The 57,671-nt window shown below is 40.5% G+C and carries 51 protein-coding genes and 2 pseudogenes (2 of these 53 running past the window's edge); 24 read left to right on the forward strand and 29 right to left on the reverse strand.

Annotated elements, in window-relative coordinates:
• Positions 1-1,291, reverse strand: the 5' portion of a protein-coding gene (locus ACGTJS_RS09960) for an MFS transporter (protein WP_410471943.1). The gene continues 20 nt to the left of window position 1, outside the view; only the first 1,291 of its 1,311 coding nucleotides appear in the window; its start codon is at positions 1,289-1,291; its stop codon lies beyond the left edge, outside the window.
• Between the two features lie 128 nt (positions 1,292-1,419).
• On the opposite strand from ACGTJS_RS09960, the gene ACGTJS_RS09965 reads away from it, so the two are divergent.
• Positions 1,420-4,584, forward strand: a complete 3,165-nt coding sequence (locus tag ACGTJS_RS09965) for an autotransporter assembly complex protein TamA (RefSeq protein ID WP_410471944.1) — start codon at positions 1,420-1,422, stop codon at positions 4,582-4,584.
• 95 nt (positions 4,585-4,679) lie between these two features.
• Positions 4,680-9,356, forward strand: a complete 4,677-nt coding sequence (locus tag ACGTJS_RS09970; protein WP_410471945.1) for a translocation/assembly module TamB domain-containing protein — start codon at positions 4,680-4,682, stop codon at positions 9,354-9,356.
• A gap of 68 nt (positions 9,357-9,424) precedes the next feature.
• On the opposite strand, the gene ACGTJS_RS09975 is transcribed toward ACGTJS_RS09970, so the two are convergent.
• Positions 9,425-10,618: a PilT/PilU family type 4a pilus ATPase gene (locus tag ACGTJS_RS09975; RefSeq protein WP_315042202.1), complete on the reverse strand. Its 1,194-nt coding sequence runs from the start codon at positions 10,616-10,618 to the stop codon at positions 9,425-9,427.
• A gap of 400 nt (positions 10,619-11,018) precedes the next feature.
• On the reverse strand, positions 11,019-11,738 hold the full coding sequence (locus ACGTJS_RS09980; protein ID WP_410471946.1) for a Bax inhibitor-1/YccA family protein: 720 nt from the start codon (positions 11,736-11,738) through the stop codon (positions 11,019-11,021).
• 279 nt (positions 11,739-12,017) lie between these two features.
• Here ACGTJS_RS09980 and recJ point away from each other — a divergent pair, with 279 nt between their 5' ends.
• A complete protein-coding gene (gene recJ, locus ACGTJS_RS09985) occupies positions 12,018-13,763 on the forward strand; it encodes a single-stranded-DNA-specific exonuclease RecJ (protein ID WP_410471947.1) in 1,746 nt (581 codons plus the stop codon).
• A gap of 19 nt (positions 13,764-13,782) precedes the next feature.
• On the opposite strand, the gene ACGTJS_RS09990 is transcribed toward recJ, so the two are convergent.
• The gene (locus ACGTJS_RS09990; protein WP_315042207.1) at positions 13,783-14,451 is read right to left on the reverse strand and encodes a trimeric intracellular cation channel family protein; all 669 of its coding nucleotides are present in this window, start codon (positions 14,449-14,451) and stop codon (positions 13,783-13,785) included.
• Positions 14,452-14,453: 2 nt separating this feature from the next.
• On the reverse strand, positions 14,454-16,181 hold the full coding sequence (locus tag ACGTJS_RS09995; protein WP_410471948.1) for a YhjD/YihY/BrkB family envelope integrity protein: 1,728 nt from the start codon (positions 16,179-16,181) through the stop codon (positions 14,454-14,456).
• 120 nt (positions 16,182-16,301) lie between these two features.
• On the opposite strand from ACGTJS_RS09995, the gene ACGTJS_RS10000 reads away from it, so the two are divergent.
• Positions 16,302-16,715: a hypothetical protein gene (locus tag ACGTJS_RS10000; RefSeq protein ID WP_410471949.1), complete on the forward strand. Its 414-nt coding sequence runs from the start codon at positions 16,302-16,304 to the stop codon at positions 16,713-16,715.
• Positions 16,716-16,880: 165 nt separating this feature from the next.
• Here ACGTJS_RS10000 and ACGTJS_RS10005 read toward each other — a convergent pair whose 3' ends face one another.
• A complete protein-coding gene (locus ACGTJS_RS10005) occupies positions 16,881-17,150 on the reverse strand; it encodes a hypothetical protein (RefSeq protein ID WP_410471950.1) in 270 nt (89 codons plus the stop codon).
• 13 nt (positions 17,151-17,163) lie between these two features.
• Entirely contained in the window at positions 17,164-19,449 is a 2,286-nt protein-coding gene (gene nrdA, locus ACGTJS_RS10010; RefSeq protein ID WP_410471951.1) for a class 1a ribonucleoside-diphosphate reductase subunit alpha, read from the reverse strand.
• Positions 19,450-19,879: 430 nt separating this feature from the next.
• Here nrdA and ung point away from each other — a divergent pair, with 430 nt between their 5' ends.
• On the forward strand, positions 19,880-20,617 hold the full coding sequence (gene ung / locus ACGTJS_RS10015) for a uracil-DNA glycosylase (RefSeq protein WP_410471952.1): 738 nt from the start codon (positions 19,880-19,882) through the stop codon (positions 20,615-20,617).
• Positions 20,617-21,123 (forward strand): tRNA adenosine(34) deaminase TadA, encoded by a 507-nt coding sequence (tadA, locus tag ACGTJS_RS10020; RefSeq protein ID WP_410473258.1) that lies wholly within the window; start codon positions 20,617-20,619, stop codon positions 21,121-21,123. The genes ung and tadA overlap by 1 nt, the downstream gene beginning before the upstream one ends.
• A gap of 42 nt (positions 21,124-21,165) precedes the next feature.
• On the opposite strand, the gene ACGTJS_RS10025 is transcribed toward tadA, so the two are convergent.
• The 5 genes and pseudogenes from ACGTJS_RS10025 to ACGTJS_RS10045 form a co-directional block, all read right to left on the reverse strand.
• Positions 21,166-21,516: a HopJ type III effector protein gene (locus tag ACGTJS_RS10025; RefSeq protein WP_410471953.1), complete on the reverse strand. Its 351-nt coding sequence runs from the start codon at positions 21,514-21,516 to the stop codon at positions 21,166-21,168.
• Between the two features lie 301 nt (positions 21,517-21,817).
• Positions 21,818-22,033 (reverse strand): annotated as a pseudogene (gene csrA / locus ACGTJS_RS10030) (carbon storage regulator CsrA); the annotation flags it as partial.
• Between the two features lie 342 nt (positions 22,034-22,375).
• Positions 22,376-23,659, reverse strand: a complete 1,284-nt coding sequence (locus tag ACGTJS_RS10035; RefSeq protein ID WP_410471954.1) for an aspartate kinase — start codon at positions 23,657-23,659, stop codon at positions 22,376-22,378.
• 161 nt (positions 23,660-23,820) lie between these two features.
• A complete protein-coding gene (yghU, locus tag ACGTJS_RS10040; protein WP_410471955.1) occupies positions 23,821-24,609 on the reverse strand; it encodes a glutathione-dependent disulfide-bond oxidoreductase in 789 nt (262 codons plus the stop codon).
• Between the two features lie 13 nt (positions 24,610-24,622).
• Positions 24,623-24,913: a hypothetical protein gene (locus ACGTJS_RS10045; RefSeq protein ID WP_410471956.1), complete on the reverse strand. Its 291-nt coding sequence runs from the start codon at positions 24,911-24,913 to the stop codon at positions 24,623-24,625.
• Between the two features lie 141 nt (positions 24,914-25,054).
• On the opposite strand from ACGTJS_RS10045, the gene ACGTJS_RS10050 reads away from it, so the two are divergent.
• Positions 25,055-26,152, forward strand: coding sequence for an IS4 family transposase (locus ACGTJS_RS10050; RefSeq protein ID WP_410471957.1), 1,098 nt, complete (start codon positions 25,055-25,057; stop codon positions 26,150-26,152).
• On the opposite strand, the gene ACGTJS_RS10055 is transcribed toward ACGTJS_RS10050, so the two are convergent.
• Together ACGTJS_RS10055 and alaS are read right to left on the reverse strand one after the other, a co-directional pair.
• Positions 26,127-26,447, reverse strand: coding sequence for a hypothetical protein (locus tag ACGTJS_RS10055; protein WP_410471958.1), 321 nt, complete (start codon positions 26,445-26,447; stop codon positions 26,127-26,129). The genes ACGTJS_RS10050 and ACGTJS_RS10055 overlap by 26 nt on opposite strands.
• 88 nt (positions 26,448-26,535) lie before the next feature.
• The gene (alaS, locus tag ACGTJS_RS10060) at positions 26,536-29,223 is read right to left on the reverse strand and encodes an alanine--tRNA ligase (RefSeq protein ID WP_410471959.1); all 2,688 of its coding nucleotides are present in this window, start codon (positions 29,221-29,223) and stop codon (positions 26,536-26,538) included.
• 246 nt (positions 29,224-29,469) lie between these two features.
• Between alaS and ACGTJS_RS10065 the strand changes: the two genes are divergently transcribed.
• The 4 genes from ACGTJS_RS10065 to ACGTJS_RS10080 all read left to right on the forward strand — a co-directional run bounded on the left by ACGTJS_RS10065 (position 29,470) and on the right by ACGTJS_RS10080 (position 32,904).
• Complete coding sequence (locus ACGTJS_RS10065) at positions 29,470-29,676, forward strand: hypothetical protein (protein WP_315042787.1); 207 nt, start codon at positions 29,470-29,472, stop codon at positions 29,674-29,676.
• Between the two features lie 121 nt (positions 29,677-29,797).
• The gene (locus tag ACGTJS_RS10070; protein WP_410471960.1) at positions 29,798-30,781 is read left to right on the forward strand and encodes a hypothetical protein; all 984 of its coding nucleotides are present in this window, start codon (positions 29,798-29,800) and stop codon (positions 30,779-30,781) included.
• A gap of 10 nt (positions 30,782-30,791) precedes the next feature.
• Positions 30,792-31,724: a pseudouridine synthase gene (locus ACGTJS_RS10075; RefSeq protein WP_410471961.1), complete on the forward strand. Its 933-nt coding sequence runs from the start codon at positions 30,792-30,794 to the stop codon at positions 31,722-31,724.
• Between the two features lie 76 nt (positions 31,725-31,800).
• Positions 31,801-32,904: a metallophosphoesterase gene (locus ACGTJS_RS10080; RefSeq protein ID WP_410471962.1), complete on the forward strand. Its 1,104-nt coding sequence runs from the start codon at positions 31,801-31,803 to the stop codon at positions 32,902-32,904.
• A 24-nt stretch (positions 32,905-32,928) separates the two neighbouring features.
• On the opposite strand, the gene ACGTJS_RS10085 is transcribed toward ACGTJS_RS10080, so the two are convergent.
• The 6 genes from ACGTJS_RS10085 to ACGTJS_RS10110 form a co-directional block, all read right to left on the reverse strand.
• The gene (locus ACGTJS_RS10085; protein ID WP_410471963.1) at positions 32,929-33,489 is read right to left on the reverse strand and encodes a TetR/AcrR family transcriptional regulator; all 561 of its coding nucleotides are present in this window, start codon (positions 33,487-33,489) and stop codon (positions 32,929-32,931) included.
• 100 nt (positions 33,490-33,589) lie between these two features.
• Positions 33,590-33,799: an exodeoxyribonuclease VII small subunit gene (gene xseB, locus ACGTJS_RS10090; protein ID WP_315042781.1), complete on the reverse strand. Its 210-nt coding sequence runs from the start codon at positions 33,797-33,799 to the stop codon at positions 33,590-33,592.
• A 2-nt stretch (positions 33,800-33,801) separates the two neighbouring features.
• Positions 33,802-34,113 (reverse strand): hypothetical protein, encoded by a 312-nt coding sequence (locus tag ACGTJS_RS10095; RefSeq protein ID WP_410471964.1) that lies wholly within the window; start codon positions 34,111-34,113, stop codon positions 33,802-33,804.
• A gap of 47 nt (positions 34,114-34,160) precedes the next feature.
• The gene (gene xseA / locus ACGTJS_RS10100; protein WP_410471965.1) at positions 34,161-35,624 is read right to left on the reverse strand and encodes an exodeoxyribonuclease VII large subunit; all 1,464 of its coding nucleotides are present in this window, start codon (positions 35,622-35,624) and stop codon (positions 34,161-34,163) included.
• 386 nt (positions 35,625-36,010) lie between these two features.
• Entirely contained in the window at positions 36,011-36,259 is a 249-nt protein-coding gene (locus ACGTJS_RS10105) for a hypothetical protein (protein WP_315042777.1), read from the reverse strand.
• Between the two features lie 70 nt (positions 36,260-36,329).
• Positions 36,330-37,619: a lytic murein transglycosylase gene (locus ACGTJS_RS10110; RefSeq protein WP_410471966.1), complete on the reverse strand. Its 1,290-nt coding sequence runs from the start codon at positions 37,617-37,619 to the stop codon at positions 36,330-36,332.
• 310 nt (positions 37,620-37,929) lie between these two features.
• Between ACGTJS_RS10110 and ACGTJS_RS10115 the strand changes: the two genes are divergently transcribed.
• The 4 genes from ACGTJS_RS10115 (at position 37,930) to ACGTJS_RS10130 (ending at position 40,361) form a co-directional block, all read left to right on the forward strand.
• The gene (locus ACGTJS_RS10115) at positions 37,930-38,916 is read left to right on the forward strand and encodes a TonB family protein (protein WP_410471967.1); all 987 of its coding nucleotides are present in this window, start codon (positions 37,930-37,932) and stop codon (positions 38,914-38,916) included.
• A 61-nt stretch (positions 38,917-38,977) separates the two neighbouring features.
• Positions 38,978-39,553 carry a MotA/TolQ/ExbB proton channel family protein gene (locus tag ACGTJS_RS10120; protein ID WP_315042773.1) on the forward strand — a complete coding sequence of 192 codons (576 nt, stop codon included), beginning with the start codon at positions 38,978-38,980 and terminating at the stop codon, positions 39,551-39,553.
• 30 nt (positions 39,554-39,583) lie between these two features.
• On the forward strand, positions 39,584-39,991 hold the full coding sequence (locus ACGTJS_RS10125; protein WP_315042771.1) for a biopolymer transporter ExbD: 408 nt from the start codon (positions 39,584-39,586) through the stop codon (positions 39,989-39,991).
• An 82-nt stretch (positions 39,992-40,073) separates the two neighbouring features.
• Entirely contained in the window at positions 40,074-40,361 is a 288-nt protein-coding gene (locus ACGTJS_RS10130) for a pyrimidine/purine nucleoside phosphorylase (RefSeq protein ID WP_315042769.1), read from the forward strand.
• Positions 40,362-40,495: 134 nt separating this feature from the next.
• On the opposite strand, the gene ACGTJS_RS10135 is transcribed toward ACGTJS_RS10130, so the two are convergent.
• The 8 genes and pseudogenes from ACGTJS_RS10135 to ACGTJS_RS10170 all read right to left on the reverse strand — a co-directional run bounded on the left by ACGTJS_RS10135 (position 40,496) and on the right by ACGTJS_RS10170 (position 47,855).
• Entirely contained in the window at positions 40,496-40,912 is a 417-nt protein-coding gene (locus tag ACGTJS_RS10135) for an RNA-binding S4 domain-containing protein (protein ID WP_410471968.1), read from the reverse strand.
• Between the two features lie 18 nt (positions 40,913-40,930).
• Positions 40,931-42,352 (reverse strand): ABC1 kinase family protein, encoded by a 1,422-nt coding sequence (locus ACGTJS_RS10140; RefSeq protein ID WP_410471969.1) that lies wholly within the window; start codon positions 42,350-42,352, stop codon positions 40,931-40,933.
• A 155-nt stretch (positions 42,353-42,507) separates the two neighbouring features.
• The gene (locus tag ACGTJS_RS10145; protein ID WP_315044073.1) at positions 42,508-43,740 is read right to left on the reverse strand and encodes a CCA tRNA nucleotidyltransferase; all 1,233 of its coding nucleotides are present in this window, start codon (positions 43,738-43,740) and stop codon (positions 42,508-42,510) included.
• A complete protein-coding gene (gene queA / locus ACGTJS_RS10150; protein WP_315044071.1) occupies positions 43,737-44,792 on the reverse strand; it encodes a tRNA preQ1(34) S-adenosylmethionine ribosyltransferase-isomerase QueA in 1,056 nt (351 codons plus the stop codon). The genes ACGTJS_RS10145 and queA overlap by 4 nt, the downstream gene beginning before the upstream one ends.
• A 115-nt stretch (positions 44,793-44,907) precedes the next feature.
• Positions 44,908-45,468: an acyl-CoA thioesterase gene (locus ACGTJS_RS10155; RefSeq protein ID WP_315044070.1), complete on the reverse strand. Its 561-nt coding sequence runs from the start codon at positions 45,466-45,468 to the stop codon at positions 44,908-44,910.
• A 70-nt stretch (positions 45,469-45,538) separates the two neighbouring features.
• Positions 45,539-46,210: pseudogene (locus ACGTJS_RS10160) on the reverse strand (IS1595 family transposase).
• 47 nt (positions 46,211-46,257) lie between these two features.
• Positions 46,258-46,905: a GDSL-type esterase/lipase family protein gene (locus tag ACGTJS_RS10165; protein WP_410471970.1), complete on the reverse strand. Its 648-nt coding sequence runs from the start codon at positions 46,903-46,905 to the stop codon at positions 46,258-46,260.
• A 14-nt stretch (positions 46,906-46,919) separates the two neighbouring features.
• Positions 46,920-47,855 (reverse strand): transaldolase, encoded by a 936-nt coding sequence (locus ACGTJS_RS10170; RefSeq protein WP_410471971.1) that lies wholly within the window; start codon positions 47,853-47,855, stop codon positions 46,920-46,922.
• A 235-nt stretch (positions 47,856-48,090) separates the two neighbouring features.
• On the opposite strand from ACGTJS_RS10170, the gene pheA reads away from it, so the two are divergent.
• The 9 genes from pheA (at position 48,091) to ACGTJS_RS10215 (ending at position 56,389) form a co-directional block, all read left to right on the forward strand.
• Positions 48,091-49,191: a prephenate dehydratase gene (pheA, locus tag ACGTJS_RS10175; RefSeq protein WP_315043158.1), complete on the forward strand. Its 1,101-nt coding sequence runs from the start codon at positions 48,091-48,093 to the stop codon at positions 49,189-49,191.
• The gene (locus tag ACGTJS_RS10180) at positions 49,192-49,737 is read left to right on the forward strand and encodes a DUF924 family protein (RefSeq protein ID WP_315043159.1); all 546 of its coding nucleotides are present in this window, start codon (positions 49,192-49,194) and stop codon (positions 49,735-49,737) included. It abuts the gene before it with no gap.
• 111 nt (positions 49,738-49,848) lie between these two features.
• Entirely contained in the window at positions 49,849-52,086 is a 2,238-nt protein-coding gene (locus tag ACGTJS_RS10185) for a bifunctional prephenate dehydrogenase/3-phosphoshikimate 1-carboxyvinyltransferase (protein WP_410471972.1), read from the forward strand.
• Between the two features lie 9 nt (positions 52,087-52,095).
• The gene (locus tag ACGTJS_RS10190; protein WP_315043161.1) at positions 52,096-52,371 is read left to right on the forward strand and encodes a hypothetical protein; all 276 of its coding nucleotides are present in this window, start codon (positions 52,096-52,098) and stop codon (positions 52,369-52,371) included.
• Positions 52,368-52,757 (forward strand): type II toxin-antitoxin system VapC family toxin, encoded by a 390-nt coding sequence (locus ACGTJS_RS10195; protein ID WP_410471973.1) that lies wholly within the window; start codon positions 52,368-52,370, stop codon positions 52,755-52,757. Before ACGTJS_RS10190 ends, ACGTJS_RS10195 begins: the two co-directional genes overlap by 4 nt.
• Positions 52,758-52,764: 7 nt before the next feature.
• Complete coding sequence (gene rarD, locus ACGTJS_RS10200) at positions 52,765-53,649, forward strand: EamA family transporter RarD (protein ID WP_410471974.1); 885 nt, start codon at positions 52,765-52,767, stop codon at positions 53,647-53,649.
• Positions 53,650-53,715: 66 nt separating this feature from the next.
• The gene (gene folB / locus ACGTJS_RS10205; protein WP_315043165.1) at positions 53,716-54,144 is read left to right on the forward strand and encodes a dihydroneopterin aldolase; all 429 of its coding nucleotides are present in this window, start codon (positions 53,716-53,718) and stop codon (positions 54,142-54,144) included.
• A gap of 29 nt (positions 54,145-54,173) precedes the next feature.
• Positions 54,174-55,181, forward strand: coding sequence for an ion transporter (locus tag ACGTJS_RS10210; RefSeq protein WP_410471975.1), 1,008 nt, complete (start codon positions 54,174-54,176; stop codon positions 55,179-55,181).
• Positions 55,182-55,237: 56 nt separating this feature from the next.
• The gene (locus tag ACGTJS_RS10215; RefSeq protein ID WP_410471976.1) at positions 55,238-56,389 is read left to right on the forward strand and encodes an MFS transporter; all 1,152 of its coding nucleotides are present in this window, start codon (positions 55,238-55,240) and stop codon (positions 56,387-56,389) included.
• 114 nt (positions 56,390-56,503) lie between these two features.
• Here the strand turns inward: ACGTJS_RS10215 and ACGTJS_RS10220 are convergent, their stop codons facing one another.
• Positions 56,504-57,671: the 3' portion of an ImpA family metalloprotease gene (locus ACGTJS_RS10220; protein WP_410471977.1), read on the reverse strand. Its footprint extends 353 nt past the window's final position; 1,168 of the gene's 1,521 nt are visible here — the last part of the coding sequence; its start codon lies beyond the right edge, outside the window; the stop codon is at positions 56,504-56,506.

Here is a 57,671-nt window from a genome sequence, read left to right on the forward strand (position 1 = left end):
GATGTTTTTTTAAATTTACCAACACCCACACCCCAATCAGCACATTTAACACACCCACCGCCGCAAACAACATTGGCAACGGCATCTTAATCATATTTAAACACACAATCGCAAAAATCGCTGACGACACCATAAACAACGCATTAAAAATATTATTCGCCCCAATCACTCTTGCACGGTGACTTTCAGGGGCAAACGCTTGCATAAAGGCGTACAACGGCACAATATAAATCCCACCGCTAAACCCAAGTAAAAACAAATCAATGAAAACCCAAATCGTACCGTCCATATTTAACAGTTCCATCACACCAAAATGCGTATTTTTGTCGCTGATGTTTAAATTTAAACCGCTTAACTCAAAATACAAATCAATGGCAAAAATCGTCAAACCTGCAATGCCAAACGGCAATAATTTTAGGCTGACTTGATTTTTGGTTAAAGTTTTACACAACAGCGACCCCAATGCCGTCCCCACTGAAAACAGCGTAAGCATTAGAATAATCACGCTTTCATTGCCATGCAAAATGGTTTTGGCAAATTCGGGCGTTTGCACCGTCAAAGTCGCCCCATAAAACCAAAACCAACTATTGCCCATAATGGTAAACCACATAATCGGCAAGCTATACAGATATTTAATCGTTTGCCAACTGGTGCGAAAAATGTTCCAATCCACCGTGAAATTCGGCTGTGGGGCAGGCATGGCAGGCACAAAGCGGGATGTAAAATAGCCTAAGCAAGCAATCGCCAACACCACGCCAGATAGCCACCACATCATGTGGTCTTGTTGCGTTAGCACGCCAGCGAGCATCATGCCTGTCAAAATCGCCATAGATGTACCCATCTGAAACAAACCGTTTGCACCGACTAACTCATCTTCGTGCATGGCTTGGGGCAGATAAGCGTATTTAATCGGGCCAAAAAAAGTGGAATGCGTTCCCATCAAAAACAACGCTACAAATAACAAACTATAAATTTCAAAAATAAAACCCACACTTGCCAAGACCATAATTATGATTTCAAGCAATTTAATTAGCCGAGTGAGTTTGGCTTTTTCGTATTTGTCCGCCAATTGTCCAGCCAAAGCCGAAAACAAAAAAAACGGCAACACAAACAGCATGGCAGCAAGGTTGTTTAATAGACTGATTTCCATTTTTAGCTGACTGGCAGCGACAAAGGTTAAAACCAAAATCAAGCCTTGTTTAAAGACATTGTCATTAAACGCCCCCAAAAACTGGGTGGCAAACATGGGGGTAAAACGGCGAGTTTTAAAAAGGGCGAATTGATTGCTCATATTTCTTCCTGTGAAAAAGTTATTTGCCTATCTTAACACAAAAATTGTCAAAGTTTGGTGAAAAATATTTTGGCAAATCAATTGGCTGTGTTAAAATTGGCGTTTATTTTGCTTTTTTTGGGGATTATATGCGTGCGTGTTATCAACAACAACATCATTTTATGCGTTTAACGCCTGTATCGCTGGCGGTATTGACCGCTTTGAGCGTTTCTATGACTTTTAGTCAGCCAAGTTTTGCCGAAGATTTGCCACAACCTGTCGTGCAACAAAATAACAGCCCAAACTCAACCCAACAACAAAACGAAACCTTGCAAAATAATCAACAAATTTTTGATACTAATAATTATGTGTATCAAGTGCCAACACAACAAACCCAAAATCAAAATAGCCTAAGCAATGCAACCGATACGGCAGTGCTTAACCCAACAGAAAACCCAACAGAAAACCCAACAGAAAACCCAACAGAAAATAATGCACCAAACAGCCATTCCAATCAACAAAACAATGCAAACAATCATTTAAGCAACAATTCAAATAATAAAATCAGCACACGCCTACAAAACCAAACTTTGACCGATTATGACAATTTTAATCAGCCGATTGCCGCGTTTGATAATCAACATTTGTTAAATGATAGTCAGATTCAAAATGACAATAGCCTTGATAACGCAAAACAACAACAGCCCAAACAACAAATTATCAATAGCCAAGCGGTGATGGATAGCCCAAAAGACGTTGAAAAAACCTTAAACGACATTGCCAACACCAACAACCAACAAGCGACCATTAACAATCAAATTAACCAAAGTAAAGACCTTGACAACGCTGATGTGATTAATCCTGATGATTATCTGCCAAGCTATGAACAGGACTCCGCCCAAATTGCGATTGCCAAGCCAAACACGACTGTTACCGCAGACAGTAAGGGTTTGATTAGCAAATTAAAAAATCGTGTGCTAAATACCGTTGATGGGGCGAATTATATTGATATCAGCTTTGCCAATGCTGATGAAGCATTGCAACCTGCCAAAAATATCAAAGCGTCATTGGAGCAAGTGACGGTAGAATCCGTTGCAGATTTTAACGGCAGTATCAATCGCTTGCGTCAGATTGCTCTTGATGCGGCAAAGGCGGTCGGCTATTATGAAACCGAAGTGTCGTTTAAACATTTGGGCGGTGATAATATAGAAGTGAACCTAAAGGCTGGCGAGCCTGTGATTGTACAACATCAATTGTTTGACATTCGTGGCGAAGGGGCGGAAGGCGAGCAGTCAATCCCTGATTATGATGTCATTGAAAACGAAGCCTTGCCCCAAGCGGGCGATGTGTTCAATCATGGACAATATGAAGCGAGCAAATCGGCGGTGGACAGTGTTTCTCAAACACATGGATTTTTTGATGGCAAATGGTTAAACCATTCGGTTGATGTGATTTTGCCTGACAATGTGGCAGACGTGGATTTGGTGTATGACACCCAAAGTCGTTATCAATTTGGCGATATCAAAGTTTACAGCATTGATAAAGAGGGCAATCTCACTGATGACCCAGACAAACTGCCGATTAAACCAGAATTGTTACAACAACTCATGCCTTACCAAAAAGGCGACCCTTATTATCAACCATTAGTTACCAAACTTACTAACAATTTATCGGTAACTCGTTATTTTAACAGTATGAATGTGGACGTGATTTTGCCTGCGGACAGCGGAGCAGGGGTAACATCGCAAAATACTGCACCCAACAATGCACAAGCCAATTCACAAAACAGTTCACAAGCCAATAGCCAAAATAATTCGCAAAATAATTCACAAGCCAATTCGCAAAACAGCGATAATAATACAGCCGACCAAACCCAAATCGCTCAAAATCAACCAAGAAAAAACAATGACGGTGATATCCAAAGCCAAAACGTCACCGCTGATGCAACGGACAACCCTGCCAATATCCAAAATCCAAAGGATTACGCGCCGCTTGAATTTAACATTGATGACACCACCCAAGAGCGGTTAGACATTATCAAAGCTAAATCACGCATTTTGTTACAAGCCCCAGAAGACATGGAGCTTGCCCCAGAAGAAAAAAATATCAGTAAAAATCCGTTGGTTATCCTTGCCAATGCGGTGAGCGATATTGCCAAAAAAATTGATAAAAACCAAAATGACAATAGCAATGACAAAAAAGTGCAACAAGCCATCGCAGGCGACCTAGTACAAAAGCTTACGCCAGAGCAAGTCGCCGAACAAAAAGCCGTGCCAACTTATATCGTGCTTGATGCGACAAAACCCCGTGAGGCAGAAGTCGGTCTGGGCTATGAAACGGACGTGGGCGTGCGTGCGATTGGCAAAATTAACAACAACCTTGTCAATAAAAGTGGCTATCAAGCAGGGATTAGCACCACCGTGTCTCGTGTAGACCAAGCGGTGGAGGTTACGGGCAGTCTGCCGTACAAGCACCCAATTGATGACAAATTAACAGGCTCGCTCGGCTATCAACACAAACAATCGGACAAACTTGCCAATACCTTTGAAGTGGAAACTTTATACGCCAATCTTGCCCGCAATATCAACCGTGAATCAGGCTGGAATCGTACCATGTCCGTGCGTTATCGTACCGACAAGTTAAGCCTATCTGAGGGCAATTATGATACAGATAATTTGCCCTATCCTTTTAACAATTATGCATCCGACTTTACCCAAGAGGCGTTGTTGTTTGGCTATGCCATGCATAAAACCCAAGCGGACAATGTGATGAATCCGACCATTGGTTACAGTCAGCGATATTCGCTAGAAGTCGGTGGTGATGGGCTTTTGACAGATACCAATTTGGCGATTTTGCGAGCAGGGGCGACAGGGCTGTATAGCTTTGGCGATGATAAAAAGCACCAAGTATTAGGACGGCTGGATTTGGGCTATATTTATAGCGACAATTTTTATAAAGTGCCATATCGCTTGCGATTTTTTGCAGGGGGCGACCAAAGTATTCGTGGTTTTAACACCGACACACTTGCACCAACTTATGGCGACCAGTCGTTTTTGATGGGTGGCGATGCTTTGGCGGTCGGTTCGCTTGAGTACAATTATGAATTTCGTGAGGGTTTACGTTTGGCGTTGTTTGGCGATGTCGGCAATGCCTACGACACCACAGGCGAAGCGGATAAAAAAACGCACGTGGGCTTAGGCACTGGTATTCGTTGGTCATCGCCGATTGGTCTGGTGCGGCTGGACGTGGCGACAGGCGTAACCGATGACGATGACCCTGTGCGTATTCACTTTTTTATCGGTTCACCTTTATAAGAAGCAAAAAATATGAACAAAATCTATAATTTATGATAAATTTTTGTTAAAATAGCAAATTTACTATTTTAACAATTTTTATCAATGATTTATCCATGAGCAAACAACCGACCGACCCAAAACATGACGACACCGAAATTGTTGATGGCTTAGACCCAGCCGAGCGTGATGCCAGATGGCTTCGCCGTTGGTATCCTTTGTCATTTGTCAGCAAATTGGCGTTGGTCGTGGTGGTCGGTTTATTGGCACTGATTTTGGCAATTTATTATGCCGTTGGCACATCGTGGGGAACGCAATTTTTATTAAACGCCATCGTGCAACAAACAGGTATTGGTCTAAAAGTAGGCGAGGGAAATTTGCGAGATGGGCTGTGGGTATATGACATCAAAGTCCCTGCCAATCCGCCCAAAAGCAACATTGAAGTGAGCGTGGATAAAGCCTATGTCAAAGTCGGCTGGCGAGCGTTATTAACCAAACAAGCCCACCTACGAGAAGCAAACGTGGGGCAAGTGATTATCACCAATCACAAGCCACCGAGCAACAGCAATGAGCCTTTTGCTTACGAAAAAATCGCCTTGCCTGTGGATTTGACCTTAGATGATGTCAAAGCCAATTTGGTGCGTTATCAACAAGCCGATACCAAAATTGATTTTAAAAATGCCGATATCCAAGATTTTACATGGTTTGACAGCCAAATTAAAGTAGATTCTGCCAAGTTAGGCTATAACGAATTATTAACCATTGATAAACTCTCTGGTAAAATAGACTTACAAAACAACTATCCGCTAGATGCCAATGCCATCGTTACCATTCACGCCCTAGAAAAAGCCTATTTTGACAAAATTGATGGGCATATCACAGGCAGTTTGCAATCGCTTACCGCCAAAGTCAAAAGCCGTTATAACAAAGCGGATATTGAAGGCGTTTTGACGGCAAAACCGCTTGAACCAAAAGCCCCATTTGACGCAAAACTTACCTTTAAAGACGCCTTATTGCCGTATGCGACCGAGCAAAATATCCGCTTAACCAATGGCTCAATCACTGCCAAAGGGGTTACTGATGATATAGATTTGGTGATTGATACCGATTTGAGTGCCAAAGATATTCCAAACGGGCATTATCAAGGGCGAGCCAACACAGATGGCAACAAGTTAAACATTGAAGAATTGGTCGCAACCTTACCAGAAGGGCAACTTGTCAGCCGTGGCGTGATTGATTGGGAAAATCGTGTCAATATCGCCTTGATGAATACCGCACAAAATTTTGCCATTCGTAAATTATTGCCGAGCGATATAGCCCCTTACGCTCCAGCCATGTTAAACGGTCAGCTTGCCTTTGTTTATGATGTGGCAACCGACAGCGAGCCGATGACGATAAAAGCCAATCTTCGCCAAAACGATGGCGAGATTGTTAATGCCATTATCCATCAAGCGGACGGTGAAAAAACGCCCTATCATATCAATGCCAATTGGCAAAAATATATCCGCCAAAATGTGCCAAATATCGGCAATATCAACAGTCCAAGCGGACGAGCCAATATTGTTTATCAACCTGCCAAAACCGCCAATCAAGCCGATACCTTGGACATCAACGCTAAAGCAACCATCAATGAACTTAACATCGCTCCACAAGGCGATTATCAAGCTACCGTCAAAAAAGTTGGTGATAAAATTGATATCAATGCCTTTGATTATCAAGGCGTGGCAGGGGCTTTGACAGGGACAGGCGGTCTGACGTTGGCTCATGGCAATCAGCCTTTAAACTGGCAAATCAACGCCAAAACGCAAGATTTTAACGCCAAAAAAGTGATTGACAGCGTGCCGTTGTCCGCTTTGACAGGCAATGTGGTTGCTACAGGCGTGATAAAAAATTTGAGCAAAACCCAAGTTCAGCACCAAATTGACATCAAACAAATTGACATGACAGGCGATATGTTGGCAACGGACAAAGCCAACAAACCGAGCAAAAAACGCCTCAATTTAACAGGCAATGGCAATGCCTTAATCAATTTGACAGGCAGTGAAATCAATCATTTGACTGCAAAATTTGACGGTAGCCTTGATGTGCCAGACGTGCCAAAGGGCAAGTTTAACTTTGATGTGGTGGGCAATCTTCAACAACTCACCATCAATCAGTTTAACCACCAAAGCGACCAAGGGGTAATCAGTGCCAAAGGCAAGGTGGACTTGGTGAACGGCGTGGGCTGGGATATGACGGCAAATGTCAAAAATTTTGATGCCAGTTTTTTTGCCCCAGATTTGCCAAGCAATTTGACAGGCGATGTCAAAACCGATGGTTTTTGGCGAAAAGGCAGTCAATTTATCCATTTGCAAAATCTCAATTTGACAGGACGCTTAAAAAATCAAGATTTGACAGCGACAGGTTCGTTGATTGCCAAATTAAAATTGCCAGAAAATTTAGCCAATTTACAAACTATTTTTAATCAAAATAATCAATATGGCAGACAATTGATTGATGAATTAAAAGCCGACAATCTTTTGTTAAAATGGGGCAATAACCGCATTACCGCCACAGGCAACCAAAATCAACTGGTGACAACCGTAGATGTCAGCACTTTAAATCAGCTAGTGCCACAGCTACAAGGCATGGTGCGTGGTGGCATTGTGCTGTCGCAACAACCGAGCCAAACTTTGCCAAATGTCATGGTAGACTTGGTCGGACGTAATATCAGCGTGCCAAATTTTCGGGTGCTAGACGCAAGTGTCAAAGGCGAGATGGTGAACCTTGCTAATTCGCCAAGCCATCTACAGGTCAATGCTACAGGCTTGAACATTGCCAATCAGTCACTAAGAGCCTTGCAGTTACAGTTTGACGGTACACAAAAAGACCATCGCCTTGATGTCAAAGCCGACAGCGTGCGTGGTAGCGTGCAGGCAAGTTTAAAAGGGGCGATAGATTTAAACAAAAAAACATGGCAAGGCGTGCTTGGCAACGGACAAATCGGCACAAAATATGCCAAATTGCAACAAATTCAACCAAGCCAAATGGCGTTAAATTGGCAAAATCCAAGCGTTCAGTTAGCTTCGCATTGCTGGCAAACGGTGGGACAGTCTGGTAAGTTATGCTTAAATGACAATTTAACTGTATCACAAAATGCAGGCAAGGTGAATTTGGATATCAAAAACATTGATAGCCAAGTATTTAGCGTGATTTTGCCAGAAGATATCGCATGGTCTGGCAAATTAAACGGTTCGGCATTGGTAAATTGGCAAAAAAATCAAAAACCAACCGTCAATGCCAGTTTTTATTCGGACAATGGCACATTTGGCACAGCACCGCAGTCGCCTGACGAATTGGCAGGCGTGGTCGCTTATAAGCGTGTGAGCCTAATTGCTCGCTCCACCAATGACGGCTTAAAACTGCGTGCCGACCTAAAAACTGCCAATGATGCTGGTGATGGTTATTTAGATGCGGTGATTAATCCTTATAAGGAAAACAAACCGATTGATGGCACAGTGGTTTTTGACCAAATTCAGTTGGCAATTTTAAAACCATTTTTCCCAGCGTTAGAACGCTTGACAGGGACGGCATTGGTTGCAGGTAAGGTAAACGGCACGCTGATGCAGCCCAAATTTGTCGGCGATATTGAGATTCAAGATGCAGGTGTGTCCGTGATTGGCTTGCCAATGCGACTAGAAAACATCAATGTGCTAGGCTCGGTCAATGGCAACCAAGCCAAAATTACAGGCGACTTTACCACACCTGACAAAGGGGCAGGGCTGATTGCGGGTACGGTGGATTGGGTCAATGAATTGCAAGCCAAACTCAAAATCACAGGCGAAAATCTACAAGTGAGCCAACCGCCATTGGTAAGTGCCAAGATTAACCCTATGTTTGACGTGATTGTCCGTCCAAACCGCCGTCAAGTGGATATCGTGGGCGTGGTGGATATTCCGCAAGCGGTTATCCGTCCGCCTGAAGCCAGTGAAAATGTCGTGACCCAATCGGCTGATGTCAATGTGATTGACCGTAGATTGGCAGGGCAAATTGACCAAGTTTTAAAAGTGTCTTTGCCTTGGTCTATCAATGCCGATATCGGTGTGGATTTGGGTAAAAATGTGGAGTTTCAAGGCTTTGGGGCAAAATTACCATTGGCAGGGGCATTGCATTTGACCCAACGTGGACAAGGCTCAATGCAAGCCAAAGGCGTGGTGCAAATTGCCAAACGTTCAAAAGTAGAAATTTTTGGACAAAATTTGGACTTAAACTTTGCCCAAGTTCGCTTTAATGGGGCGGTGAGTAACCCAAGTGTCAATGTACAAGCTACCAAAGATATTCAAGGTATTGAAACAGGTGTCAAAGTTACAGGCAACGTTAGCCGACCCAATATCGTTGTCTTTAACGATGGCGGTCTGACCGAACAACAAGCCATGAACGCATTGGTAACAGGCAGTCTAAACAACAATAGCGGACAAAATACCAGCGAGCAAGACTTTAGAAGCCGTGTGAATAATACCCTTGCGGCGGCGGGTTTAAGTTTTGGTCTGAGTGGGACAAGGGAACTAACCAATCAGATTGGGCGAGCCTTTGGGTTACAAAGTCTAACCCTTGATGCGACAGGGTCGGGCAGTGATACGTTGGTCGCTATCACAGGTTATATCACGCCAGATTTGTTTATCCGTTATGGCGTGGGCGTGTTTACCGCTCAGCCTGAGCTAAGTATGCGTTATCAATTAACTCGTAGATTATATATTGAAGGCAAATCCGCCACCAATAACGCCATTGATTTGATTTATAATTGGCGGTTTTAACCGTTTTTTAAACAAAAAAAGATTGGATAACCAATCTTTTTTTATTAATTTTTTTAATTAAAAAAGTTTTATTCCGCTTTTTCTTCTGCCACATCTTCATGTAATGACAATGCCGTTGCACTGCCATCATCTTTTGAGCCGCGTGTGCTTTTTAGCTTGATTTGTAAACGCAATTCGTTGGCAGAATCGGCATTACGAATGGCTTCATCATAAGTAATCGCCCCTTCGTTATACAGGTCAAACAACGCTTGGTCAAAGGTCTGCATACCAAGTTCACGAGATTTTGTCATAATCGCCTTTAACTCGTGCATATTGCCTTTTAGGATAATATCGGCAATGAGCGGTGTGTTTAACATAATCTCAACCGCCGCACGGCGACCTTTGCCATCTTCGGTACGAATCAGACGCTGAGAAATAATCGCTTTCATATTGGACGACAAATCCATCAATAGCTGACCTTTTCGCTCTTCTGGGAAAAAGTTAATGATACGGTCAAGCGTTTGGTTGGCGTTGTTGGCGTGCAATGTACCTAAGCACAAATGCCCTGTTTCGGCAAAGGCAATGGCGTGTTCCATCGTTTCAGTATCACGAATTTCCCCAATCAAAATCACATCAGGGGCTTGTCGCAAAGTGTTTTTTAGGGCATTGTGCCAAGAGTGGCTATCCACGCCCACTTCACGGTGGGTAATCATGGATTTTTTGTGTTTGTGAACGTATTCCACAGGGTCTTCTACAGTGATGATATGTCCTGCTTGGTTTTCGTTGCGGTAGTCAATCATCGCCGCCAAAGACGTGGATTTACCAGAACCTGTACCGCCAACCACCAATACCAAACCACGTTTTTCCATAATAACATCACGAAGTTTTTGTGGGAGCATAAGTTTTTCAAAGTTAGGAATTTCTGCTGCGATGGTACGAATCACCATGCCGACTTGGAGTTGTTGTTGAAAGACATTGACACGAAAGCGAGAGACATTTGGCACGTTAATCGCAAAGTTGCACTCAAGGTGTTCTTCAAATTCTTCACGCTGTCTGTCATTCATCAAGCTATAGGCAAACAGTTTGGTTTTTTCTGATGTTAAAGTTTTTTGGCTAAGCGGTTTCATCAAGCCTTGATGTTTGACACTTGGCGGAAATTCTGCGGTGATAAACAGGTCAGAACCGCCGATTTCCACGACTTTTGTCAGCATATTAAACATGACATTGCGTGCTTCGTGGAGCGATTCTTCTGCAAAGTGTTTTAAGGATTCTTCATTAACCATAACAGCCTCTGTTGTAAAATTAGAACCTATATTCACAACGTTTTTGCAATGAAAAATGAAATAAATCGCCAGCTTTTCAAGGAAAAAACGCAGACTGATAGTCATTCTATCAGGCAAGTTTTTGACGCAGAAAAGCAAGATTCAGCGATTTTCCATGCAAAAGCAAATAAATATCTACTTTTAAAATTTGTAAAATGTTACTGCGTAATGTTGTGAATACAGGTTCTTAGATAGATTTGAAAAAATTGAACTATTATAACGAATTTAAGCACAGTTTTCATACCATTCAGCCCTAAAGGCGTAAAAATGTTGATAAACTGTAAGCCATGTTTGAGTTTGACTAAAAACAAAAAAAACACGGCTCAAAAACCGTGTTTTTTTTGAAAATCTAAGATTGCGATTAATCTTGTAAATTACGCAAAAAACGTACAAATTCAATGTACATCCAAACCAATGTTGATAAAATACCGATACTTAGCACCCATTCAAAACTTTCATCAACGCCAGATTGATAAGCACGTTCTACATTGTCAAAATCCAACAACAAGCTAAATGACGCAATCACCACAACCAACAAGCTAAACGCTACGGCTGTGATACCGCCACTAAACAAATAAGGAATAGAACTACCAAACAAACTTAAGCCAATTTGCACCAAATACACAAGGCTAATGGCAATGATGGCTGACATCATGACTGAGCGAAATTTTTCGGTAACTTTAATCACATTGGCACGATATAACGCAAGCATTACCCCTGCGGTAACAAAGGTTGCCACCATTGCCGTTACCGCAACCGTTGGGAATTGCGTGGTAACAAATAATGAAATCGCCCCAATCAAAATCCCTTCTAACATAGCATAAGGCACAGCCAATACTTTGCCCAAATGCGGTTTTGCAATCACAGCCCAGCCCATACCAAAAGCGACCAACATACTGATTAAACTTGCCGCATAAATAAATGTTGAACTAAGTCCTGCAAAAATCGCCAACATAAAAAAACTAAACCCTGTAAATGCTGACAAGCCTAACAAAAACGAAGTCTTACGCACCACGCCTTGAATCGTCATCGGCGTGTTACTCACTGCCAAATCAGCACGAGATAAAATTGGATTTGCCATAAAATATCCTACCTTTTTAAAATCTAAATACAATCAAATAACAGCATTTAAATTAGCAAAAAAATTTATCTTTGTATAGCAATATATTGTGTTAAATCGTAAAATTTAAAGAAAATTTTGCATAAAATTGCCAAAAATTAGGTTGTTTTTATCAAAAATCGCCTTTAAACATGCATTTCATCTAATTTTGACCCAATAGCTGTAAGTTTTACTTGCTTTTTTACCAAAATTTTTAGATGATAGAACCCTTTTTTATTTCTTTTTAAAGCCTTGATTATCATGTTAAATTTGACCCCACGTTATCCAAAAAATTTAGACGCATTTCCGCAATTACAACCGATTGTCGAACAATCTTTGACGATTGCCAATATTTTGGCAGGGCGTGGCGTGGTGGCGACTGATGAATTGGATTTGTCGCTTGGCGCAATGCTGCCTGCGGTAAATTTGTTGGGGCTTGATAAAGCGGTTAGCCTGTTGGATAAAGCGATTGACAATCAACAAAAGATTTTGATTGTGGGCGATTTTGATTGTGATGGGGCGACCAGCACGGCGTTGATGGTGCGAGTGTTGCGAGAGATTGGGGCAAATGTTGAGTTTTTAGTGCCTGACCGTTTTAAATATGGTTATGGTTTGACCCCTGAAATCGTGGATTTGGGTGTGGCGGCTTATCAGCCAGATGTGATTGTAACCGTGGATAATGGCATTTCTAGCCATGCAGGGGTGAACCGTGCTAAAGAACATGGCTTGACGGTGATTATTACCGACCATCATTTGACAACCAAAGCAACGCCAAATGCCGATGCGGTGGTAAATCCCAATCAGTTGGGCTGTGATTTTGCCAGTAAATCGCTGGTGGGTGTGGGCGTGGCGTTTTATGTGTTGGGAAATTTGGCAAAAGTTCGTAGACAGGCAAACAAATCTAGTACCCAAGTCAGCCGTTATTTGGATTTGGTGGCGTTGGGGACGGTTGCCGATGTGGGCGTACTTGACCAAAATAATCGGATTTTGGTGGCACATGGATTACAAAAAATTCGCCAAAATCAATGCTGTTTTGGCATTTTGGCATTGTTAGAACAGGCAGGCAAGTATGCCGATGAAATGACGGTGCAAGATTTTGGCTTTATTATCGGGCCTCGTATCAATGCGGCTGGGCGAATGGACAATATGCGAATTGGCATTGAATGTTTATTAACCAATGATTGGGTCGAAGCCCAACGACTGGCTCAACAGCTAGATGACTTGAACAAAAATCGCCGTCAAGTGGAACAAGAAATGCGAGAACAAGCCGATACGGTGCTTGCCAAATTAAACGACAATCAAGCGATTACTCGTAGTGTGATTTTGTATCAAGACGACTGGCATCAAGGCGTGATTGGCATTGTCGCAGGTCGTTTAAAAGAAAAATATCATTTGCCCACCATTGTGTTTGCCCCTGCCGATACCAATGCGATTTGTGACAACGACTTTATCAAGGGTTCGGCTCGTTCCATTGCGGGGATTCATATTCGTGATGCGATTGAAGCGGTGGCGACTGATTATCCTGATTTAATCAGTCATTTTGGTGGTCATGCGATGGCGGCAGGTTTAACCATAGAAAAAGGCAAATTTGAGCTATTTTGCCAAGCCTTTAACAAGGTCATGCAATCGCTTGACGATGATGTATTTGCTGAAACTTTGTTTACTGATGGGCAGTTAGCCCCACAAGAGTTTAGTTTGGGGTTTTTGGATTATTTGGACAATTTGACGGTTTGGGGACATGGATTTTTGCCACCGATGTTTGATGGTGTGTTTGTGGTGCAGGATTTTCGGGTGCTAAAAGAGCGTCATTTAAAGCTGTGGTTAAGCTATGATAATTTGCCAATGACGCTAGAAGCAGTCTGGTTTAACGCCGATTTTGATAAGGTGAATATCGCCCAAGTCATGCGTGGCGTGTCAAATATTCATGCCTTATTTGTGCTTGAAAAAAATGATTTTAACGGACAGATTAAATTACAATTAAACATTAAAAAAGCGGTGTTAATTTGATAATGAAATTGTTAAATACTTATTTTTTCATAATATTAAACCATTGATGAACAGGGGCTAAATACCAATCATAACGAATTGCCAACATTCGTACACAAAAAACCGTAAGCATGGTGCTAATTTCCACCACCCAACTCGGTAGCGACAAGTGTTGCAAGCCAAAAAACACCAACGCCCCTGCAATCCCTGCACTGATATAAATCTCTTTTCGCAGTACCAACGGAATTTCGTTACAAATCATATCTCGTATCATACCACCAACGATGATGGTAACAATGCCGAGCAATGTCGCAATCAATGGATTTGCCCCATAACTTAACGCCACTTTTAAACCAATCAAGGTAAAAGCCGACAGCCCAATGGTGTCGGTAAATTTTAACCATTTATCCACCGTCTGTGGGCTAATACGTTGGCTATTTTCAAAAAATGCTTGAAAAATCAATGATGTAATGGTGATAACAATCAAATAATTCATATCCACCATCCAAAATAATGGGTGGCGATTTAACATCACATCACGCACCGTACCACCACCAATCGCCGTTACCATAGATACCAAAATACAGCCCATAGGGTCGAAGTTTTTTGAGCGTGCTAAAATCGTGCCTGATACGCTACAGGCAACAATACCAATCATATCAAATAGATAGATGATGGATTTTGGGTCAAAGGTAGTGTCTAATAACATTTTTAAGGCATTTTGTCGTTGTTGGGTTTGTCCGCTTCGGTGATAATGGTGATGTCTTTGGGCGGTTGCTGAATTTTTTGACTAATTTTACCGATAATTGGCAATTTTGCAAGGGTTGGCAACACACGTTTGTCCAATTGTTTGCTGACGCTTCTTTTGACGCTATTAAATTTTGATAAAACGGCGGTGGTATCTCGGGTTTGTTTGTTGTTAAATTTTTTATCGCCTTGCGAAGTGCTTGTTTGCGTTACATTTTTTTGAGCAACATTTGTTTGGCTAATGCTGTCGCTTTGTGGCGTTTCGCCGTTTAACAAACGCTCTTTATCGGTTTGTTTGATACGTTTGTCATCGTTATTTACATCACTGACCTGACCACCTGATAGTCCTATTTTTTCACGATTTTGGATAAATTCGTTTGCCACATCGCCATCATTTTTGGCGTGATGAATGTCATCAGCATTTGGGCGGTTTCTCGGTGGCATATTGTCAAAAATATTCGCCATCGGCATGTTAAATTGTTGTTTTAACATCGCTTCGCTACTTGCCAATGTGTCAATCCATTCGCTTGCCCAAGGTGCGTGGATTTTTAGCTCTTCTAAATCTTGCGAATGGGGCAAAGGATAAGGCAAATTTTTGTAAAAATCCCAAAAAGTATAATCGTTTAACGAACGCTTTAAAATATATTCGTCATGGTCGGACATGGTGATAAGGTTGTTGTCTTCCAAAAAGCTGATATAGCGATACCAATGGGGCATTTCTTGGCGACCTAGCACATCACGCAAGCCTGCTTCGGTCACGGCATTACCCAACTTATGTTCGCGATATAGCACATTTAACATATCCATAATGCTAAACAGGGCATGGCGTGGATTGACTTCTTTGGTGTTAAAAATCGTCAAACAATAACTAATCTGCACCCCAAGCAAAATCACGTTCCACGACAAATATACCCACAATAAAAACACAGGCAACACCGCAAACGCACCATACACTTTTTCATAACTGGTAAAATTTTGTACCACAAAACCAAAAGTTTGTTTTAACAATTCAAAAATAATGCCTGTAATCACGCCTGCGATTAACGCAAATTTGAACCGCACTTGACAACGTGGGATAAACCAATACATCAACACAAAACCCAACGTCATCACCGCAACCGAGCCAATCTGCACCCAAATCGCCCAGTTAATCGCATAACCGCCAATTTGCTGCTTTAAAAAACTCAAACTTTGTACAGTACTAGACGCAATAAACGCTGTACCAAGCACCAACGGAGCAAGGGTGATAATCGCCCAATAACGCAATAAACTTACGACTGTGGTTTCTTTTTGTTCAACTTTCCAAATTTCGTTAAAAGTAGCTTCAATGGTAATCAAGGTCATTACCGTGGTAACAAACAATGCACCCAAACCAATCACTGTCAAGTTAGACGACTTTTCCGCAAAATCATTAAAATATTGGGTAACTTGAAATCCGCTAGACGGTAACAGATTGCTATAAATCATCTGCTGAATACTTTCTTTTGCCCCTGTCAGCTGTGGCACAGATGACAAAATTACCAAAACCAAGGTCAAAACAGGCACGATGGATAACAAAGTCGTGTAGGTTAAAGAAGCCGATTTTTGTGTGCAATTATCATTTAAAAAGTTTTTTACCAAATAAATCAAAAACTTGACCCAATGATTTTGCATAAAAGGCATTTTTTTTAATTTCACTAACAGTTCATTCATAAAATTTCATCACATAAAACAAATAGAAATATGTTATCATAAAACAACAACAAATAATGTGAAATTCTGTGATATAACTGTACAAATCTGTGAAATTTTAACCAATATTTGCCAAATTTTATGAAAAATAACGCCAATTCTGCCCTAAAACCTGTTTATCCCATTCACCAAAAATTAAAAATTAGCTATATTACTTGGTTAATTTTTCGCTTGTTTGGGGTGGCGATTTTGTCATTTTTATTGTTAAAAAGTCAGCCGTCTGTCATTGGCGGTATGGTGTGGCAAGGGCTTTGGCTGTTGCCTGTGATGCTGTGTACGCCTGTGATTGTAAAGGGAAAAAGCCCGTATGCTTTGCTGTTGGTGAGTATGCTGTTATTGGTGTATATGGGCGGAAGTGGCATGGTGGCGTTAAAGCATGGTTTTAGCCAAGTTTGGGCGTTGTGTGCGGTGTGGATTGTGGATTTTTGTTTATTAACTTTGGTAAATGTATGGTTGTTTGTTCTGTTAAAACGTTTGCCAAAAATGAATGGGTGATAAGACGTTTGGTTTTTTAAAAACAGATTTTGCCATGATTAGATTTAATCAAAAAAATCCATGTTATTGATATAGGCTTTTGTAGAATTCTCGATATAGTTTTTGGTGTTGTTCATGATAATTATCGTTTATTTACGGTATGGATTTTGAAAATACCAATAAATTTTACCAATCTTCAGTTTCAATCAGTTTATCATAATTGGGCAGTTTGGTATCATTTGGTTGATAAGTATTATCAATTTTTTGGTAAACTTGATTACGATACGGATATTTTTTGATAATTTCATTAATTGCCGTGTCAAGTTCATCTTTGGAAAACCAAACATTGCCACATTCACCACAGCCATAAAATTCATCAATAAAACAAACCCAACCGCTACAATGAGCAGTTGGGCAATGGATTTGAAAGTTAGTATTTTCTGGTTGATTTAACATAAAAAACTTTCGTTTAAAGCGTACACGCCCCACCTGCACAACCATCTAAATCATCTTGAGCGTCATTCGCCCCATCGCGAGTGTTATGATAATACAAGGTTTTTACGCCCAACTTATACGCCATCAACAAATCTTGAATCATCACCTTCATTGGCACACGCCCATCTTCAAACTTTGTTGGGTCATAATTGGTATTTGCCGAAATGCTTTGGTCGATAAATTTTTGCATAATCGCTACCAATCGCAAATAACCTGTATTATTTGGCATTTGCCATAACAACTCATAGCTATCACGCAATTTGTCAATCTCTGGCACAACTTGTTTTAAAATTCCGTCTTTTGACGCTTTTACCGAAACCAAGCCACGAGGCGGTTCAATGCCGTTGGTTGCATTGGCGATTTGGCTTGACGTTTCTGACGGCATTAATGCTGACAAGGTAGAATTGCGTAAACCATGCGTTTTGATGTCATTGCGTAGGCTTTCCCAGTCAAGGTGTAAGGCTTCATTGCACACAGCATCAAGGTCTTTTTTGTAAGTGTCAATCGGCAAGATCCCTTGTGAATAGGTGGTATCGCCAAATGCAGGGCAAGCTCCTTGTTCTTTTGCCAATTTGTTTGACGCTTTTAGCAAATAATACTGGAACGCTTCAAACGTGCGATGTGTTAAGCCCAACGCTTTTTCGTCCGAATATTTTGTGCAATTTTTTGCCAAATAATAGGCATAATTAATCACCCCCACGCCCAACGTACGGCGTTTCATTGAGCCATTTTTGGCGGCGGCGACAGGGTAATCTTGATAATCCAGTAACGCATCTAATGCTCGTACAATCAATTCGGCAGGTTCTTCAATCTCGGCAACATCGTTAATTTCGCCCAAATTAATGCCAGACAAGGTACAAAGGGCAATTTCGCCTTTTTCATCATTAATATTGTCAAGCGGTTTTGTTGGCAAGGCAATTTCCATACACAGATTAGATTGACGAATCGGTGCGAGTGCAGGATTAAACGGGCTGTGCGTGTTGCAATGGTCAACGTTTTGCACATAAATACGCCCTGTACTTGCACGTTCTTGCATCATTAGGCTAAACAAATCTTGTGCCGAAATGCTTTGTTTACGAATGCTTTCGTCTTTTTCGTACATTTCATAAAGACGTTCAAATTCAGCTTGGTCAGCAAAAAACGCATCGTACAAACCTGCAACATCAGACGGTGAAAACAGGGTGATATTTTGTCCTTTAATCAAGCGTTGATACATGGTTTTATTAATCTGCACGCCATAATCCATGTGGCGAACACGGTTGTCTTCCACACCACGATTATTTTTTAGCACAAGCAAATTTTCTACTTCTAAATGCCAAATCGGATAAAATAACGTTGCTGCACCGCCACGCACACCGCCTTGCGAACAGCATTTTACTGCGGTTTGGAACAATTTATAAAACGGAATACAGCCTGTATGCTGGGCTTCACCGCCACGAATGCTACTGCCAATCGCACGAATTCGCCCTGCATTCACGCCAATCCCTGCCCGTTGCGACACATAACGCACAATCGCAGACGTGGTCGCATTGATACTATCAAGACTATCATCGCACTCAATCAGCACGCACGAGCTAAACTGACGAGTAGGCGTACGCACGCCAGACATAATCGGCGTTGGCAGTGAGATTTTAAAAGTGGAAGTCGCATCATAAAAACGTTTGATATAGTCCAAACGGGTTGCTTTATCGTACAATTTATCATAATTGGCAAACAAACACATACCGACCAACATATACAAAAACTGCGGACTTTCAAACACTTGTTTGCTAACACGGTCTTGTACCAAATATTTGCCTTCCATTTGTTTGACAGCGGCATAGGCAAAATTCAAATCACGGTTGTGGTCAATATAAGCATTTAATTCATCAAACTCACTTTCTACATAGTCTGCTAACAAATGTTTGTCATATTTGCCATTTTCTACCAATTTTTTGACATGAGCAAACAAATGTGGTGGTTCAAAATCGCCATAGGCGATTTTACGTAAATGAAAAATCGCCAAACGTGCCGCTAAATACTGATAATCAGGCGTGGCAACCGAAATCAAGTCCGCTGCTGATTTGATAATGGTTTCGTGGATACTTTTGGTGGTAATATTGTCATAAAATTGGATATGAGCGGACAATTCCACCTGTGAAACGGACACATTGTCTAAGCCTTCTGCTGCCCATTCAATGACCTTGTGAATTTTATCTAAATTAATCGGTTCTAAACGTCCATCACGTTTTTGTACTTTTAAATTTTCAAATTTGGTCATAATCGTTGTTCCTTTGTTTTAAAAATTTAAACAATTAATTTAGATAAATTGACGATTTTACAAAAATTTTGGCGAAAAAAGCCTAATATTGATTTTTTGCTTAAAAAAACCAATGTTGCTATATTTTGCTATAAATTGTAGGTAAAAAAGAAATTTTATACTATATCTAGGGGATAATTGTTTTCGGTTTGCACAATATAGCCGAAAAAAAATGAAAAAACTAGCTTGTTTTTTTATTTTTTTTGTGGATTGTTTTTTTGCTAAATTTAAATCCTTGATTTATTAGGCTGTTATAAAAGTCAATAAGTTATAATAATTTTTTATGAATTTTTTTTAAAATTAACAAAAAATTATGATTAATCAATGGTCTTATTTTGCCAAAAAATCTGTTAAAATAGATGTTTAAATTTTAATAAAATACAGGTTTTTTATGTTTAACACCACAACAAATCCAACGTGGACAGCCGAACAACAGGCGATTTTGGACAATGTGCGTATGCCTGATGATTGGAAACGGGCGTTAGCAGATGAGTTGGTTTCGGACAATATGGCAAACATTCGTGCGTTTTTAAAACAGCAATATGCCGATAATAAAGAGATTTATCCACCTGCCAAATTGATGTTTAATGCCTTTGATTTAACGCCATTGTCCAATGTCAAAGTGGTGATTTTGGGGCAAGACCCCTATCATGGGGCAGGGCAGGCGATGGGGCTGTCGTTTAGTGTGCCAAAAGCCATTCCAAAACCGCCCAGTTTGCAAAATATTTTAAAAGAATTGGCAAGTGATTTGGGCATTGCACCGTCCGCTCATGGCGATTTGACCCATTGGGCGAAGCAAGGCGTGCTACTGCTCAACAGTATGCTATCGGTGGAAGCAGGGCAGGCTGGCAGTCATCAGGGCAAGGGCTGGGAGCAGTTCACCGATGCGGTGATTGAAGCGGTCAATCAGCATTGTGAGCATTGCGTGTTTATTTTGTGGGGCGGTTATGCCAAGAAAAAAGGCAAGCATATTGATACCAATAAACATCTAATTTTAACTGCCACACACCCATCACCACTCGGGGCAAATCAAGGCGGATTTTTTGGTACACGCCCATTTTCTAAGGCAAATGATTATTTGATGAGCTGTGGCAAAAGTCCGATTGATTGGCAATTACCGCAATCATGATGTTAGAGATGTTAGATTTACACAATTCACAATTTAGCGATATTGAACAAAGCTATATGCAAATCGCTCTAGCCTGTGCCGAATATGGGACAAAGCAGGGCGAAGTGCCAGTCGGTGCGGTGATAGTGCATGACGGCAAAATCATCGCCACAGGCTACAATCAGCCGATTGTATCACACGATGCCACCGCCCATGCCGAAATGGTCGCCATTCGCAATGCTTGTAAGTTTTTTGATAATTATCGCTTGCCACAGGGGTGCGAGTTATATGTGACGCTTGAGCCGTGTACTATGTGTTTGGGGGCGATTATTCATGCCCGTGTTTCCAAGCTGATTTTTGCGACCACAGAACCCAAAGCAGGTATGATAGTCAGCCAACAAAATTTTTTGGAAAAAAGTTTTTATAATCATTATTTGCAAGTGGCACAAGGTTTGTTGGCAGATGAAAGCAAAGCCATGTTACAACAATTTTTTAAACAACGGCGATTGGCAAAAAAACAGACATAAAAAAAGGTAAAGTGTTGTCTTTACCTTTTTTTAATTCAATGATTATTTTTTTGGTTTTAAACAATTGTCACCCATCAAAAACCCTTGCCAACCATAAAACATAAAATTACGGATATTGGCGTGGTCGTTATCGTTTGGGGTGGCTTTGACCTTATCATAATGCTCAGCAAATAACTTTAAGGTATCAATTTGGCTTAAATTATTGTGTTTGGCAAAACCAAATACCTTGCAACTGCCTTCATTTTCATAAGGGGCATTGTGCAACAGACCATTGGTAAATTGGGTTGGTGTGTAATCATAGTTTGCGTCAATAAATTCCAAAACACCTTTAAAATTAAGGGTTTTATTATCAATTTTTGACAATAAAGACGACAAAGCAACTGGACTAATCATCAAAATCTCCTAAAAAATTTAACTTTTCATCAAATAACCACAATTAACGATTATAATAATCGTCTTCAAAAGGGTCAAATGATGGGTTAAAGTTATCGGCATTTTGTTGCCCAAAACCACGATTTTCCAAATGGCTCATTTGTGGTTTGTTTTGTTTAAAGTTTGGATTGTCAAAACGTTCACGGTTATAGTTACGATAGTCGTTTTGGTAGCCGTGTTGTTGATTTGGATAAGTTTTTTGATAATTTGGAGCATTGCGGTAGTTTTGATTTGGGTCAAAGTTGCGGTTATCATAGCCACGATTATCAGAATTATAGTTTGGCATGGTGAACGCAGGGGTGTACTCTTCGCCACGTTCATGCAAGATACGTTGATAGATTTCTTCACGGTGGACAGCGATATCTTTGGGTGCATTTACGCCTAGACGTACTTGATTTCCCTTTACGCCCAATACAGTTACACTGACTTCATCACCAATCATTAAGGTTTCGCCGACACGGCGGGTTAGAATTAACATTTCACACTCCTTATGTTCACAACCAATTTCAATGGATAGAGAACTACCTTGTTGAGGTTTATACACAGTTTTTTATCATTTGCCCAAATGATTATTTGTTAAAACTTATTATAAAACCTTTTACAAAAATTACCAATCATTTTTTGCTCTTTTCACAAAAGTTTTGCAAAAATGATGGATAAAGATTTAAAAATTTGGTTGCCCCATAATATTTATGTTTATAAAATAAAAAGGTCAATGTACCATTATAGCAACATTAACCTTTATGTACTAGAATTTTTACAAAAAATAAAAAATTAGCAATGATTAAGAACTTTATTCACCATTGCCAATGTTTATGTTTTATAGGCCAGCGACTTTGCTTTCGCCTTCTTTACGGTCAAGACCAAAAGCAGTGTGTAAGACTTTTACTGCTTTTTCAAGGTGTTCTTCGTGAACGATAACCGATACTTTGATTTCGCTGGTTGATACCATTTGAATGTTGATATGATTTTCGGCTAAGACTTGGAACATTTTACTTGCCACGCCTGCGTGCGAACGCATGCCGACACCGACCAAAGAGACTTTGACGACTTTGTCTTGTCCAACAACTTCTGTACCACCGATTTCGGCTAGGTGTTCATTTAAGATTTCTACTGATTTTTGATAATCATTACGGCTGACGGTAAAGGTAAAGTCGGTCAAACCTTCGGTTGATAGGTTTTGGATAATCATATCCACTTCAATATTGGCATCACTGATAGGAGTCAAAATCGCTGATGCAACGCCCGGACGGTCTGGGACATCACGCAAGGTAATTTTTGCTTCATCACGAGTAAAGGCAATGCCTGAAATGATTGGTTGTTCCATGTTATCTCCGCTGTCTGTGGTAATGAGTGTGCCAACATTTTGTTTAAAATTATCGTCAAATTTGCCATCAACGTTTTCATCAAAACTTGATAAAACTCGCAAAGGTACTTGGTATTTGCCTGCAAATTCTACTGAACGAATTTGTAACACTTTTGAGCCAAGACTTGCCATTTCTAGCATTTCTTCAAAAGTGATTTTGTCAAGTTTTTTGGCTTTTGGCGTTACACGTGGGTCGGTGGTATAAACGCCATCAACGTCCGTATAAATCTGACATTCATCAGCATTTAACGCAGCCGCCAACGCAACGCCTGTGGTATCCGAACCGCCACGCCCAAGCGTGTTAATATCGCCTTTGTCGTCCACGCCTTGAAAGCCTGCAACAACCACGACCATGCCGTTATCCAGTGCTTCACGCAACTGGCTGTCGTCAATGTGCTGAATACGGGCTTTGGTATGGCTGTCATCGGTACGAATGGCGACTTGACCGCCTGTCATAGATTTGGCATTGACACCAATCTCTTTTAACGCCATCGCAAGCAATGAAATAGACACTTGCTCGCCTGTAGAAACCATTTGGTCGTATTCTCGTGGGTCTGGATTTTTGCTAATTTCATTTGCCAAACCGATAAGACGATTGGTTTCGCCACTCATAGCAGATACCACGACAACCACTTGGTGTCCATTGTCATGCCAGCGTTTGACACGTTGGGCGACATTTTTAATACGCTCAATACTACCCATTGACGTACCGCCGTATTTTTGTACAATTAAAGCCATTTTTTACCCTTATATTGCAAATGCAAACTATTTAGATGAAAAAACATAACCAAAATTTATGAAAATTTTGATTTTTGATACCAAAAGTAAACACTTTATTTTATACCATACGGACGGTAGGGGCAAGACTTTTGGTAAAATTATGCCAAAAATATCATAAATTAGGCAATCGCTTGCAATGTCAAATTAACCGCACGCTCAACCGCAGGGCGTTCGCCAATCAATTTTGTCCAACGTTGCAAATGTTGATAACTTTCAACTTGCAAAAACTCTGCCGAATTGTACAATTTGCCCTGTGCTAACTGTCCGTACCACGCCCAAATCGCCATATCTGCAATGGTATAATCATCGCCACACATAAAGATATTTTTTGCTAAATGTTGGTCTAAAACGTCTAATTGGCGTTTGGTTTCCATCGTAAAGCGGTTAATCGGATATTCTTGTTTTGTCGGTGCGTAAGCGTAAAAATGCCCAAAACCACCGCCCAAATACGGAGCAGATGCCATTTGCCAAAATAACCAAGTCAAACATTCGGCACGTTTTGCGGTGTCTGTTGGGATAAACTGCCCAAATTTTTCGGCTAAATACAGCAAAATCGCCCCAGATTCAAACAGTTTTATCGGTGGATTGACCGAGTTATCAACGAGTGCAGGGATTTTGGAATTTGGGTTGATATTGACAAAGCCCGAGCCGAATTGGTCGCCTTGTGAAATATCAATTTTGTAAGCGTCATATTTGGCGTTTTGTTCGCCAATTTCGGCTAGTTCTTCTAGCATGATGTTGATTTTTACACCGTTTGGCGTGTTGAGCGAATACAGTTGTAGCGGATTATTGCCAACGGGTAGGGTTTTTTCGTGTCTTGCCCCTGCGGTTGGTCGGTTGATGTTGGCGAATTTTCCGCCGTTTTCAGCATCGTTTGTCCAGATTTTTGGTGGTTGGTATGTTGTCATGTTTTTCTCTTTTTTAGTTTTTCCACAAAAATACTTTATCAAAAATTTCAGTTTTTTGTGTCATCATTATTTTATTATGTTTTACTTTTGGGGTTGAAGTGAACCCAAACCAATCGGTAAAACGCTCAAACATTCGCACGGAATAACAATTATTAAATCCATGTACCGCTGGTCGGTATTCAGATTCAAGATGCTCTAAAAATTCCGAACGAAGATTGCCTGCTATTGCTAGATATTTTTCAGCATAAAATTTGGTGGGACGTGGTTTATCACCATATTTTTGTAACAAATATAAAGAATACATAAAGCCAAATTGCGGAATAAATTCATTGAAATAATTATCATTAAAGCCCCAATTAAACTTTGTGGCTCTGCACACGACAAAAAAACAAAAAAGTCTGATAAAACAATGGCATAATAGTAATTTTTCCGACGAATTAAAACCATGCCAAACCTTATCAGACTAGAAAGAATTTTATCGCAAAACCTAACAATACACAAGGCAAAAATCAACTGCTTAAGTCTAATGATAATAGCCATCATTACCGCCCAAAGCAGTAACCTAAAAAAGATAGCCAGACACTTTACCAACAGCACAACAAATGACAGCAACTACCGAAGAATACAACGCTTTTTCGCCCAAACACCCCTAAATGAACACCAAATAGCACGCCTTATCTTTCAACTATTTGGACTAAACAAAGTCACACTCACCATTGACCGTACCAACTGGAAATGGGGAAAAAGCAACATCAACATCTTCATGTTAGCTGTTGTACACAAAGGCATTGCCATACCCTTATACTGGACAATGCTAGACAAACAAGGCAACTCAAAAACACTAGAGAGAACACAACTCATTGAAAAATTCATTCACACCTTTGGTAAAGATAAAATACAAAAAGTATTAGCCGATAGAGAATTTGTGGGTTCTGCATGGTTCGACTGGCTAACAAAACAAAATATTAAATTTGCCATACGCATTAAAAAAGACAGTAAAGTGACCAATACACAAGGACAAAGCGTACAAATTAAAACACTATTTCATAATTTAAACCAGCAAGATACTTATCACCATGCTAGAACACTCTTTGTTGATAAGTGTCCTGTCAAGGTATCGGCAAAGCTTGATAGTGATAATGATTATGTGATTGTGGCTACCAATGATTTTGATGATATTGACCCTATGGCAACTTATGCGATGCGTTGGCAGATTGAAACGCTGTTTTCTTGTTTAAAGGGGCGTGGTTTTAATCTTGAGGATACGCATTTGACTAAACAAGACAGAGTGAGTAAATTGGTTGCGGTAAATGCGTTAGCCTTTTGTTGGGCTTATTTGACTGGCTTGGCGGTCATTGATGATAAGCCTAGTCATTATAAACGTTGCCTTAAGTCTAATGGTCGTCCTCAGTCAAGTGTTTTTGCTTTGGGGTTAGATTTTCTGATTGATGGATTTAGACGGTTTATTATGTGTGGTGATTTTGCTTTTTTTAATAGGTTGGTTGATTTTCTCAGTTTTAAAAGAAAATCAACTTTATTTTAGTAGTTTCTGTCGTGTGCAGAGACTTTGTGGTATAAACGGTAAAAAAAGCACCTGTTGTGGTCAACTTAATTTTTTCTTCACGTTGTAAAGTCAATAAAAGACTTTCACATAAACGAAAAAATGGGATTTTATCCAGTGTATCTTCAGATAAATCTTGACGAATTTTTAATGGACAGCTATCTGAAAATGGTTCAGTAGTTAAGGCGATAAATCTATCAAGTGGTAGCATATCTATTGATGGTATAGAGTTTAATCGAAATAGTTGATTTAAAATCAATACGGTAGGATTTGTCATATACTTTAACTTATGTAACTTTTTAGTTTTTATAAATGTAAGGTGCGAAAAACACACCTTACAAATTTACCATTATTGAAAAATTGAATCAACCCAACTTATCCCTAATCCACTTCACCAACTCCCCCATCACACTCGGCAATTTGGCAACGTCCGTACCACCGCCTTGAGCAAAGTCAGGCTTACCGCCACCTTTACCACCAAGATTCTCCGCCAAGTATTTAATCAAATCGCCAGCTTTTACCTTGTCGGTCAAGTTTTTGCCCACGCTTGCGGTAAAGGCGATTTTGTCATCATGCACACTTGCCAAAACCACAATGCCGTCATGAAGTTTTGATTTCATGTCGTCTGATAGCGTACGCAAAGCCTTGCCGTCCATGCCGTTTACGGTGGCGATTAGCACTTTTTGACCGCTGATTTCTTGGATATTGTCGGTTAAAGAATTGGCTTGCAAACTTGCCAATTTTTGATTTAAACGCTCAAGCTGTTTTTCAAGCTCACGATTTTTGTCGTTTAACTGCTCCACACGCCCCACGATTTCATGACGCTTGGCTTTAAACTGATTGGCAAGTTGGCTCAATTGTTTGTCGCCTTGTTGCACATATTTGACCGCACCCATGCCTGTAACCGCTTCAATACGGCGAACCCCTGCCGAAATGCCTTGCTCGCTCACGATTTTAAACAAGCCAATATCGCCTGTGTGCTTGACGTGCAAGCCACCGCACAGCTCAATTGAGAACGGTTTACCGTCCTTGTCAAGCGTACCCATTGACAGCACACGCACGGTGTCGCCATATTTTTCGCCAAAGAGCATCATCGCCCCTTTGGTTTTGGCGGTTTCAATGTCCAAAATCTCAATTTGTGCAGGGGTGTTTGCCAAAATTTGTTGATTAACGATATTTTCAAGGGTAATAATGTCTTGCTCGCTCAAGGCTTTATCGTAAGAGAAGTCAAAACGCAGTAGGTCAGCACTGACCATTGAGCCTTTTTGGGTAACAGTTTCACCAAACACTTGACGTAGGCTTGCGTGTAGTAGGTGAGTGGCGGAGTGGTTTTTGGCACTTGACGCACGCACCTGCTCGGCAACTTGGGCGTGGCTTGGTTGATTGACATCAATTTGCCCCATTTTGACCACGCCATGATGAATGAACGCTTGTCCAGATTTTTGCGTGTCAAGCACTTCAAACACGCCTGTGGTGGTGCTGATTTCGCCCAATTCGCCCACTTGTCCGCCACTTTCGGCATAAAATGGCGTTTGTTCAAGGATTAATACGCCTTCATCGCCTTCGGATAAGCTGTCAGTTGGTTTGCCGTCTTTATAAAGATGGGTAATGGTGCTGTCGCTTGCTAATTTTTCGTAGCCCAAAAACTCAGTTTTGCTGTCCACTTGGATTAAACTGTTATAATCCATGCCAAATTTGCCTGCTTCTCTGGCACGTTGGCGTTGCTCGTTCATGCTTTGCTCAAAGCCATTTTCGTCAATACCAATGTCTTTTTCACGCAAAATATCAGCGGTCAAATCCGCAGGGAAACCATAAGTATCATACAGTTTAAACACAATCTCGCCTGCCAGTGTATCGCCAGCTTTTAAGGTTTCTAATTCTTGTGAAAGCAGTCGCAAGCCTTGTGATAAAGTTTTGGCAAATTGCTCTTCTTCTTTTAAAATCGCTTGTTCAATTTTGGCTTTTTCGGTGCGAAGTTGTGGATAAGCATCGCCCATGATGTCGGCAAGCGGTGCAACCAATTTATAAAAGAAATTGTCTGTCGCCCCAAGTTTGTTGCCATGACGTACTGCACGGCGGATAATACGGCGTAACACATAGCCACGCCCTTCATTGCTTGGAATCACACCGTCCGCAATCAAAAACGCCACAGAACGGATATGGTCGGCAAGCACTTTTAAAGATGGCTCTTTTTGTGCATCTGTGTCGCTTGGCATTCCGATGATTTCAATCGCTTTGCTCATCAACTGGGTGAAAATATCAATCTCATAATTGCTATGCACGCCTTGCATAATCGCACTAATCCGCTCAAGTCCCATGCCTGTATCAACACTTGGGGCAGGGAGCTTTTCTAGTGTGCCGTCTTTTTGGCGGTTAAACTGCATAAAGACGTTGTTCCAAATCTCCACATAGCGGTCGCCGTCTTCTTCAGGCGTTCCGGGCAGTCCGCCCCAAATATGCTCGCCATGGTCAAAAAACACTTCGGTACAAGGACCACACGGGCCTGTATCGCCCATCGCCCAAAAGTTGTCCGATTGGTACTCACCGCCCTTGTTATCGCCAATGCGGATAATCCGCTCGGCTGGCAAGCCCACGACTTTATTCCAAATATCAAACGCTTCATCATCGGTATGATAAACGGTGACATACAGACGGTCTTTTGGCAAACCTAACCATTTTTCAGAAGTCAAAAACTCCCACGCAAACGGAATGGCTTTTTCTTTAAAATAATCACCAAATGAAAAATTGCCCAGCATTTCAAAAAACGTATGGTGGCGAGCGGTGTAGCCAACATTGTCCAAATCGTTGTGTTTACCGCCTGCACGCACGCATTTTTGTGATGTAACGGCACGTTTATAGTCACGTTTATCAAGACCTAAAAACACGTCTTTAAACTGGTTCATCCCTGCATTGGTAAACAGTAGCGTTGGATCGTTGTGTGGCACAAGGCTAGACGATTCAACAGGAGTATGACCTTTTGACGCAAAAAAATCAATATAGGCTTGGCGAAGTTCGTTTGAACTCATGGTTTTTGAAATGGCTGAATGGCTCATAAAATTTCCTAGTGAAATATAAAAATAAGGATAAATAACCGTTAATTTTAGCAGAAAAAAGGCGAAAAAGATAACGTTTTTATTGTCTTGCCGATTTATAAAAAAATGTTATTAATTTGTAAAAAAGGTAAGCAATTTTTTCCTTGATATCAGTATGGAATTGGCGTATAAATATACACATAAATTGATTATTTTATTTTTTACCAACCAACTTTTTATCAACCAACAAGGTTAAGAGAGGAAAATATGAATTGGCAATTATTTAGCGTAATCTCAAGTATCGCTTCAACAGTTTTGGCTGGCGTGTTGATTACTATTGCGTTGGTTGTTGGTTTTGATGAAATTCCACACATCATGATGGCAGGGATTGGCGGAATTATTTTATCTTTTCCCATCGCCTTTGTCTTAACCAAAAAAATACAAACCATTGGTACATCTAAAGAAAGCATGTAAAATTAATTTAGCTATTTTAAACATTTAATGTAAACCAATATAAAATCATCGTATTTTGTATTGGTTTTTTTGTCTATCAAACATTGGTATAATGTGGCATAACCAAAAAAATGAGAACGCCATGCCATACATGAACCAACAGCACACTTTTAGTGTAGATAATCGCTATCCGACCGATGTTTTTGATGAATTAGAAACCTTTTTTAGTGCCTATACCAGCAGTATTGATAATATACAAAATTTGAGTATTGGGCTACAGGTCAGCCCAGATTTTGACATACAGCAACAAAAAATCGCCAAACGTTATCAGCAGTTTTGTCAAACGGTGCGTTATAGCGTGCCTGATGTACATATTTTGGCGGTAAAAACTTTGGAAAATGATGATAATGTCAATAAACTGATTTTAACCATTCAATATCTTATCCATGATGATAATGATGAAAAAAATCAAGGCAGTTTTTTTGGGCGATTGTTTCCTACATTTGTCGGTAAAAAAACCGAAAAAGGCGATTATCCATTGCCAAAACCAACTGCACCAACGCCACTACCCACACAACCAAAACCAAGCGTGCCAAAACCAAGCGTTTCACCCCAAGCAAAACCACAAAGCCCAACGCCTGTCAACGTTGCCCCTGTAACGCCAAAACCTGTACAAGCCACGCCACCAAAGCCAATATCTGTACAGCCAACACCGCAATCAATAGCAACACCACAACCGCAATATTTGCCAAGTAGTCAGCATAGTATGCAAGCGTTTTATCGTTTATTGGTTGAAAAAATCGCCCAATCTGCCAAAACCAAAAATCAACCCAACCAAGTGATAAACACCATCATTTTAAAACCGCATGATGGCATTAGCCGAGTGTTTGTTGAGCAAATTTTTGTCAGTTTTTCACAAAAAAGCACTGATGATAGTGTGGATATGGTATCGTTTGGTTTTGAATGGTTAAAACCTGCCTTACAAAAAGTAGGCGTGATAATCGCTGATGACACCGCCTTTGAGCTACGCACCAAAGCCAAAACGACAGCCGATGATGTCAATGCTTTGGCAAATGGACAAGTAAAAGTTGAACAAATTCAAATAGATATTGATTTTAAATGGTAATGATAAAGTAATGTTTCATCAGAACTCCTTGCTAAATGGCGTAAAGCCCAGCCGTATTTATTTACCCCATGATAAAAAATATTTGTCAGGCACGTTGTTAGATTTTTTTTGTCAGCATTTTTCGCATATTGGTGCGGACGAATGGCAAAATCGTTTTGACAAAGGATTGATTTTTAATCAAAACAATCAACAATTATCCGCCAATATGCCATATTTGGCAGGACAAACTTTATGTTATTATCGTGATGTTGGCGATGAGCCTGTGATTGCGGAGCGTGAAAAAATTTTGTGGGTTGATGAGCATCTGATTGTCGTGGACAAACCATACTTTTTGCCTGTGATTCCGACAGGTCGTTTTGTTAAACAGACACTTTTGACACGCTTACGCCTAAACCCTGATGTACAGGGCTTTGGCATTGATGTGAATGTTGAAAATATTTCACCGATTCACCGTTTGGATAAAGATACCGCTGGCGTGATGTTGTTTTCGCACAATCCTACGACACGTTCATTTTATCAACAGTTGTTTGAAAAAAAGCAAGTGCAAAAAATGTACGAAGCCATTGCAAAAACTCGGCAAGATTTGATTTATCCCTATGAAATTCGTTCAAAATTGGTGCGTGGCGATGACTTTTTTTTGACAAAAACAGTCGCAGGCGAGCCAAATGCCATCACCACCATTCATTTGGTGGAAAATCTCACAGGCGATTTGGCAGGGTTTAGCCGTTATCATCTGTATCCTTTGACAGGAAAAAAACACCAGTTGCGGGTGCATATGCTGTCGCTTGGTATGCCACTGCTGAATGACAATCTGTATCCTGTCGTTGCCAAACAAGGCGACAGCGATTTTAGCAAACCGTTAAAACTACTTGCCAAACATATCGCATTTACCGATCCAATAAGCGGACAAGCACGCACGTTTTACAGCACGCTTACATTATAAAAATTTTACAAAATCACGCTATTTTAAAGTTTTTTTTCACGATAAAATACGCTATTTTTCAAAATTTGAGTGATTTATGCGAATATTCTTTTTTGCCGTTACGATTATTTTATTACAATCAATGACTTACGGTGTTGTCAAAGGCGTGCAATGGTGGGCGGGCAGTCGTACAGCAACGCAAAAACGTACCATCATGATAGCGTTTTTTGCCTTTAGTAATGGCTTGTTGTTATTAACCATGCTTGGTTTGTCAAAATTGGGTTTTCGTTTGATGGCGACTTGGCAAGCCTTGATGTGGTTTTTTATTATGGCGATGTTGGCAACTGGGCTTATCAATGCGGTTGTGTCAAAGTTTTTTGACGCATTTTATCGTAAAACTTTTTACCAAAAATTTGGGGTCAAAGCCTTGATATTAAGCCTGTTTTTGGCAATTATTGGCACAGCGATTTACAATGCCTATACGCCAACGGTGCGACATATCCAACTAACCGTCAATCAACCCCTTGCTAAACCCATCAAAATTGCGATGGTGGCGGATTTGCATTTGGGTGTATTGGTTGGCAATCGTCAGCTTGACAAATTGACAGCGATTTTACAACAACAAAAACCCGAACTTTTGTTAATCCCCGGTGATGTGCTGGACGATGATACCGAATATTATGACCGTGAAAATATGCACCTTGCTATGTCAAAACTGGTGAAAACCGTGCCATTGGGCGTATATGCCACGCTTGGCAATCATGATGTGTACGGTCATCAGCAACAAATTGAAAATGCCCTAACCCAAGCAGGCGTGCATTTGCTGACCGATAGCATGGCAACAGTGGACAATCGTTTGGATATTATAGGTCGTCCTGATGATTTGATAGCCGAGCGAAAGGCGACTGCTGAGCTTATGCCAAAAGAGATTAACAAACCTGTGATTTTGCTAGACCATAGACCTAGCGAGATTGATGACAATGTTAAATTACCGATTGATTTACAAGTATCGGGGCATACCCATAACGGACAGGTTTTTCCTGCTAATTTTATTGTCAAATACCTAAATACGGTCGCTTACGGACATAAGCAAATTAACGATACGCACGTGTTGGTTACGTCTGGCTATGGTTTTTGGGGCGTACCGTTTCGTTTAGGCTCACAATCAGAAGTTTGGATAATTGATTTAAAAGGCAAGTAATTTAAAAAAACTTTTAAGTAAAAATTAACATTGAAAATTAATGGTATTTGCCATCATTGCCATCTCATAGCGTATATCATCAAGGCTCATGACAATATTATGCTCTAAAGTATAAGCCAAATTGCTTAACATAAAACTGGCATAAGCATGACCTTGATAATCCAAATTGCCGAAACCTTGTTTACTTTTGGCAAAAATAATATACTTTTGTTTAATCATTTGATACATATCATCGTACAAATGTAGATTTTCGGTTTTGATTTGCCAAAGTGCCAAAATTTTGTGTTTTTCTTGTTGCAAAAAATGGATAAATTTTGTCAAAAATTTGTCCAAATCGCTGTCATTTGCCAAACTAAACCGCTCGGTCAAAAAGTTGTCATAGTCTTGTTTAAACTGATTGACGATTTTTTCTGCCAAAGCGTCTTTGCTAGGGTAGTGCCGATAAAAAGTGGAGCGGTTAATCAGTGCAATTTCAAGGATATCTTGCACGGTAATGGCTCGGTAGGATTTGGCAAATAGTAGCTGTAAAAAGGCTTTTTCAATGTGTTGTTCGGTTTTTATCACACGCAAATCTTGTTCGTTCATGGTGTTTTCCAATGCTGATTTTTTCGTGCGACATTATGATGTTTTTTTGTTGTTTATGCAACAGACTGTTGCGATTTTTTTGATAATTGGCAAAGTTTTTTTAAGCCGATTCGCTATCAAATGCTTGGTTTAAGGCTTTTTCTACCGCTTCAATGCGAGTTTGGCAAGTTTTGTAGGCGGTGATGGATTCTTCTACAATCGCCATCAATTCATCTATGTTTAGCGTTTGGCTGTTTTGTAGGGTTTGGGCGTTTTTTTGCAAAATGTCGTACGCATTTTTAAAGTCTTGTGATGTGTTTTCTTGTTTCATAATCAATCCTGTGTTTGGTGAAATGTTAAAAAATTTGGTTTGAAAAAACCAATGATAAAAATGTAAGTATTTGAATCAAAGATAAAAGGTAGAATAACTTTCGTAAAATCAATATCTTGATTAATAATAAAGCTACCAAGATAAATCAAAATCGGTGCGACAAATGGCAATGCAGAACGAAATTTAAGCTTACTTGACTCAAGTTTCCCAATTTTAATCATCATTACTTTGGCATAATACCACCATGATAAAACTATCAGCAGAACGCCAAGACCAATTAGTAAGTAACTTAAAATTAACCAAATAAAATTCATTTTTTGCCAATGTTCAAAAGCTGATAATTCAATCGTTAATCATTTGTTTATTTCGTTTCAACATCCATCACTTTTGCTTCAAAATAGCCGTCTTGCATTTCAACAATTAACGCTTGGCTGGATATAATTTGCTCAACTTTTGTGATTACTTCACCGTCATGGTTAGGCGAATATTGACGCACAATTGCATAACCTTTTGCCAATACATTTTTGGGATTTTGCAACAAAATCAACGTGCGTAGCTGATTGGTCTGACTTTTTGCCGATTGTAATTGAGCAAAACTGTTATTTTTAAGCAAGGTTAGCTGATTGTCAAGCTGTTGTTTTGTTAATATCAACTGCTGTTTGGCAAGGTGTTCTACCGCACGAAAGGCTTGCTCGGCTTGATGATTGGCAAATTTTAATTGTTGTTTTGACAATTTTTCAATCGTCAAAAATGCCGATTTTACCTGTTGCATTACTGTAACTAAATGTTCACGAATCGCCACAATCACCTTTGACGGCGTGTCAAAACTGCTATGGGCGACTTCATCAAGCAATACTCGGTCTCGCTCATGTCCAATGCCGACCCAAACAGGGTAGGGCAACTTGGCAATCACCGCCGCCAGTTCATAATCGTTGAGATACGCCAAATCACCGACCGCACCACCACCCCGAATAATCACCACGATATCAGGCGTGATGGCTTGGGTACTAAGCTGTTTTAAACCATCAAAAATCGCTTGGCGAATGGTGTTGGGTGCGTGGTTGCCTTGAAAAGTGGCATGTTGATAATAAAAATGACAAGCGTCATTATTATGCAGACGGTCGGCATCGGCACGAAAATCACCCAAACCTGCAGCATTTTCTGGGGCGATGACAAGTACATTTTTGATATCAAACGGCATGGGTAATGATTTGTTTAAATCCAGCAAGCCTTCTTCCATCAATTTGGTTAACATCAACTCATATTGTTTTGCCAAATCACCCAAGGTAAAAGTGGGGTCAATGTCCAAAATCGTCACCGAAAAACCGTATTGTGGGTGAAAGTTAGCGGTAACTTTGAGTAACACCGTCAAGCCTTTGTCAAGGGTCATGCCTGTGCTTTGTTCAAAACGTTTTATCACGCTTGGGGCATTGTTTCGCCACAGATTGCCACGACAACTGGCGGTGATTTTGCCAAGCTCATCTTTATCCGCTAACTCAAAATAGTAATGTCCGCCTTTGCTTGAAAGACTGCGAATTTCGGCTTTTACCCACACCGAATGGGCAAAGGTTTCATTAATAACCATTTGCGCGGCATTCAGATAGTCAGCAAGGTTTAAAATGGTGTTTTGCATTTCGGCTTGTACTTTTTCAAATTCGCTATGGTCGTTCATTTCTTGAGCGATTTTTTGTTGCAGTTGTTGTTGTAAAATTTCCGTATCATCGTCTTCGGCATTACTGCCAAGTAACGACAAAATCATGTCATCGTCCATTTGGTCAATCATTTTTTCAATGGATTTTAGGGTGGTGCGGTTAGGTTTTGGCATAGTTTTTTTGTTTTAAAAGTTGATTTAATCATGTTGTTGAGCAGGTAGTAAGGTGTAAGGTAATCCATTTTCCATACCTTCTTCTTCGTTTAGTTTGCCGTCTGCATCAAGTTTTGCTACCCCTTTGATACGACATTCACCATTTTCAAAGTTTAGTTTTTGGTAATAAGTTTTCTTTGATTGTACTCACCCTCGGGCATTTGAACTTTATCCGAAACTGATAACAAGTCGCCCTCTTGCGTTAATGTATTAATATCATAATATTGTGGCGGGTAGTAAGGTTTTATTTTGAAAATCTTTAATACCCCATTTGTCCTGTGTTTTTAGCAAAACATACTCATCATCGTAGCCATAGTTAACCTCCAAATCATCATATATAAAGGGGATTACGGTTTTACCTTGTGCCAACCTTTCCAAGATTTTATTGCAAAAACCGTTGCCAGCAAATAAAAGATAAGCATTGGCAAACCAAATAAAATAATCACAGTTGACCATTCGCCATAATTCGGATTGGCGTTATCAGGTGGAAAAAAGGTGTGAAAAATCGTTAAACTCACAACAAAACCGACCAACAGACCGATAAATGCGTTTATCCAAGCCACACCTTTTAAAATATAATTGACAGTATTTAACATTTAAAATCCGTCAAAAACCGTTTTTCAAACGGTTTTTTTGTGATTAAATTTTGTGATTCACTTTTTGTGATTAATAAATCAAACCACTTGCCGAACGCTGACTGATAAAGCCGTCCGCCACCTGTCCATTAGCAAGTTGCCAACGCCAAAATGCCAAGCGAGTGTTATTGCCCAATTTGCCATCAATGCCTTTGGTGTCATAACCTAGACTTGTCAAACGTTGTTGCAACTGTTCTATTTGGTAGCCTGATAGGGGTTGTTCATAAGTTGGGAAACTTTGTTGCAAGCCTTGTTGACCGATAATGCCACGAGCTAATAAACTTACGCCCAACGCATAGCTTGACGAGTTGTTATACACTTTAATCGCATCAAAGTTGCGAGTGGTTAAAAGGGCAGGGCCTTCCTTGCCAGCAGGTAGCCAAAGTTCTGCTGTTTCGTTGCTTGGTAAATTACCGTTTAGGCTTTGTAAGCCCATCGCTTGCCATTGGGCGATGGTTTTTTTGTCATTTAATTGACGAAAATCAAAATTGGCAGGTAGTCTGACTTCATAAAATGGGCTTAAGCCACGTTGCCAACCTGCACTTGCCAAATAACTGGCGGTAGATGTCAAAGCATCTGCGGTGTTAAATGGGCTTTTGTGTCCGTCATTGTTGCCATCAACGGCTTGTTCAATCCACGTTTGCGGGATAAATTGGGTATGCCCCATACCGCCCGCCCAAGAGCCTTTTAACTGCGACCAATCCAAGTCGCCACGCTGTAACATGGTTAATAATGCCAACAACTGATTTTCGGCAAATGCTTGTCGTCTGCCATCATATGCCAATGTCGCAAGGCTACTTGTCAATGATGCATTGCCAGTCCCTTGTCCATAAGACGATTCCATACCCCAAATCGCCGTTACGATAGAGGCAGGCACACCGTACTGACTTTCGGCACGCAACAAAATATCGCTTTGATTGGCATAACTGCGTTTGCCTTGTGACACACGACTTGACGAAACGGCACTTTCAGCATAATCCCACGGCATTTTGGCAAATTCGGCTTGACTGCGGTCTGATGCGACCACACGCTCATTGTATTCGGCTGTGTTTAACAAACGCTCTAACTCATAACGGTTCACGCCACGAGCGGTGGCACGATTGACAAAGTCGGCTTTCCAATCAGAAAAACTGTGATAAACAGCTTTCACAGGCTGTTGTACAGGTGGCGTTGGACGTGGTTTTGCAACAGGTGGCTTTGGCACAATGACGGTGGTGGTTGTCGTTTTGGATGGTGCTTGTGGCGTTGGCATGGTGGTACAAGATGCCAATACAATGGCAAAAATACCTAACGTTAGCGGTTTAATAAAAAAATGTTTCATCATCTATCCTAATAAGTAATCATTTGGCAAGGTATTTTAACAAAAAATGCTAAAAATAGGGGCGTTTTTTGTCAAAATCTTGTATCAACGTGTTGATATTAAAAACTATTTAACTTTTGTTTATTTATTTTATGAAATTTTTAGAAAAAATCATTTATTCGGTAAAAATTTGCAAAAATAGTTGATAATAATTATCATTTGGTTTATCATTAGACCGCTTTTTTAGACATCAATTTGACAAAAAATTTAATTGAATAAACATTATTTTAAATAATATCAAGATTTGTAAAACAATGATTTGGATAGGGCAATGCGTGATACTTTACAACAAAATCCCAAAGTAAAATATGTGGTAATAGCAGTCGCTTTGGCGATTCATGCCATTGCTGGCACAGGTTTGGCAAATATGCAAGGCATTACCCTAAAAAAGCCAGAACCACCAAAACCATTAGAAATCACGCTTACCACGCCACCTGCGGTTGAGCCTGAACCGATTAAAAATGACATCGTTGAGCCTGTCAAACCTGTTGAACCACCCAAACCAAAGGTACAACCAAAACCAGCTGAGCCAACACCGCCTAAACCTAAGCCACTGCCTGAACCTGTCAAGCCAAAGCCTTTGCCACCGCCAAAACCTGTGGTAAAAGAAATTAAACCGCCACCTGAGCCTGTGAAACCTATCAAACCGATTGAGCCAAAACCGCCAGAGCCAGTAAAACCACCTGAAAAAATCATCAAAACTGAGCCTGTGGTGGACAATCAAAAACAGTTTGAAATACAACGCCAAGCAGAAGAGGTAAAACGTAAAGCAGAAGAAGCTGAACGCAAGCGTCAAGCCGATGAAGCGGACGCAAAACGCAGAGCGGACGAAGCTGAACGCAAACGTCAAGCCGAAGCAGACGCAAAACGCAGAGCGGACGAAGCCGAACGCAAACGTCAAGCCGAAGCAGATGCAAAACGTAGAGCGGACGAAGCCGAAGCAGACGCAAAACGCAAAGCTCAAAACAATGCTCCTGTCAATGTGTCCGCAAGCGAAGCAGTCTGGGTCAAACAGCCACGCTTTGACCTAAAAGACATCGGTGCAGAAAATGGCGAAACGCTCACGGCAAGTGTTAAACTGTCTGTAAATAAACAAGGGGCAATCACCAGTGCTGACATTGCCAAATCCACAGGCTATCCAAAAGCCGACCGTTTGATAAAGCAACAAGTCAAAACAGGTAAATTAAAACCTTTTATGCGTGATGGGCAGCCTGTCGTTGGCAATGTAACCGTACCATTTAGTATTAATGTTAATTAGTATTCATGTGTAATTGTAAAAATTTTAAATCGTAAAATAAATTTAAATAAGAGGAGTCTTTATGGACTTTGCAAAATATTGGGAACACACTGACGCTGTGAGCCAAACCTTGTTTTTTGTGTTGATTACATTGTCAATCATTTCATGGGTTGTGGGTATTTTACGCATTTTACAAAGTAAAAAAATGGCGGAAAATGTCGCCGAAGATTTGACTCAAGTTATTTCTGATAAACAAAAGTCTGTCAATGGATTAGGTTTAGCACAACAAAAAATCGTCATTGAACAAACTTTATTGCAACAAATCAGCCGTTACCGTTTTAGCACCGAAAAAGGCTTGAGCGTACTGGGTACAACGGCGTCTATCGCACCGTTTATTGGGCTGTTTGGTACGGTGTGGGGGATTTTTCATGCCTTGCACAGCATTGGCGAGTCAGGACAGGCGGGGCTTGGGCAGGTGGCAGGTCCTGTGGGTGAAGCACTGATTATGACAGGTTTGGGGCTTGCGGTGGCGATTCCTGCGGTGATTTTTTATAACATTGCCACACGTTTAAACCGCAAAGCCTTGCACGTTGCCAACGATACAGCTCATGAATTGCTTGTCAAAACAGCGAGCCAAACGCCAACAAACCATTCATAACATCATCAACAAAAAAAGGAAACTAAGTCTATGGCTTTTCAACTGGGCGAAGATGACAATCAAGGCATGAACGAAATGAACTTGATACCTTTGATTGATATCATGTTGGTATTGATGATTATTTTTTTGGTAACGGCGACTGTGTTAAACCCAACCGTTCCGCTTAATTTGCCAAAAACCAGTGCCAGCGTTAGCGAAAAACCGCCAGAAGTTATCCAAATCAGCATTGACAAAGATGCAGGGATTTTTTGGGACAGTCAGCCCATCACGATGGAAAACTTGCAACAACGGCTGAATGACGAAGCCAAACAAGGCAAAGACCCACAAATTCAGCTACGAGCTGACAAAGATGGGCGTTATGAAACGGTGGCTCAAGTATTGGCAACCGCAAGCAATGCAGGGCTTAGCAAAATTGCCTTTGTCAATGACGCTGATTAACTTTTGTCAAAGTTTTAATGCTTGACAATGTGGCAAAAGCCTTTATGATATCAATTTTGTCAAACAAAACGGAAAATTTTATATGTTAAAAGTCAATCAATATTTTGATGGTGCGGTCGCATCAATCGGCTTTCAAACGGCGACTTTGCCTGCAACTGTGGGCGTGATGAAAATCGGCGAATACGAATTTGGTACAAGCCAATTTGAAACCATGACGGTAGTAAGCGGTGAAATCTCAGCATTGTTGCCAAACCAAAGCGAATGGCAAACCTTTAAAGCCTTTGATAGCTTTACCATTGAAGCCAACCAAAAATTTAAAGTAAAAGTCGCTGTAGAATCAGCCTATCTTTGCACTTATGAAGACAAATAACGCTTGTTTCTAGTCTATTCATAGGTGCTATTCATTGGAGCTATCCCATTTGTGTTGGGGCTAAGTGCTAAGCCGTGCAGTTTTGAGCCTTGCCCTTGCACAATTTTCTAAAATTTTTTCTAAAAAATTTTATTTTAAAACTCTAAATAATCGCCTTTCCATTTTTCTAATTGACGGCGTTCTTTTTTGTTGGGTTTATGGTCTGGGCGAGCAAGATTGGCTAATTTTTTTTGCTCATGAAAATATTCTCGTTGAGCGATACTTTCTTGGGTTTCTTCATACAGTTGGCTTGCGGTGGTCGCATTGCCACGCACTTCCGACAGAACCAACACTTTAACGGTTTTTTGGGTATAATTGGTCGCAGAACCTTGACGAATGGTGAATTCATCGCCCACACAAATTTCTTTGCTAACTTTGACACGGCTACCGCCATAATGTACTCGCCCAGCTTCAATCGCTTCTTTGGCAAGTGTGCGAGTGCGGTAAAATCGTGCCGCCCAAAGCCATTTATCAAGGCGAATTTTTTGGGGTGAATGTTGGGTATTTGCCATGAATTTTCTCAACAATTTTTATCGGACAAACGGCTGTATCAAATATTCCGCTTGGGTTTTTGCTTTTAGCACCGTCATAAAGGTGTATGCCCCAATAAACTTACGGCTAATAAACATCAGTTCTTTTGGTGGTACGCTAAACGCCTTTGATGTGGCGGACTTGCTTGCCAATTTTATCACACGGTTGTGCAAATCACTTTTATCCCATAAATAATACCCTTTATCGTCCAAAACGTGCGTTGGCATATCAGGATTTTGGCTTGGCAAACTAAACGGCTCACTGGCTAACAAGAACAAATCCACCATATCCGCTTTGATTTGTGGATTAATATTGGTAAAAAATGGGTAAAATTGTCCTGCCATTTCAATCGCTTGAGCCATTTTTTCACGGTCGTGATAAAACCCTGCAATCAACAAATCTTTGGCAATTTTTAACAAATTGTCATCAAATTGACGAATTGCCCCAAAATCTAACAACACCAATTTATCAATATTTGTTAAATGACTGTTTTTTGTGTTGCTGTCTTCTGCCAAACGAATGAGATAATTGCCAAAATTTGGGTCGGTCTGCATATCGCCCCATTCAAAAATTTCACGGAGCATAATTTCAATGGACGCTTGTCCAATCGCATTGCGTCTGTCTTGCGATAAGGCAAACATTTGTTCATTCATGATAGAGATGCCGGCTTCAAAACTCATGCAAAGCACTCGAGCAGTGCTGTATTCTCGCCAAATTTTTGGTACGGCATACCGTTCATCACCTGCCAAACGTTGATAAAATAGCTCGGTGGTGTCGACTTCTAACAGATAATTGACTTCGTGGTGCAATAAATCTCGGATTTCTTCAAACCATTCATCAAGCTGACGGGTTTGCGGTACAGCGTTGGTAACTTTGAGCAATTGGCGGAACAAGTCTAAATCGCTGTCCACTGCATCGGCAATATTGGGGTATTGCACTTTGAACACCACCGTTTCGCCTGTGGCTTTGTGTACCGCTTTGTGGACTTGGGCAAGGCTTGCCGTGCCGATTGGCGTTGGCTCAATGTCAAATTCGTGAATTTTTTCGCCCAATTCGTTGATTAATGCTGACTGGATAATTGGATAGGCAAAGGCGGTCGTTTGGTTGTTTAAGGTTTGTAAGGCTTCAGTAATTTCTGGTGGTAAAAAATGTTCGCCATAAAGTGCTAACATTTGTCCGATTTTTACCACAGAGCCTTTTAATTTGCCCAATTCTATTACCAAATATTGTGCTTGTTCACGCATAAAGGCTTGTTTTTGAAGGTTTTTTTCTTCTTTGGATTTAAACAGACCAAAGGCACTATTGGTCGCCCAACGTTTGCCGATATTGAGCGATGCTTTGGCAATGGATAACCTGCGGTCAAATGCGGATGTTTTAATCGCATCAAGTGGCTCAGAGTAGGTCGGTTTGTTCACGCTCATGGATTATCCAATATGTATCAAAAATTTTGTTAAAAATGAATAAAAATATTTTTTAAAAATTATTCAATCAATCTTCTAAAAATCGCACTATTTTATCATGACAAGCCCATTTTTACAAAAATCTTTGCCAAATCTTTTTAAGACTTTTCAACAACTTAAGATAACTCGACAGAGTTTAACAAATTTGCCAATGCCGATTTTCGTAAATTATCAATCTCATCGCCAATTGCTTTGCCTTTTAACGTGGCTAAACGCTCACCATTAATGCTGTTAATACTGATATTATTTAACTTTTGTATAGAAGTTTGTACAAAAATTTGCTGTTTTGCCAATTGTAAAATTTTTATTGCTGTTAAAGCTAAGTTTAATTTTTGACTGTCTTTTAAACTTGGTTTGATAAGCTCAAACATCTGCTCATCTGTTAAACGCTCAAAATTTTGTAATTTATCAAAATTTGTTAATAAATATTCGCCAAAGCCTTGATATTGCTTAGGAATTTTTAAGTCTTGGCAAAATTTTTTATAAAAATCAAAATCTGCCTTTTGACTGTCAAACCGCCTAAAAACCAGCGATAAAATGCCAAATTTTAGCAAAACATCACCATTTAAAGCATGAGCTACTCGCAAGGATTTGGCGATAAATTGCCAATTGTCGGTCAAACCATTGGTAAGATTTTCGCCAAAACGTGCTTCATCATGTATAATTGCAAAACTTGGCATGATCACGCCAAGTACGCCCATTTTGTTAAGCTCATTAAAATACACATCGGCACATTCTTGCCCCAATGCCTTAAACGTTTCTGCCCACACACGCTCGGCAACTAGGTGATTTAGCTCGCCATCATCTCGCATTTTTTGCACAAGTTTGACTGTTTCATCGGCAATGCTAAAACCAAAAGGGGCGTAACGACTGACAAAACGAGCAAGGCGTAACACTCGCACAGGGTCTTCGCAAAAGGCCTCTGACACATGACGCAATTTTTTTTCTGCCAAATCGGACAGTCCGCCATAAGGGTCAATGACGTGGTTTTTATCAAATTTGCCTGTCTTAAAAGTGCTGTCAAATAAGCCGTTTACTTCTATCGCCATCGCATTGATGGTCAAATCTCGGCGGATAAGGTCTTCTTCAAGCGTAACGCTTGGGTCGGCATGGACAGTAAAGCCCAAATAGCCGTTGCCGTTTTTGCGTTCGGTGCGAGCAAGGGCGTATTCGTCATGGGTGCGTGGGTGCAAAAACACAGGAAAATCCGCCCCAACTTGACTAAAGCCAAGCTCTAGCATTTGAGTAACAGTTGCCCCCACCACGACATAATCGTGTTCAACAACAGGGCGGTTTAATAAGGAATCTCGCACCGCTCCGCCAACCAGATATACTTTGAAGTTGTTCATAATTTATCCAACAACATCGCATCGCCATAACTAAAGAACCGATAATGGTTGTCAATAGCGTGTTGATATGCATTTTTAATTTGCATTTGCCCTGCAAATGCCGAAACAAGCATTAATAAGGTAGATTTTGGTAAGTGAAAATTGGTAATTAAACGGTCAATCACACCAAACTTAAAAGACGGATAAATAAAAATATCGGTATCGCCCGACCACGCTTTTAACATAGGCTTATCAAAACTAGCGGTTTTTTGGAAAGCCGTTTCAAGCACACGAGTAACAGTCGTTCCCACCGCTATCACTTTACCGCCATTCGCTTTGGTTTGGTTAATTAAATCCGCTGTCGCTTGGGGCAATTCGGCATATTCTGAGTGCATTTTATGGCTCAAAATATCGTCCGTTTTTACAGGAGCGAACGTGCCTGCACCGACATGAAGTGTTACAAATGCGGTATTTACGCTTTTTTCTTTTAATTGTGCTAAAATTTTATCATCAAAATGCAGACTTGCAGTCGGCGCGGCAACGCTGGCAAGTTTGTTAGGGTCGTGAAAAACGGTTTGATAGCGGTTTTCATCATTATCATCGGCATGACGTTCAAAATAAGGCGGAATCGGTAATTCGCCATATTGTTCTAATGCTTGTAAAATCGGCTGGTCAAACTGCAAAATAAACAAATTTTCTTCACGCCCAAGCATAGTAACGTTGATATTACCATTAGCAAGGGTCAAATTTTGTCCGACTTTTGGGCTACGGCTAGAGCGAACGTGGCAAAGGGCAGTTTTTTCATCGTTTGGCAAAATCCGCTCAACCAACACTTCCACCGCACCACCACTTGCCTTTTGTCCAAATAGCCGAGCTTTCATCACTTTGGTATCGTTAAACACAATCAAATCGCCTTTGTTTAACAAATTTGGCAAATCGGTAAATAGTTTGTCTTGCGGATTTTTTTCGTTTGGCAAATAGAGTAGGCGAGATGCCGAACGCTCCGCCAATGGATAGCGAGCGATGAGATTTTCTGGTAAATGGTAATCAAAATCGTTTAAAGTAAGTTGCATAGTTTTTCTTTTTAAAGGTAATACAAAAGTAGGGGCGTATTGAATACGCCAAATTTTAAGAATTTATAGTAAATTAAATTCATTTTAGGACAGGAAACCGTTCGCCCTGAGTATGTTAAATTTTTTCATCTTCAACAGTTGGAAATGGACGCAATTTGTCCGCATCTGCCCACGCTTTAACCCAATCATTCAACGGCATTTGCAAATCGCCATGCCCCAACGTCTGCATGACTTCTGATGTTTCTACGACTTTGCCCGTTTTAATATTGGTAACACCTGTACGCAACAGTGCGTGTGAACATGGCTTGCCATTTGCCCACATGGTCTGTTCTATATAAAACCAACGCTCATCAAACGCTTTTAAATGCGTTTTAATCGTAACCTTGTCAAACGCACGTACACGCTTGCGATATTGAATGGTACTGCCTGCAACGACAAGCCCCCAACGTTTTTCTAACAATTTTTTGCCCAAACCTGTGCGAATGGCAAAATCTGTCCGCCCTAAGTCAAACAGCGTTAAAATCCGTCCGTTATTCATTTCTAAATAATTATCAATATCATTAATGTTGGCAATAAGTTTGATTTCACTGGTATCTGTGATGTCTAGCGTATTGCCTTTTAAGTTTTGGTGGATGCCGTTGATAATGGTTTTGGTTAAACGTAAAAATGGGTACATAGGCTGGTTTCTTCTAACAAAAAAATTGCGTTAAATTATACAAAAAATAAGGGGCTGAACTAGATTAGAGTTAAATTTCACACCATTTTCTCAAAACTTTAAGCTGATTAGATGGTGCCCCATAATTAAACCTAAACCTTACGAAGCAGTGCTTCTCATCTTTAATAAAAAGATGAAAGTTTTTCTTATCAAAACACAAGTATTTTCTTAAAACACGCTTGGCTTGATTCTAGAAGTTTTCAATACCGTTGATGTGATTTAGCTTGTTGCTTTTATCTGCAAACTCTTTTGAATGATTAATTCTAAAGTGTTTAAAATCATTGACATCAAGAGCATTGTAACTTCTATAACTATCAGTGTAAACAACGCTGTCAGGCTTGATTTTACTTGTGATAATGGGCATTAACGTGGTTTGTTTAGTGTCTTTGACAACGACAGTATAAACCTTGCCATTACGTTTTAAAAGACCAAAGACAGCAGTCTTTCCACCTGCACCACGACCACGCTTACCTTTATGAATACCACCGAAATAGTTTTCATCAAGTTCTATTTCACCGTATAATAAGCGTTTTTGATTAACTTGATAGTCATATATTTCTTGACGAAAGATATTATACCATCGGTTGATGGTGTTGCGATTTAATTCAAGTAAAATCGCTGTTTTTGTAGCATCTATATCAGTGCAAAAGAATTTTATGATTTTTTTGACTTTATAGATGCTTAACTTACTTTTATATTTCATGTTTCTAGTCTAGCATGGGTTGTGTTGCTAGTCTAGAGCCTTAAAAATTATGCAAATCCCTGTTTTTTCAAAAACTCATACAAATTGTCAGCAAATTTGGCGTAACCTTGTGCATTTGCGTGAATTTGGTCGGATTTTAAGGATTTGTCCGACAAAATATCTGACCAACCGCCATCACCTTTGGCAAACAACGGCACGTTTTTTTCTTTGGCAATCGTTTCATAAATCGGATTGTCGCTGGCACTGCTAAACAACGCAGACGTGCTAAAATACGGCTCAGCGATAAGCACAACAGGGATATTTGCCGATTTGATTTTATCAAGGGTTTGATTGATATTGCTGGTAGTTTCGGACGGATTGACACGGCGTAACACATCATTGCCACCAATGCCAAGCAAAATTAACTTGGGATTTTGAGCAATAATTTTATCAACACGAGCTAAAACGCCTGCTGACGTGTCGCCATTTATCCCTGCGTTGTCAATTTGCCAACCTGTTTTTTGTGCCAAAACAGTGGGATAAGCGGTGTCAGGTGTCGCCCCATAGCCAAACGTGAGCGAATCACCCAACGCAATCACCTTGCTACTTTTGGCAATGTTGGCATGATTTGGGCTGTTGCTACAAGCGGACATGCCCAATACCGAAAGACTGGTGAAAGCAAGCGTTGCGGTCAAAAATTGTCGGCGGTTTAACATAAATTATCTCGTTTTTATATTAACGATTGCAGTTTTATAGCCAATTCTTCACGAGCTTTGACAAAGCCATCAATGCCATTTTTTAACAGTTCAGTCGTCATTGGGTCGGCATTGACTTGAGCGTCAAAGGTTTCTTTGTCCAAAATTTCTTTTGGCAATACATCAAATTCCATGTCAGGATACAATTGACGTGAAATTTGTTGCTCCATTGTTGCCATTTTGTCAATCAAATCAGGCGAAATTGTGAGCAAATCACAGCCAGCTAATGCCAGAATTTCGTCCACACTTCTAAAACTTGCCCCCATGATTTGAGTATTATAGCTATGTTGTTTAAAATAACTATAAACAGTTTTTAATGATAATACACCTTTGTCTTCATTAACAGGAATGTCTTCACGGTTTTCATCACGTTTTTGCCAGTCCAAAATCCGCCCCACAAATGGTGAAATCAGCGTAATATCAGCATCTGCACAGGCTTTGGCTTGGTGTAATCCAAACAATAACGTCAAATTACAATGAATGCCTTGCTCTTCCAAAATCCGCCCTGCTTGAATGCCTTCCCACGTGGACGCAATTTTTATCAGCACTCGCTCTTTGTCCACCCCTGCATCTTCATAGGCTTGGATAAATTCCAACGCTTTGGTAACGGTGGCATCGGTGTCATAAGACAACCTTGCGTCCACTTCGGTGGAAACTCGTCCATCAATGCGTTTTAAAATCTCTGTGCCGATATAAATCGTCAAATCATCAATCACCTTGTCAATGTCGTTATTATGTTTGACAAGGGTTTGTTTTAAAATTGGCTCAAATTCTGGTGTGGATAGGGCTTTGGTGATAAGGCTTGGATTGGTGGTTGCGTCCACAGGTCTTAGGCGTTTAATCGCTTGCAAGTCGCCTGTATCAGCCACTACCATCGTCATCATTTTTAATTGGTTTAAAGTCGTTGTCATGATTTTTCCTATTTGATTATTAAGGTAACGTTGCGAAAATTTGACAAAAAATTAACATATTTTGCCAAATGTTACCAGTCATTTTATGTTTTTTTATGGTAAAAATAAAGGAAAGTTGCCGATTTTATGCAAAAATTTTATAAGTTCAGACGGTTTTTTGCTTACCCAAATTGTTAAATTGTGTTAATATAAAACGTTAAATTTTAAAACATTTTTAGAAAAGTAAGGAAAAAACATGACTGCCACCAATGAACAACTATTAGCCCTACGCCAACAAATTGACAACGTGGACAAAAAAATCCAAACGTTGATTAACGAGCGAGCAGGCTATGCGGTAGAAGTTGCCAAAATCAAAAAAAATCAAGAAGATAACCCAATTTTTTACCGTCCAGAACGTGAAGCCCAAGTGTTAAAAGCCGTCATGGAACGCAATCAAGCGATTGGCGGTGTATTGACTGATGATAAAATGGCTCGTCTGTTCCGTGAGATTATGTCGGCTTGCCTAGACCTAGAAGCCCCACAAAAAGTGGCATACCTTGGACCTGCTGGCACATTTACTCACCAGGCGGTGTTAAAACATTTTGGTAAAGCGACCACTACTGTGCCTTTGTCAAGTATCACGGACGTGTTTCGTGAAGTGGAAGCTGGCTCTGCCACGTATGGCGTTGTGCCTGTGGAAAATTCGTCTGAAGGCGTGGTTAATCATACCCTTGATGGTTTTTTGGGTTCGGATTTAAATATTATTGGCGAGGTGGAATTGCCGATTCATCATCAATTTTTGGTTGGTGAACATACAAAAGTCGGCTCAATTTCAAAAATTTATGCCCATCAACAAGCCTTAGCCCAATGCCGTCAATGGCTAGATACTCATTATCCCAATGTGGAGCGTGTGGCTGTGTCAAGCAATGGCGAAGCGGCTCGCCGTATCAAAAGCGAATGGCATTCGGCAGCGATTGCGGGTGATGTGGCGGCGGCGGAATATGGCTTGCACAAGCTTAATGAAAATATTGAAGACAATCCGTCTAATACCACTCGTTTTTTGGTGATTGGGCGTGAGCGTATCGCCAAAAGTGGCAATGATAAAACGTCTATTTTGGTGTCGGCAAAAGACCAAGCAGGGGCGTTGATTCAGATTTTGCAACCGCTTGCTAAATATGGCGTATCTATGACGAGTATTGAAACTCGCCCAGAACGTCCGAACAAATGGGCATATGTGTTTTTTATTGATATGTCGGGGCATATTGATGATGAGAATGTGCAAAAGGCGATGGACGAGATCCGCCCGCAAGTCAAGGATTTACGTATTTTAGGTTCTTATCCAAAGGCGGTTTTGTAAATGAATAAACAAGCAAAGCAAGTATTGGAATTTTGGTTTAATCAGCAACATCAAGCGTTTTGGTTTGCCAAAAATAATGATTTTGATGGTAAAATTCGGCAAAACTTTTTATCTATACTGAAAAGTGCAATGCAGGGCGAGTGTGAAAGTTGGCGGGAAACCACTAAAGGTAGATTGGCAGAAATCATCGTCCTTGACCAATTTTCTCGCAATATTTATCGTGATACGTCCAAGGCTTTTAGTCAAGATGGCATGGCATTAATATTGGCACAAATGATTGTTAAACAACAAGATTTTATTGATTTATCGGTTGCTGAACGTAATTTTGCATTAATGCCTTTTATGCATTCAGAATCGCAAGTTATTCATAATCGAGCAGTGGTATTTTTTGAACAATTTTCCGATACAAAAACGCTTGAATTTGAATTAAAACACAAAATTATTATTGATGAATTTGGACGTTACCCACACCGTAATTCAATACTGGGGCGACAATCCACTCAAGCAGAAATCAAGTTTTTACAACAACCAAACTCATCATTTTAATAATAACGATAAAAAACATGTATTTTGTCGTTTTGTTAATGGTTTTTGTGAATTAATGATGAGAGTTGGTGTAACTTTGATTAACTGAAAAAAAATAGGTTAAACAAAAAAATGTTCCAAAAAGTATGTATCGTAGGCTTAGGATTAATCGGTGCAAGCCTTGCCCAAGCCATGCTAGACCGCAGGCTCACAGACCACATTGTCGCTTGCGATTTTAACCAAAACTCGCTTGATACCGCCCTAGAAATCGGCTTAATCAAACACGGCTCAACCGATTTGGTAAGCCTTTTAACTGATTGCGATTTGGTGGTAATTAGCGTGCCCGTCAAGGCGGTGTTGCCGATTTTTCGCACCCTTGGCGGTGCAATCAAAGACGGCTTTACAGGGCTTATCACCGATGTGTGTAGCACTAAGGTAAACGTCATTGACGCAAGTTTGCAAATTGAACGTGAACTTGGTGTTAGCTTTGCCAATTTTGTCCCTGCTCACCCCATTGCAGGGGCGGAAAACTCTGGCGTACTGGCTCGCAAGGCGGATTTGTTTGTCGCCCATCAGCTGATTATTTGCCCAAATAAAACCACAAATCCAAACGCTGTGAAGAAAATCACCGAGCTTTGGCAAAATGTGGGGGCAAGCGTTACTACCATGACGGCAGAACGCCACGACAGCGTACTGGCTCACACCAGTCATTTACCACATTTGCTTGCTTTTAATTTAGTTAATCAATTTAGCCACCACAATGACAACATGGATATTTTTCGTTTTGCAGGCGGTGGCTTTCGGGATTTTAGCCGAATTGCAGGAAGCGACCCGACTATGTGGCACGACATTTTTTTGGCAAATAAAACCGCCATTTTGCACGCCATTGACGATTATGAAAAACATCTTAATGATTTTAAACAATTGATTATTAACGAAAATTCTGAAAAAATCATCGCCAAATTGACAGACGCACGCCATGCACGCCGTCATTTTGGACATATGTTAAACCAAAATAAATCAACCCAAACGGACAACACCATGAAACAAACTTACATCATCAAACCTGCTCACAAATTCACAGGCACGCACACGGTAGCAGGGGATAAATCCATTTCGCACCGCTCTATCATGTTTGGCTCGCTTGCCAAAGGTGTTACCACCGTTACAGGCTTTTTGGAAGGGGAAGATGCTTTATCCACCTTGCAAGCCTTTCGTGATATGGGCGTAAACATTGAGCGAAATGGCGATAAGGTGGTCATTCATGGTGTGGGCATGAACGGCTTAAAAGCCCCAACAAAACCGCTTGACATGGGCAATTCTGGCACAAGTATGCGACTGCTTGCAGGGATTTTGTCTGCACAAGGCTTTGATAGCGTGATGATTGGCGACCCAAGCTTGTCAAAACGTCCGATGGAGCGAGTTGCCAAGCCACTGCGTGAAATGGGAGCAAAAGTGCAAACCACAGGCGAAAAAGGCACGCCCCCTGTGAGCATTACAGGCAATCAGCCGTTGCAGGGCATTACTTACAATATGCCCATGGCATCAGCACAAGTCAAATCTTGTCTGCTAATTGCAGGGCTGTGGGCAAATGGCAAAACTACCGTTACCGAGCCTGAAGTAACCAGAGACCATACCGAGCGTATGCTGACGGCATTTGGATATAAGGTTGAAAAAAACGGCAATGAAATTAGTGTAATAGGTGGTGGTGAGCTGACCGCTTGCGACATTGCTGTGCCTGCGGACATCTCAAGTGCGGCGTTTTTTATGGTGGCGGCAGCCATTGCCAAAGACGGCGATGTAACCTTGAGCAAAGTTGGCATTAACCCCACTCGCACAGGCGTGATTGACATTTTAAAACTCATGGGGGCGGACATTACGCTTGCCAATGAAACGATCGTAGGCGGTGAGCCTGTGGCGGATATTATTGTTAAATCGTCAAAATTAAAGGGCATTGAAATTCCAGAGCACCTTGTACCGCTTGCCATTGATGAGTTTCCTGTGCTGTTTGTGGCAAGCGCTTGTGCCACAGGCAAAACGGTTCTACATGGAGCAGAAGAACTGCGTGTTAAAGAATCCGACCGCATACAAGTCATGGCGGACGGCTTAAAAGTGCTTGGCGTGGATTGCACCGTGCTAGATGATGGCATTGAGATTATCGGCAAAGGCGATGTGGATAATGTGTTTGGTGGTGGTGAGATTGAATGTCATCATGACCACCGCATTGCCATGAGCTTTACGGTGGCAAGTTTGCGAGCGAGCGATACTATTACCATTCACGGCACAGAAACGGTCAATACCAGCTTTCCGAACTTTGCAGGGCTTGTTAATGGGGCGGGATTGAATGTTGATGTGGTGGGTGAAATTTAAGGAAAAAATATGCTAACCATTGATATTTCTGCAACAAGTACAGAGTTGATAAATTGGCAAGCTGTAACTAACGCCATGCTAAAAGGAGAGCAAGTTTCAGTTAAAAAAATGGGCGTGGAAATTGGGTTGTTTTTGCCAAAAACTAAGCAAATGTTTGTTAATAAACGTAAACTCGGTTTTATGCAAGGCGAAGGTGTTGTGCCTGATGATATTCATTGGGGTGATGATGAAATTCAAATGATGTTTGATGAAACTATTTATAAAGATGATGGGTTTAATCAATGAGCTATTTACTTGATACCCATATTGTTTTATGGGTTGCTCGTGAACCGAACAAATTATCCACAGAAGTTATTGATATTTTAGAAAATATTGATAATCAAATTTATTTTAGTTCAATCAACTTATGGGAAATTGCTTTAAAAAATAGTTTAGGCAAATCTAATTTTCAATATGATGTTACCAAATTAAAATCATTATTGCTAGCCAATGGTTTTTTGGAATTGGCGGTAACTGCTCGTTATGCTCCGATAATAGAGAAATTGCCTTTTATTCACAAAGACCCATTTGACCGTATGTTAATTGCTCAAGCAATGACAGAAAATTTTTGTCTGATAACCAGTGATGAGAAAATTGTACAATACCCTAATCTAACCGTAATGATGAATTAACCCAAAAATGTCAAACAACCCAATCACCACGACCCCAAAAGGCATTGCCACCGCCTTATCCGCCTTTTTAATTTGGGGATTTTTCCCTATTTACTTTAAACTGCTAAAAGACTACGATGCCGTTGAAATCATCGGTCATCGTATCGTCTGGACGTTTGTTGCGATTTTACTGGTATTAATCATCACAAAACGTTGGCAATTTATCACGGTATTAAAACAAAATCCCCGTTGGTTATTTTTTACGCTAATCTCAGGCACAATTATCGCGATAAATTGGTTGACTTATGTTTGGGCGGTCAATCACAATCAGATTTTGGAAGCCAGTCTTGGTTATTTTATCGGGCCATTAATGGGCGTGTTGCTATCGCTTGTGGTGTTAAAAGAAAAACTGCGTCCGTTGCAATGGCTTGCCGTTGGTTTGGCGGTTGTTGGCGTGTTGATTCAGCTTGTCATGCTTGGCAAGTTGCCTTATGTATCGCTACTGCTCGCAAGTTCGTTTTCGGTGTATGGTATGATGCACCGCCACACACCGCTTGATGCGTTATCCGCCATGTTTATTGAAACGACTTTACTTGTACCGATTATGGTTTTTTGGTTTATGCAGGCAAGCGTGGCAAGTTCTAGCCTTGATTTTTGGCTGTCGCCTAACATCTTTTTATTAATGCTTGCCGTCCCGATTACGCTAATTCCTTTACTTTTGTTTAACAAAGCCACCAAAATGGTCGCCTTTAGTCTGCTAAGTTTTATGAATTATTTAACGCCGTCTATCGTCTTTTTTATGGCGATATTTTTGTACAATGAGCCGTTTAATATGAGTAAATTGGTAACGTTTGGCTTTATTTGGGTAGGGCTTATCTTTTTTAGTTATGATTTGATTAAACATCGTAAATAAATGGGTGGCAACGTTGGGTTTGCCCATGTTTTTTGTTAAAATAGCCCTTTTGGCATTGGAAATACCATGAATAACTCAAATAACCCTAATCAAACAACACATACCCCAACCAATCACCACACCTTAACAGGTACGTCAACCGATACGGTTTTTATCAAAGGCTTAAAAGTTGATGCGGTGATTGGCGTATACGAATGGGAACAAAAAATCACCCAGCCATTGATTTTTGATATTGAAATGATTGGTTGTCAATACAAAGCCTCTCAAACTGACGATATCAACGATGCAATTAATTATAAAAGCGTGTGCGAGCGAGTGGCACAGGTGAGTATGTCCAATAAAGTCGCTTTGTTGGAGCGATTGGCACAGTTGGTCGTCGATATGATTTTGACCGAATTTCGCCCAGAAAAAGTAACCATTAGCATTCATAAGCCCACGGCGATTAAAGAAGCTAACAGTGTGGGGGTGAAAATCACTCGATTTTTACAGCCCTAAATCATATTTTTTTAACAACATTGCCTAATATGACTAAACAAAGTTTTACCGCTGCCACAATTCGCAAACGACTTTACAATATTTTACAAAATGATGATGACGACAGCAAAGCAGGTCGTATGAGCGAATATTTTTTGATATTTTTGATTTTGTTAAATGTGTTGGCGGTGATTTTGTCATCGGTTAATGAAATTTATCGTGAATACCAGACTTTTTTTGATTTTTTTGAAAAATTTTCGTTGGCGGTTTTTACGGTGGAATATTTCACTCGTTTTTGGGTGATTGCCGAAATCGACGATAGCAAAACGGCTTGGCAAAACCGCAAAGAATGGCTATTTAGCACAGGTTCGTTGATTGATTTTGTGGCGATTTTTCCTGCGTATTTGAACTTTTTTGTGCCGATGAATTTGCGTTTGTTAATTGTGTTACGATTGTTAAGATTATTTAAACTGACTCGCTATTTCTTGGCATTACGAATTTTGTTAAATGTGATAAAACGAGAAAAAGAATCATTCAAAGCGGTGATTTTTATCTTGTTGATTTTAATCATTTTGGCGGCAAGCGGTATTTATGCGGTGGAAAACAAAGCCCAGCCAGAAGAGTTTGAATCTATTCCAAAAGCGATGTGGTGGGCGGTGGTAACGTTGACAACGGTGGGTTATGGTGATGTAACACCTGTTACGATGATAGGCAAGTTTTTGGGGGCGATGATTACGATTTTGGGCGTGGGTCTGGCGGCATTGCCTGCAGGTATTTTGGCATCAGGGTTGGCAACCGAGCTTGAACTTCGTAAAAAGAATAGTGAAGATTTGCTAAAAAATATGATTATGGATAGACAGCTTGATTTAAATGAAGAAAATCATAATATTGAAAAAATCCGCAAAGAATTGGGATTGACTGAAGAACAAGCGTTGATGGTGATTGAAGATATTAAGGTGGATTTGGTGTACAAAAAGCAGTCAAATTTTTGTCCAAATTGTGGTTATCATTTGCACAACCATCAATCGGATAATTTACAAAAAAGTGATGAACAATAAGATATACCAAATCAAAACCCAACTTTACCCAATTTGACCGAAACCCAAAAAAATATTTGCCGATTATTGTGGCGATTGTGTTGTTTATGCAGATTTTAGATGCCACGATTTTAAACACCGCCTTGCCTGCGATGGCAAAGGATTTACATCAGCCTGTATTGTCTATGCAGTGGGCGGTGATTAGTTATACACTGACCTTGGCGATTTTGACGCCGATTAGCGGTTTTATTGCCGATAAATATGGCACAAAGACGACTTTTATGGTGGCGGTATCTATTTTTACGTTGGGGTCTTTGATGTGTGCGTTGTCGCCTACGTTAAACAGTTTGATTTTTTCTCGTGTGGTGAAAGGGCTTGGCGGTGCGTTGATGATGCCTGTGGCAAAGCTGACGCTGATTAAAAGCTATCCTAGAGAGCAGATGTTATCCATCATGAATTATGCGGTCATGCCTGCGTTGATTGGACCTGTGATTGGACCTTTGGTCGGTGGTTATTTGGTGGAATTGGCAAGCTGGCATTGGATTTTTTTGATAAGTGTGCCGATTGGGGTGATAGGCTTGTGGGCGGGCTATCAATTAATGCCAAATTATGTTGAAAAAAATGCCAATATGGATTTGTTGGGGTTTTTATTGTTTGGCGGTTCTATGGCAAGTTTTACTTTTGCTTTAGAATTTGCCAATAATATCGATGTGAATAATCCAAGTTCTATCGTTTTTACGCTACTGGTGGCGGTCGTTGCGGTGATTTTGTTGATGGGCTATTATCTGCATGCCAAATATGTAGAAAGCCGTAATGGGCAAAAACCCTTGTTTGGCTTGGATTTGTTTTGTATTCGCACCTTTAGGGTGGGGATTTTTGGCAATCTTTTGACAAGGCTTGGTATGAGTGCTGTGCCGTTGCTGGCGTTTATGGGGGCGTGCAATTCGCTTCAGTTTAGTGCGATGAATAGTATCAGCATTGCAAAATTACGCCGAGAACAGAAGAGTAGCGGAAATAGTTTGTTATCGGTTAATCAACAGCTTGCGATGAGCTTTGGCATTGGTTTGTCGGCGATGTTGTTACATATGCTGACACCTGCAAGAGCAAGTTTGGCACAAACACAGCAAGCGTTTAGCATGGCGTTTGTGATTTTGGGATTGATGACGATTTTGTCAGGGTTGTATTTTTTAAAATTGCATAAAATTGATGGGCGAGGTATGTATCAATAAAAGTTGAATTATATTGGTGAATTTGGTAAAAGAAATCGCTGTGCAATGACACAACGATTTTTAATGTATTTAAACAGGATTAAAAAGGATAGACAGGCAAAGCACCTGTAACAGCTAAGTTATCCACCCATTGCTTTCACTTAAATGATTGGCACGATTTCTTGGAATGGCATAAAAATTCAGCGGTGCTGTTGGTAAGTTTAACATGGCGACCGATTGACGAGCCTTATCCGAGATTGGCAAGCCGTACATTTGATACACGTTTTTCATGTCATAGCCGATGATTTTTGAGGTTAGCATATAGTTAAGTTCAGGGTTGGTATAGCTTCTGTCAGTATATGCCCCTAGACCATATTTGGCTTTTTCTTCGGCGGTGGCTTTGGCAATATCCATTTTACCGACCAGACGACTACCGATGTTTAACAGTCTAAAATATTCAAATGTGCCGTTTACGCTTGGTTGTGTTTCGTTTAAAACAAGTCGTGTGTAGGTAAAGGCTTGTTGCATGGCGAACGCACGTTTTCCGTTATTATTGGCATAGCCATCGCCATTCCAGATATTTTTTTCTACAACTTTGCGTAAGGCTTCATCTGTGGTGTTGGTCGCATGGGCGTTGTTAATTTGCTCATAAATTAGCCAATGAGCAAAGTTATCCGTATTGTTATCACTGCCGTACAACGCATATTTGCGTAACATACTCAAGCCTGCCAAATGGTTGTTATCACATTCAACTGCACAGCCGATAGTTTTGCCTGTTTCCGAGCTTTTAAAGGTTAAATTGAGCACATTTTGCACGGTGTTATGCCCCAATTCATGCACCCAACCCCAAACGCTATCAATGCCTGTATAAGTGTCCGATGGATTGTCCGAACATAAAAAGCCACAAGCTGCTATCCAACCGATAAAATGTTGTATGCTTGGCGGTTGATGAATGTCGCCTGTACAATCCCAGTCTTTCGCATTACAGTATTGTTTGCTACTGTCGGCAAGTGGCATATTGTTGTAGCCATTGGCGATATGATTGCTGTCAAAAACCACCGATTTGATATTGTCAATATAATCTCGTGGATTGGCATTGCCAACGGAATTAATGGCGTAACCTGTGATTTGTTGGATTTCCGCCCCTGTAAATTTAAACGTATTCCAACCAAATTTTTGACTTTGTAAGGCGGTGCTGGCTTCGTTAATTTGAGCGTCAGTAATCGGTTGGCTAAAGTCATAATGGGCGTATTTTGCTGAGCCTTTAATGCGTAAAGTAACGGTAGAATGTGGCACAGCGTTA

The sequence above is a fragment of the Faucicola mancuniensis genome, from assembly GCF_046523945.1.
GTDB lineage: Bacteria > Pseudomonadota > Gammaproteobacteria > Pseudomonadales > Moraxellaceae > Faucicola > Faucicola mancuniensis.

Excerpts from the sequence above, each read along its gene's own strand:
- ACGTJS_RS09965 (WP_410471944.1), top strand. The coding sequence starts at position 1,420 with ATGCGTGCGTGTTATCAACAACAACATCATTTTATGCGTTTAACGCCT.
- ACGTJS_RS09970 (WP_410471945.1), top strand. The coding sequence starts at position 4,680 with ATGAGCAAACAACCGACCGACCCAAAACATGACGACACCGAAATTGTT.
- ACGTJS_RS09975 (WP_315042202.1), bottom strand. The coding sequence starts at position 10,618 with ATGGTTAATGAAGAATCCTTAAAACACTTTGCAGAAGAATCGCTCCAC.
- ACGTJS_RS09980 (WP_410471946.1), bottom strand. The coding sequence starts at position 11,738 with ATGGCAAATCCAATTTTATCTCGTGCTGATTTGGCAGTGAGTAACACG.
- recJ (WP_410471947.1), top strand. The coding sequence starts at position 12,018 with ATGTTAAATTTGACCCCACGTTATCCAAAAAATTTAGACGCATTTCCG.
- ACGTJS_RS09990 (WP_315042207.1), bottom strand. The coding sequence starts at position 14,451 with ATGTTATTAGACACTACCTTTGACCCAAAATCCATCATCTATCTATTT.
- ACGTJS_RS09995 (WP_410471948.1), bottom strand. The coding sequence starts at position 16,181 with ATGAATGAACTGTTAGTGAAATTAAAAAAAATGCCTTTTATGCAAAAT.
- ACGTJS_RS10000 (WP_410471949.1), top strand. The coding sequence starts at position 16,302 with ATGAAAAATAACGCCAATTCTGCCCTAAAACCTGTTTATCCCATTCAC.
- ACGTJS_RS10005 (WP_410471950.1), bottom strand. The coding sequence starts at position 17,150 with ATGTTAAATCAACCAGAAAATACTAACTTTCAAATCCATTGCCCAACT.
- nrdA (WP_410471951.1), bottom strand. The coding sequence starts at position 19,449 with ATGACCAAATTTGAAAATTTAAAAGTACAAAAACGTGATGGACGTTTA.
- ung (WP_410471952.1), top strand. The coding sequence starts at position 19,880 with ATGTTTAACACCACAACAAATCCAACGTGGACAGCCGAACAACAGGCG.
- tadA (WP_410473258.1), top strand. The coding sequence starts at position 20,617 with ATGTTAGAGATGTTAGATTTACACAATTCACAATTTAGCGATATTGAA.
- ACGTJS_RS10025 (WP_410471953.1), bottom strand. The coding sequence starts at position 21,516 with ATGATTAGTCCAGTTGCTTTGTCGTCTTTATTGTCAAAAATTGATAAT.
- ACGTJS_RS10035 (WP_410471954.1), bottom strand. The coding sequence starts at position 23,659 with ATGGCTTTAATTGTACAAAAATACGGCGGTACGTCAATGGGTAGTATT.
- yghU (WP_410471955.1), bottom strand. The coding sequence starts at position 24,609 with ATGACAACATACCAACCACCAAAAATCTGGACAAACGATGCTGAAAAC.
- ACGTJS_RS10045 (WP_410471956.1), bottom strand. The coding sequence starts at position 24,913 with ATGTATTCTTTATATTTGTTACAAAAATATGGTGATAAACCACGTCCC.
- ACGTJS_RS10050 (WP_410471957.1), top strand. The coding sequence starts at position 25,055 with ATGCCAAACCTTATCAGACTAGAAAGAATTTTATCGCAAAACCTAACA.
- ACGTJS_RS10055 (WP_410471958.1), bottom strand. The coding sequence starts at position 26,447 with ATGACAAATCCTACCGTATTGATTTTAAATCAACTATTTCGATTAAAC.
- alaS (WP_410471959.1), bottom strand. The coding sequence starts at position 29,223 with ATGAGCCATTCAGCCATTTCAAAAACCATGAGTTCAAACGAACTTCGC.
- ACGTJS_RS10065 (WP_315042787.1), top strand. The coding sequence starts at position 29,470 with ATGAATTGGCAATTATTTAGCGTAATCTCAAGTATCGCTTCAACAGTT.
- ACGTJS_RS10070 (WP_410471960.1), top strand. The coding sequence starts at position 29,798 with ATGCCATACATGAACCAACAGCACACTTTTAGTGTAGATAATCGCTAT.
- ACGTJS_RS10075 (WP_410471961.1), top strand. The coding sequence starts at position 30,792 with ATGTTTCATCAGAACTCCTTGCTAAATGGCGTAAAGCCCAGCCGTATT.
- ACGTJS_RS10080 (WP_410471962.1), top strand. The coding sequence starts at position 31,801 with ATGCGAATATTCTTTTTTGCCGTTACGATTATTTTATTACAATCAATG.
- ACGTJS_RS10085 (WP_410471963.1), bottom strand. The coding sequence starts at position 33,489 with ATGAACGAACAAGATTTGCGTGTGATAAAAACCGAACAACACATTGAA.
- xseB (WP_315042781.1), bottom strand. The coding sequence starts at position 33,799 with ATGAAACAAGAAAACACATCACAAGACTTTAAAAATGCGTACGACATT.
- ACGTJS_RS10095 (WP_410471964.1), bottom strand. The coding sequence starts at position 34,113 with ATGAATTTTATTTGGTTAATTTTAAGTTACTTACTAATTGGTCTTGGC.
- xseA (WP_410471965.1), bottom strand. The coding sequence starts at position 35,624 with ATGCCAAAACCTAACCGCACCACCCTAAAATCCATTGAAAAAATGATT.
- ACGTJS_RS10105 (WP_315042777.1), bottom strand. The coding sequence starts at position 36,259 with ATGTTAAATACTGTCAATTATATTTTAAAAGGTGTGGCTTGGATAAAC.
- ACGTJS_RS10110 (WP_410471966.1), bottom strand. The coding sequence starts at position 37,619 with ATGAAACATTTTTTTATTAAACCGCTAACGTTAGGTATTTTTGCCATT.
- ACGTJS_RS10115 (WP_410471967.1), top strand. The coding sequence starts at position 37,930 with ATGCGTGATACTTTACAACAAAATCCCAAAGTAAAATATGTGGTAATA.
- ACGTJS_RS10120 (WP_315042773.1), top strand. The coding sequence starts at position 38,978 with ATGGACTTTGCAAAATATTGGGAACACACTGACGCTGTGAGCCAAACC.
- ACGTJS_RS10125 (WP_315042771.1), top strand. The coding sequence starts at position 39,584 with ATGGCTTTTCAACTGGGCGAAGATGACAATCAAGGCATGAACGAAATG.
- ACGTJS_RS10130 (WP_315042769.1), top strand. The coding sequence starts at position 40,074 with ATGTTAAAAGTCAATCAATATTTTGATGGTGCGGTCGCATCAATCGGC.
- ACGTJS_RS10135 (WP_410471968.1), bottom strand. The coding sequence starts at position 40,912 with ATGGCAAATACCCAACATTCACCCCAAAAAATTCGCCTTGATAAATGG.
- ACGTJS_RS10140 (WP_410471969.1), bottom strand. The coding sequence starts at position 42,352 with ATGAGCGTGAACAAACCGACCTACTCTGAGCCACTTGATGCGATTAAA.
- ACGTJS_RS10145 (WP_315044073.1), bottom strand. The coding sequence starts at position 43,740 with ATGAACAACTTCAAAGTATATCTGGTTGGCGGAGCGGTGCGAGATTCC.
- queA (WP_315044071.1), bottom strand. The coding sequence starts at position 44,792 with ATGCAACTTACTTTAAACGATTTTGATTACCATTTACCAGAAAATCTC.
- ACGTJS_RS10155 (WP_315044070.1), bottom strand. The coding sequence starts at position 45,468 with ATGTACCCATTTTTACGTTTAACCAAAACCATTATCAACGGCATCCAC.
- ACGTJS_RS10165 (WP_410471970.1), bottom strand. The coding sequence starts at position 46,905 with ATGTTAAACCGCCGACAATTTTTGACCGCAACGCTTGCTTTCACCAGT.
- ACGTJS_RS10170 (WP_410471971.1), bottom strand. The coding sequence starts at position 47,855 with ATGACAACGACTTTAAACCAATTAAAAATGATGACGATGGTAGTGGCT.
- pheA (WP_315043158.1), top strand. The coding sequence starts at position 48,091 with ATGACTGCCACCAATGAACAACTATTAGCCCTACGCCAACAAATTGAC.
- ACGTJS_RS10180 (WP_315043159.1), top strand. The coding sequence starts at position 49,192 with ATGAATAAACAAGCAAAGCAAGTATTGGAATTTTGGTTTAATCAGCAA.
- ACGTJS_RS10185 (WP_410471972.1), top strand. The coding sequence starts at position 49,849 with ATGTTCCAAAAAGTATGTATCGTAGGCTTAGGATTAATCGGTGCAAGC.
- ACGTJS_RS10190 (WP_315043161.1), top strand. The coding sequence starts at position 52,096 with ATGCTAACCATTGATATTTCTGCAACAAGTACAGAGTTGATAAATTGG.
- ACGTJS_RS10195 (WP_410471973.1), top strand. The coding sequence starts at position 52,368 with ATGAGCTATTTACTTGATACCCATATTGTTTTATGGGTTGCTCGTGAA.
- rarD (WP_410471974.1), top strand. The coding sequence starts at position 52,765 with ATGTCAAACAACCCAATCACCACGACCCCAAAAGGCATTGCCACCGCC.
- folB (WP_315043165.1), top strand. The coding sequence starts at position 53,716 with ATGAATAACTCAAATAACCCTAATCAAACAACACATACCCCAACCAAT.
- ACGTJS_RS10210 (WP_410471975.1), top strand. The coding sequence starts at position 54,174 with ATGACTAAACAAAGTTTTACCGCTGCCACAATTCGCAAACGACTTTAC.